Genomic DNA, 57,671 nt, shown 5'->3' with positions numbered 1-57,671 from the left:
CTGATTATAGGTTATGATGATATTGTACGGGATGGAAATTATATAAGTTTTGTTTTATCGGTCTATGAATATATGGGAGGTGCTCACGGCCTTACATCGTTGGTTCCTATAAACTATGATATAAAAACAAAAAAACTTGTATCCTTATCTGATGTTGTACGCCCTGCTTCAAAAAACTGGCTTGTCAAGTTGTCGAATGAAGCAAGAAAAATACTAATGGAAAAGGTTAAGAAAGGGGATTTATCGTCTGATGAGTCGATGATAAAAGAAGGAACGGAACCTAAACTTGAAAATTTTAAAGTTTTTAAAATCGAAAACGGAAAAATAAAAATTATTTTTGAGCAATATCAGGTTGCTCCATATTCAGAAGGATTGCCTGAAATTATAATTCCGATAGATTTTTTTAAATAACATCCGCTTAACCTGCATTTGCGGCTTGTCCGCAATATCAGGTTGAAGCGGATGTTAGGTAAGTTTTTTATCAGCACTTTGCAAGATATCGAGCCGTATTAACATTTCGTATTGTCATATCTTTATATGCTTTATGCGATATTATTTTATTTAAATGGCTTTTATTATAATCTTCTCGCCGAACATTCCAGATTAATGCACCCTTAACATATATTACTTGTATATATTCCTTTTTTATCGGTAATTCATTTATTATATTTTCATTATCTATTGATTCAAATAAATACGCTACATCGGTCTTTAGATCATCATTATTTTGCCAATCACCGGGGATACTATTTGCTATTTCTACCACTTCACTTTTTGTCTTTACTAATACTTTTACTTCATTTCCGCTTGTTATATGTAATGCTTTTTCAATATTCTCTGTGATACTGTTTTTCTTGTCATTTGATTTAAAAATGACATTTCCGGAATTGATATATGTTGAAACATTTGAAAAACCGCATTGCTCAAATAATGTTTTCAATTCTTTCATGTTAATTTTTATTGAGTTTCCAACATTGATACCCCTGAGTAATGCTATATAATCCATAATATCCCTTATTAATTATACTTACTAAATACTATAGTTTTATTTTTTAGTAATATTTTATCTACTGAAAATCCATATTGAAATCGTATTTATTCATAATATTAATCACTCTCAATTTTTTTTCTTAAAAAGCTAAAACCTATTTTGCTCCCAAGGCGGCCATGGTTATGTAATTATACGGCTTATTAAAGTGGGGCAAAAAGAAGATGTCTAAAAGTTTAAGCTTATCGATTGTAAGCTTTTCTTGGATTGCAAGGGAGAACATGTGAATACCCATAGACATATCATAGGTCGAAGCCATTTGAGCACCGATTATAACCCTCGTTTTTTTGTTATACACAATCCTTAATTTTACCGGAGGATTATCGTGTTCCATAAATTCGGGACGCTGCAAATCTTCAAAGTCGGTAAACTCAACATCAAGCCCCAGCTTTTTTGCACGCTCTACAGTAAGGCCGCTCGATACCATTTTCAAGTCATATATATTGATTCCGTTAGAACCTTGGACTCCTATGCCTTCTAAGGGAATTCCTGCTGCGTTATGGGCGGCTATAATTCCGCTTCTTACCGCATTTGTTGCAAGGGCAATGTAGGATTTTTCTCCTAAAGAGTTATCAAAAACTGTTGCACAGTCTCCTATTGCGTAAACATCTTTTATGCTTGTCTCTTGCTTTAGGTTGACCGAATAGGCTCCGTTTTTAAAGGTTTCAAGTTTATCTTTTCCAAGGTCGGTATTGGGCCTAAAACCGATACAGACGACTACCATGTCGGCCGGATATTCTCCCTTGTCCGTAACAACGGCTTCTACCTTTGTTGTTCCTTTGATTTCTTGGACGAGCTGATTATATGCAAGTTTGATTCCGTGATCGTTTAAATTTTTATCCATTAAATCGGTAAAAGGCTTATCGTAATAGTTTGAAAGACTTGACGGCATTGCATCAATGAGCACAACTTCCTTATTATGCCTTTTAAAGGCTTCGGCAAGTTCAACACCGATGTATCCGGCTCCTACAACTGCAATTTTTTTAATATCGGGATTTTTTAGCTTGTCGATAACTTCTTGGGCATTTTGAAAAATCTTTACCTGCTGAACATTTTCCAAGTCCATGCCCTTAATCTTCGGCATTATAGGAATTGAACCTGTTGCAAGGATTAATTTATCATAGGATTCTTCGATGGGCTGTGAACCCTTTACCGTTCCGTATACGATTTTTTTATCGAAATCTATGCGTGTAATATCGGCTTCCATTGTAACCTTAGCACCCTTTGCTTCCAGTTTTTCCTTATTGGAATAAAAGAGACCTTCGGAACCTCTGATCTGATTTCCTATCCAGAGGGCCATTCCGCAGCCTAAAAAGCTGATATTGGTATTTCTGTCAAAGACAACGACTTCATTTTCTTTTGAAAGTTCAGTTAAAAAATTAATGGCCGACGTTCCGGCGTGATTTGCACCCACCACTACAATTTTGCTCATATTTAGCTCCTTCGCTGCCTTAAAATACAGCTCTTATATTTTACATATAAATTCTTATTTAGTATAGGGTATAAGTTGTTTTCGGTGTGCGCAGATAAAAAAAGACCCGCAAAAGCGGGTCTTTAGTTTTATGGATAAATCTTTACCTAAAGATTTTATAGCCTCAAAGTGTTTACAAAATTAGATTGTAAAGTAATTGACTCCTACATGAGCTTTCCAAACAAGGGCCTGCTCTTGAATTTTTTCTTGCGGTGTAAGTAGTTCAGATCTTTGAGGGTTTCCGCTTTTTCTGTTTGACTTAATAAATCTTAATAATGTTTTCATCTTTTTCTCTCCTTAAAGATATTGGCAGTTTTATCTGCTCTTGATACATCTAATATACTTTAAAAAAATAAATAAGTCAAGCGATTTTAAAAGAATTTTATGTATTTTTGTGTAAAAATTAAGAAATACTTGTAATTTTTTGCGTTTTATTGCGGTAATCTCTAAAAAGTCTAGCCCCAATCGCCTGCAAAAATAACTTCCGGTTCAAGTAAAAAGCCTGTCTTATCCTTAACCGTTTTTTGAACCTTTTCTATCAAAGTTTTTATATCCGAGGCTGAAGCATCATGCTTGTTAATTATAAAATTTCCGTGCCAAGGAGCGACCTGAGCCCCTCCTTCGCAGAGACCTTTTAATCCGGCATCCTCTATCAGCTTGCCGCTGGGTAGTCCGAAGGCTCTGTTATTTTTAAATGTACTTCCTGCAGAAGGTTCCTTAAAATGTCCCTTTGAAATTCTATCTTGAACTTTTTCCTCGGTTTTGACAGCAATTTCTTCTTTTATTCCATGGGTTAAGGTAAAAACGGCAGAAAGAACTATCTTTCTATTTTTTGTAATCTCGGTACTTACCGGATTTTGTTGAAACGGCGAAGCCTTATAATCCCAATCGGAAGGATTATATTCATATTCTGCAAATTCCGTTTTATCGCCATCGGCTAAGATATATTTTATCGATTTTAACCTATCCGAGATTGAAACATCATAGCAGCGTGCATTCATAAATACGGCCCCTCCGACGCTTCCGGGAAGGCCTCCAAAACACTCCAGGCCTGAAAGAGAATTTTCAACAGCCCATTTTGTAAGCTTATCGGTGAGGACGCCTGCTCCGGCTCTTACAAAAACCTTGTTTTCGGATTCGCCTATGATTTCTATCTTGTTTAAGTTTTTTAGGCTTATTAAAACTCCCCTAAACCCCTTATCGGAGACAAGAATGTTTGTTCCGCCTCCTATTAACGAGGCAGAAATCTTATTTTTGCTTAAAAAAATTAAGGCTTCTTTTAAATGGTCTTCATCTTTAGGACAAAAAAGAGCTTCTGCAGGGCCTCCGATTTTGTATGATGTAAGAGGCTTTAGGGGTTTATAGAATTCTATAGTTCCCTCTTGAAATAAAGGGGTATTATGAAGTATACTAAATAAATTATTCATTTGATTTTAGTATATACTATTATGTATTAGGTAACAAGATAGGGGAGACGTATGAGTTTAAAATTACATAATACCTTAGGTAATAAAAAAGAAGAATTTATTCCCATTCATGAAGGCAAGGCCGGAGTTTACGGCTGCGGGCCTACCGTATATGACTATGCACATATAGGAAACTTACGCACCTATGTTTTTCAAGATATTCTTGTTAAGACTTTAAGATTTTTAGGTTATGATGTTACCCATGTTATGAATATAACCGACGTCGGGCATCTGACAGATGACGAAGATTCGGGTGAAGATAAGATGGTAAAATCTGCAGAAGAACGCGGAAAATCGGTGCTTGAAATTGCAGAATTTTATACAAAGGCCTTTTTTAACGATACCGAAAGGCTGAATATCGAAAGGCCCGGTATTGTCTGCAAGGCTACCGAACACATAAATGAAATGATAGAGCTTATAAAAAGAATAGAAGCGAACGGGCACACCTACATGGCCGGCGGAAACCTCTACTATGATATTTCTACCTTTCCCAAATACGGAGAGTTGGCAAACATAAACCTTGAAGACCTTAAAGCCGGTGCCCGTATCGAAATAGATAAAAACAAACGCAATCCTCATGACTTTGTTCTTTGGTTTACAAAGAGCAAGTTTGAAAATCAGGCCCTTGTCTGGGATTCGCCTTGGGGACGAGGCTATCCCGGCTGGCATATCGAATGTTCTGCCATGAGTATGAAGTACCTGGGTGAACAAATCGATATTCACAAGGGCGGGATAGATCATATAAGGGTACATCATACCAATGAAATAGCCCAATCCGAAGGAGCAACGGGTAAAAAATGGGTAAATTATTGGCTTCATAACGAATTCCTGGTTATGAATAAGGGCAAAATGTCTAAGTCTGCAGGTTCTTTTATCATTTTGGAAGATGTTATCAATAAGGGTTTTTCAGCTCTTGACTACCGTTTCTTGCTTTTGGGCGGGCATTACCGAAGTCAGCTTACCTTTTCATGGGAAGCTATGGAAACGGCAAAAAACGGCCGAAAAAACTTAAATAACAGAGTTGCAAAATGGTTGGATGGATTATCGGATTCCGAAATAATGGAGTATGCAGCCTTGACAGAAAACCTTAACCTTAAAAGTGCAAAAGATATGATAAAAAATGAAAAAGCACGCAGTTGCTTTGATAATTTTATTGCCGCTATGGAAGATGATTTATCTACACCAAAGGCCTTATCGGAGTTGCAGCTTTTGATAAAGGAAAAAGACATTCCGCAAAAGGATGTGTTAACGGTTCTTGCCGCTATGGATTCGATTTTGGGCATCAAATTGATAGAAGAATCCTTTAATACGCTAAAGGATAAAGGTTCTATTGAAATCGATGAATCCGAAATTCTTAAATTAATAGAGGAGAGAGCTTCGGCAAAACTTGACAAAAATTATAAACTGGCTGATGAAATTCGGGATAAGCTAAAGGGTATGGGCATTATCCTTGAAGACCAGGCCGGTAAAACAACATGGAAAAAATTATAAGTTTTGTGATTTTTTAATAAAACTGTAACGTCTTGGAGTTCGGAATGTTTAAAGGAAAAGGTATTTTGAGGGCAACATCAGATGAAGATTTTAGAGCAATCTACGAAGCCCTTATGCCTGTTATTTATAAAGTAGCTTACAATATAGTCAGAGAAGGGGACATAGCAGAGGATATATGCCATGATTCTTTGATAAAAATGACCGAAAAAAAGATGGAGTTTCCGTCTATAGATGATGCTAAATACTGGCTCATTAGGGTTACGAGGAATGCATCTCTTAATCATGTAAAAAGGTGCGGCCGTGAGCGAAAGGCTTATGCTAAAGCGCTAAAGGAAGACACGCGCAAAGTCGATACTGGTGAAGAGATTATATTGAAGCAAGAGTCTATAAATTCGGTTCAAGCCGCTCTTGAAAAATTGCCTAAAAATTTAAGGGCTGTTTTACAGCTTAAAGAATATGGCAGTTTGAATTACAAGGAGATAGGGAGCATTCTTGGAATAAGCGAAGGTAATGTGAAGGTTCGAGTTTTTAGAGCTCGTGAACAATTATCAAAGTATATAGGAGAAAGCGATGTCTACATGCCCTGATAAAGATTTATATTCGGCCTATGTTGATGGAGAATTACAGTCCCCATGGAAAGAAAAAATTGAAGTTCACTTGGTTTCTTGTGAAAAATGCAGGAGTGTGGTTGACTCATATAGAAAAATCAGTTTAAAACTATCTGAAAATTCTTTTCCTGAGCCTGACCTTGACGGTTCTTTCCTTAAACTCTATGCCAAAAGGCAGGATTGCCTAAAAAAAATGGAATTCAACAAGAGCAAACCTACAAGCTGGTTCTATAAATCGAATAAAATTCCTATCCCGGCCTTAGCGGCGGCTGCTCTGTTTCTTTTTGTGTTGACACCTATTATTGTTTTGAGTACACAAGAAAGTTTAGAACCATCCGGAGCTGTTGCAGCTACCGAATTTAAAGCTATTGATTCTATAATTAACGGTTTAAAACCCGTAAATAAATTCAAGTTAAATGTTTCAAATGTTTTGGGCGTAAATGAAGATGTATCGGTTTTTGAAGGCAAAAAGAAGGAAATAAATTTAAGCCAATATGTAAATTTATACTTGCCTCCCTCAAATAACGCAGAATTTGATATATTAAAGCAAGAAATAAAGCCTCAAGTTTTATTTCTTAACACTCAAAATGCAATAACCCGAACTTCTGTAAACAATGGGCAATAGATTTACTTATTTATTTAGAAAATATTTTGTTTTTAGGTTTTTTGTATTCCTCCTTCTTTTCTGCGGTCTTGCGGCTCTTATTTTTTATTTAACATCTTTGACTGCTAAATATCCTTTGATAACCGAAATTAGTCCCCCGATTGCTCAAGCCGGTGATGAAATTGTAATAACCGGAGAGCATTTTGGAAACGAAGTAGACTCCTCATGGATTGAAATCGGAGATGCTATCATTCAAGCGGAAAATTGTACTGTCTGGACAGATAAAAAAATTGTTTTTAAGTATCCTGAATATCAAAACGGCGGCATAGTATATGTTGTTGTACAAAATAAAAAATCTTTGCCTTCATTTATGGCTTCAGTTGAATCAATGCCTGTAATAAAAGATAAGGCTCATTCGGGCGGAATTCCTTCAATAATTGCTTTAAACAAGGATTTTGCCGAGGTAGGAAGCATTATAAAAATTTCAGGTGAAAATTTTGGGGAGACAAGGGGAAGCTCCCAAGTTTTGTTTGTATCCGATTTTAATGCTTCAATGATTGAACAAGTTGAAAAAAAAGAAGAGATAGAGGCTGCCCGTTGTTCGGACTATGATTACGATTTTGTGTTTTGGTCAAATCAGGAGCTTCACGTAAGGGTTCCGGATGGAGCGGATTCCGGAATGCTTTTGGTTGTAACGTCTTCCGGAGCCAGCAACTCTGTTCCTTTTAGAGTCAAAAACAAGATAGGTACAAAGACTTATTCAAACAAAAAGAATTTTACAATTGCTGCCGAGGTTGATATTTCAAATGTAGAGGCTGTAGAAAAAAATTCTCTTTTTATAAAGGTTCCGCTTCCGATTCAATCCTATTCGCAGAGAGATGTTAAGGTTTTGTCTATTAATCCCACTCCTTTTGTAGCCGATTATCAGGGGGCTGCCATCCATCAGTATGAAAATATAAATTCTTCTACAAAAATTCACATAAGACAAGAGTATGGCGTAAACACCTATGAGGTAAATACAAGGATTAATCCCGTTAATGTAAGAGTTAACTCCCGTCAAAACAAGGCTATCTATGATAATTATGCTATTGCTACCGAGTTAATTCCGGCGAATGATCCTCTTATTCAAAAAACGGCAGCCGAAATTGTTCAAAATGAAAGAAACCCTTATAACAAGGCAAGACGCATATATAATTATTTATTAAAAAATGTCGAAATAATTCCGGCTTCAATATTGAATTCCGGGGCTTCGCCTGTAAATGCATTAAAAGAAAAAAAGGCCGATACCTACGATATAGCTATTTTGTTTGCGGCTCTTGCAAGAGCTGCCGGTATACCCGCTCAGCCTATTGCCGGAATCATTGCAGATGTTTCTCAAACAAGTTATCTTCACTGGTGGGCAGAGTTTTATCTGGAAGGCTTCGGATGGATACCTGTAGACCTCGGTTTAGCAAAGTCAGTTCCCTTCGATATGGGTGTTTCTCAAAGTGAAGGCTGGTACTTCGGTAATTTGGATGCTTTTAGGGTCGCATTTTCCCGAGGTGAGAATATTCAGCCGCCGATGGCATCTAACAGTACAATGGTATCAAAAGAAAGAAGTTATGCCTTTTATAACGGCTGGGAAGAGTATTCCGGTCTTACAAAATATAATTCCGTTTGGAGAATTCCGAACGTAATCGCTATTTACTAAAAAGCAATATCCGAAAATATCGCTGTCAGAGAAGCTTATCTTTTCCAGAAAGCAGGCATAAAATAAATTATCATTGTGTATAGTTCCAATCGTCCTGCAAGCATTATAAAAGAAAAGAAAATCTTAACAGGGGATGAAAAAAATGCAAAGTTTCCGGCCGGGCCTACTCTTCCAAAACCGGGGCCTATGTTTCCGATAAGAGCAAGAGAAGCCGTAAATCCGCTCAATAGATCAGCTCCGTCGGCAGCTGCAACCAAGGCTGTAATAAGGGTTAAGAGGAAGTAGCAAAACATAAAACCTGCAACGCTGTAAACTATATCCTTTCTTCCCGGGCGGTTATTAAGCTGAATACCGAAAACACCGTGCGGGCTTAAAAGCCGTTTTGCTTCCATTCCGGCTTGCTTTTGTAGAATCAGCCAGCGGATTACCTTGATGCTTCCTGCAGTTGAGCCTGAGCAGCCTCCGACAAACATCAAGAAAAACAAGACCATTTTTGCGAACTCCGGCCATGCGTTATAGTCGGCCGTTGAAAAGCCTGTAGTCGTTATTACTGAGGCGACTTGGAAAAAGCTTTGCCTTAAACCTCCTCCGATTCCGTAAATTGGATAGATAGAAAGAGCAATTAAAACGGTTGATACAAATACTATTTTAAGATAGGCTTTAAGTTCCGAATTATGGAAAAATTCTTCAGGGTTTCCGGTAAACAGGTGAAAATAAAGACTGAAGTTGACGCCTGCCAAAATCATAAAGACGGCACAAATAATTTCAACCGACGGAGAATTGAAGGCTCCAACGCTTGCGTTTCTTGTAGAGAAGCCTCCTGTGCCCAACGAGGCGAAGGTGTGGCAGAGGGCTTCGAGGAATGGAAGTCCTGCAAGCATTAAAAGGATTATCTGCACTATAGTCATTCCAAGATAGATAAACCAAAGAGCTTTTGCCGTGTGGGTTATCTTTGCCGTTACCTTTCCCTTGTCGGGGCCGGTAGTTTCACTTTTGATTAGATGAAAACCTCCTACTCCTAAAAGAGGAAATAGGGCAACGGTGAGAGCTACTATTCCCATTCCTCCAAGCCAGTGCATCTGGGTTCTCCATACATGCATTGTCATTGGGCATGCTTCGACATTGGTAAGAATCGTTGCTCCCGTTGTTGTAAAACCGGATACGGATTCAAAGATGGCGTCTGCAAAGTTGGGTATCACGCCTGAAATACATAATGGTATTGCTCCTAAAATACCCGCAGCTATCCATGCTGCTGCAACCAATATTATACCGCCCGAAACCGAAAGTCTGACTTTTTTGTTTCTCAAAAAAAAGAAAAAAGCTGCTGCAACGGCAAAGACAAAGGCTGTAGGAATTAAAAAAGACGGAATCAAATAAGCTTCGTTTTCATAGAGGGCTGTTCCAATCGGAATAATGAAGCTTATGGAAATTATTGCGAGAATCATAAAAATTATTCGGACATATTGTAAGGCTTTCATTTAAAATCTAATTGCCTCCGAATATTTTTATAATTTCGTCGCTTCTCGAAGATTTTACTATAAAGACAATTTTATATCCGGCCTTGACCTCCGTATCTCCGGTAGGAATCTGTTCGCCGTTTTCATCCGTAACAAGAAGAACAAGATAGACTCCATGCTGAGATATATCTTTTAGTTTTTGTCCGAGAACAGGACTCTTTTCGGAAACCTGCAGTTCTATTATTTCAAGTTTACCGTCACCCATTGTATGAACGCTTGTTACGTTTTCGCTTACAAGATGACTCATTATAGAATCTACAACTACATCCTTAAAAGAAACTGCAACATCGACACCGATCTTATATGCAACATTTTCGAGTACGGCACTTTGAACGAGGGATATCGTTTTATAAACACCAAGGGTTTTTAAGTATGCACAGGCAATCATATTAAATTCATAGTTCGGTGTTGTGCATATTACCAAGTCGAATGAGTCAAGGCCTATTTCGTCTACAAAGGATTCGTCTGTAACATCGGCTTTATAGATAGAAGCTTCGGGGAATTCGGCAGCGACTTCCTTTGCCTTTTTATCATTGGTCTCGATAATGGAAATCTTCCATTTTTGATTTAGATTTATCGGCAAAAGTTTTGAAAGAAAAGATTTTCCTTTTGAATTTTTAAGCAAGTATTCCGCAATGCTTTTTCCTATTCGGCCCATTCCTACCAAGGCAATTTTTTTAAATTCTTGAGTTTCGAAGCCTGACAATTCATAAAATCTTTTTATATGCTCCGGCTTTGTTAAAATTGAAACCCGTGTTCCTGCCGTTAAAATAGTATCGCCTGACGGAATTCTATTTTTTCCGTTTTGCTCAACACTTACAACTATGAAGGGAATGTCAACATATTTTCTGATATCAAAAACGGCAAGACCGTCCAGAGTGCTTTTTTCGCAAACATTAAATCGGGAAAGTTCATAGCTTGAATTCTCAAAGGATAGAATATCACTGACTGCTCCGTGTTCGATAGCTTGAATCACAGCGAGGGCGGCTTCTTCATCGGGATAAACCAGAGCGTTTATACCCAGAGTTCTTTCTTCCGAAAAATTTAAAGCCTTTACATAGTCTTCATTACGGACTCTTGCTATTTTTATAACTTGGGGGGCGAGACTATCCGCGATACCGCAGATTATCATATTGAGTTCATCCGAGTCGGTTACGGCTATCATGGCTTCGGCCTTTTTTATGCCTGCATCCAAGAGGATTTGAGTATCGTTTCCTGCGGCCTGTACTACCATACAATCCAGCCTATTAGCTGCATGGCGGGCTGTTTCTTCATCTCTTTCTATCAAAACAACATCATGTTTTTTTCTTATGAGCCTGCGAGCTAATTCACTTCCGGTAACGCCGCCGCCAACTATAATTATTTTCATATTTTTATAGTACTACAAATTTTGCTTTTTGAAAAGGGAGTAAGTATAATTGTAAGTTTACTTTAATTGTATCTTAATAATTTTTATATTTTATGATATAATCATAACCGGTATGAATTTAATAGAACAAACAATAAAGACTTATGGAAGAGATTTACAAAATGTTTTTGTATTTCCTTCGAGGATTGCTTCAAGGTTATGGTTTCAAAAATCGCTTAACATTACCGGATTGGGGACTGTCCCTTCTGAAAATTATATGTCGTGGGACGGTTTTAAAGAATCTTGTCTTGTCTCTAAAGCCTCTTCTTTAAGTCCCGTATCAAATACGGTGCGCAGAATTTTTGCCCAATATATAAGCCGTATTAATTCGGAAAAGGCAAAAGATGGAGAGCCTCTGTTTAAATTCCTTATCCCGCAAGACTATGCCGAAACGGGTGCCGTATTTTCCGAATGGATTGCAGGGATTTTGCCGCAGCTCGATCACTTTGAAAAACGTTATGCCGATAAAGGTTCCGATTTTTTAGAAGATGATGAAATGAAGGACTATCTTGTTTTAAAGAATGAGTATACCGATTTTTTAAAAAAGAATTCTTTGTTTGAGCCTTCTTGGGTTTCTTCGGAATTTTATTCATATCAAAAAAAATATATTATTATTTATCCCGAATTGATGGAAGATTTTGGTGAACATGCGGAGCTTTTAAGGCAGCAAAAAGAAATAAGCTATATTCCATGTCCTAGATTCAATCAAAAGAAAAACTTAATTGATGTTTATAAAAATTCCAGAAGCGAATTAAAAAATACGGTTTTACAAATTGAAAAACTTCTCAGTGAAGGAGTGCGAGCCGATGAGATTGCCGTAAGTGTTCCCGATATTGAAAACTATGCAGCTTATATAAAAAGAGAATTTTATCTTAGAGGGATTCCTGCTGAATTCCGATCGGGTTTTAAGTTGGGGCTTGAACAAGCCGGTAAACTTTTTTCTCTTATTTATGATTGTGTGCAAAATAATTTTGCTTTTGAATTTATGAAGCCTATTGTTTTAAATAAGCATATTCCTTGGAAGGATAGGGAAGGGGCTGAAGCCTTAATAGATTACGGCATAAAGAATAATTGCGCAGTATCGTGGAAAGAAAATAAAGAAGATACTGTTTATAAAAATATTTGGATAGAATCTTTTAAAATAAATTATGAAAGAGATGAAATTGAAGTTGAGCAAAAGAAAAAAGCGAGAGATTGGTTTTATAGTTTTTATTATGTCGTAAATAGAATTTGCGAATCTAAAACTTTTGCAGATTTACAAAAAAATTATTTTTTATTCAGAAATGAATTGATAGATGAAAATCTTTTTTCCGAAAAAGATAATGCAATCTTGGGCCGTTGTATTTCTTGTCTTCAAGAACTTTTATATTTGGAAGATAAGTTTGAAGCCTACATGCCCTGTGACAGGTTTAAGTTTTTTATTTCGGAATTGGATAAGGCTATCTATGTTCCTCAAAATACAGGGCTTGCCGTAAGTATATTTCCTTACAGAGTTGCCGCTGCTACTCCTTTTAGCTATCATTTTGTTTTAAATTGCAGTCAAGACCATACAAATATTATTTATAATAAACTTTCTTTTTTGCGTAAGGATAAAAGAGAAGCCTTGGGTGTTTTTGAAACCGATGCATCACCGTATTTTTTTGAAGCCTATACAGAATCTCCAAATACTGTTTTTAGTTTTAGTCCTCATAATTTTAATTCGTATTTGATTATAAATAATCTTTTTGAAATTTCGGAAGACGAAGAAATTAAAAATGCTGAACGGGTAAATAAAAAAACAGAAGAATTAAAATCCTATGATTCTTTTTTATTCGATTATCCCGAGAAGAAAGAAGATTACTCAGAGAAAACTTCTGCAATATATAAGATTCAAAAAAATGCAGCCTCAACATTTTCTACATTAAAGAGGAAAAAAGATTTTTCTTATTTGCAAAATTCATACGATAGGATTAGCGAAGAATTAAATTCGTATATGGAGAAAAATTTATTTAAGGAAGGTTCTCTTAAATTAAGTCAAACCGATTTAAAAATATTTACCGAGTGTCCCGTTTTATGGTTTTTAGAAAAAGTTCTTTCCGTCTTTTCGGAAAACTATGATGCCGATATCTTTGATGCCAGAAATATCGGCAACCTTTCGCACAATGTTTTGGAAGTTCTTTATAAAGAGATAGGTTCAACGGATAAATATTTTAATTCTAAAAACTTAGATAATTATATTGAAAGAGCTTCTTTAATATTCGATGACCTTGCAGAAAAATCCATGGATTTTAGAGGTGCTTTGGCAAAGCCGTTTATTCAATCTTTAAAAAAAAGGGTGATGGAAGCCGTCAGCTTTGTTTTAGAAAGCGATGCTTCGCTTTTGGACGGATATGAACCTAAATGGGTAGAAGAATGGATAGAAATGGAAAATGACGGCATTTTATATCGGGGCAAAATAGATAGAGCTTCTTTTCCGCAAGATGGGAGGAGCGGAGTAATTATAGATTATAAAACAAATAATATGCCGGCCTATTCTTCATATGGTAAAAAAAATTCAACTGCGGAAGAAATAGAATTGACAGATTTTCAGATACCAATGTATATCTTCTTGGCTGAATCCAGATTAAAAAAGGATTCAACAAAAGAAAAGAAAAATTTTGAAACTATAGAACATGCATGGTTTTTAAGTTTTGTGCAGCAAAAAATAAACAAGGTTGTAAACGATAATGAAGCTATTCCGGTTACACGGAGCGGATCTGAAAGATCACGTGAAGATTTTCAATCTTCAATCGACGCATTTATTAATGAAGCGGAAAGATTTGTAGAGCTTGTAAAGAATCAAGATTTTACAAAACCTTCTTCAGTTTCATTTGAAACATGCAGTACATGCGGGTTTAAACATATTTGCAGAACAGCTTATTCGGTTAAGTAAATTTTATTGGAGATAAGATTAAGATGAATGATTATATAAAAAATATAATGGATAGTTTAAATGAAAATCAAAAAAATGCAGTAAGCGTTGAAAAAAATTCCGTAATTGCTGCGGGAGCCGGTTCCGGAAAAACGAAAGTGTTGGCTGCGCGCTATGTTTATTTTGTTGTTGAAAAGGGTGTCAGCGTAGAAAAAATAATAGCTCTAACCTTTACCGAAAAAGCCGCAGCCGAGATGCACAAAAGAATTTATAACGAGTTAAAAAAAATAGATCATCCTAACGCAAAAAATGCTATCGAAAAATTTCATCTTGCAAAAATTTCGACGATAGATTCTTTTTGCAATCGAATAGCAAGGGATGCATGTAGAAACTTAGGTATTTCTCCCGATTTTAACATTGATAATACCGAATCGGAAAAGTTGGCTTACCGCATAGGCTTGGATTTCTTTTTGAAAATGCGCTCGGATAAAACGATGCAGTTTTTTTTAGGTGATAACGGCATAGATGATTTTGTGTCGGGCCTTTTTGTAAAATTATTAAGTAATTATGTTTTGATTTCAAGACCAATTGATTTTAAAAAAAGTTTGGAAGATCAAATAAAATATCATGATGACGAAGAAAGAAAAACTCTAGCGGAATGTTTTGATGTTTTTGAATTTATAAAAGAAAACGATCCTTCTAAAAATTTTACGGAAGAAGCTATTAGCGAGTTTTCTACCCTTCCTCATTTTCCAGAATCGATAAAAGATGAAGCCTTTATTAAGCTGCTTCCTATTGTAGATAAAATTTCTAAAACAGCAAAAGGTAGAGGAAATGATGCCGTAAAAGAAATAAAAGAAAAATTAAAAATCATATATGAAAAACTTATATGTATTTATAATTTTGACTACTCACGAGATTTCTTAGCTTCTTTTTTTGATATGCTTAATGAGCTTCAAAAAGAATATATATATGAAAAAAAACAAAGAGGTCTTTTAACTTTTTCGGATGTGTCACAGCTTGCTGTGGATGTTTTGATAAATGACATAGATTTACGAAACTTTTATAAAAAGAATGCAGACATTATTATGATAGATGAGTTTCAAGATAACAATAGTCTGCAAAGAGATTTGCTTTTTTTAATTGCCGAAAAATTTGAACGCTCCGAAAAATTCGTGCCCGGTCCTCACGAACTTTGTCCCAATAAACTTTTTTTTGTCGGAGATGAAAAGCAGTCGATTTATGCTTTTAGAGGAGCTGATGTTTCCGTATTCCGAAAACTTGCTGACGATATTTCGGATAAAGAAAGACTTGCCGCTACAAGGCTTTTGATAAATTACCGCACGGAGCCTACTCTTATAAATTTATTTAATACAATATTCTCCAAAGTTTTTTATTCCGAGGTAAATAAGCCCTTGGAAAAAAACGGATTTGTTCCCGCCTATGAAGCGGAATATGTGCCGACTGAAACGAGAGCTCCTGTAAAAGGGATTGAGCCTAAAATTGAAATAATGTTTTTTGATAAAAAAAGATTTAATGCTTTGGAAGATTCAAGCCGGTTTCTTAGTCCTGTAGAAGCTGAAGCTTTTTATCTTGCAAAAAGAATTTTAGAATTGCGTAATCAAGGTTTTAAAATTAGGGACGGTAAATCTGCAAGAGCTTGTTCATGGAGCGACTTTGCCGTCTTGCTCAGAGCTTCAACAAAGCAAAGTACATACGAAAGAGTTTTCCGCAATTTTGGTATTCCTTATAGGAGTGTACAGCAAAGAGGTTTGTTTAATGATGCGCCTATAAATGATATTTATGCTATGCTTAAAATTATAGCCTATCCTTCCGATAAAAAAACTTATGCTCAAGTTTTACATTCGCCTTTTGTAAATATAGATGATGATGCCTTTGCAGTTTTACTTTTAAATTTTACAAAAGCTTTCGATATTTCTTTAGCGGAAAAATTAAATGAAAAAAATAAAGATGCCTATTTGCGGGCTTGCGATTTATTTGCTCGCTTAAATAAAAATATTTTAACTATGAGCTGTGCCGAGTCGGTTACATATCTTTGGTATGAAGAAGCTTATAGATATTTTTTATTGAGCAATGAAGAAAATCATCACTATATGGATTTATATGATTATCTTTTTGAGCTTGCATGTCAGGCTGATATCAACGGATTAACTTTTTCTCAATTTGTGGATTTGCTTTCATCTCATATTGAAGATAATGAAAGACTTGATGATATGGAGCTTCCCTTAGATGATCAAAAAGACTCCGTTCAATTTTTAACTGTGCATAAGAGCAAGGGTTTGGAATTCCCTATTGTTATAGTTCCCGACTGCGGAAATAGGGGTATCCCTGAAAAAAAAGAGGGGCTCGTTTTTTATAATGAAGATATGGGACCTGTTTTGTATTCTCCTAAGGCTCCGGGCTTGCCTGCGAAAGCTGGCAATCTGATTTTTGAATCATTACGTGATGAGGCTAATGCAAAGCTTGTTGCAGAAACAAAACGGCTTCTTTATGTTGCAGCTACAAGAGCTGAATCCTATTTAATTATAAGCGGCGTATATAATCATTTACAAAATGAAGACTCTAAAGATTCTAAAAAAGATGTGACCAAAGATAATGATTGTTCATCTTCAGATTCAAGAAGTCTTGAAGAAATAAAAAGCATGCTTAAACTTTCGGACAAGACTATAAGCTTTTTTGAATTGCTTTTGCCTGCTCTTCCCGATAAACATGAAGATATTATTTTTACTGAGATTTTACCTACCGAAAGAAAGAAGCTGTTTAATAATTTAAAAACACAAAAGCATGAAAAAGTCAATTTTGAAAAACTTTTTGCTTCTTCTAAAGTAAAAGAATTTAATCTTGCAGAAAAAAGAATAACTACCGCTACAAGTCTTGCTCATGAGGTAAATAAAAAATCAAGAGAAGGTTATTTGTATTCTTTAACTTCTGAAAAAGATAAGCTGCCTGATTCTTTTGAAGATAAAGATGGACAAAAAGAATTTACAGCGGCCGAGTTGGGAACTCTTACCCACTCCTTAATAGAAGCTCGTCTTTTAAATAAAGAATTTATTTATCCAAAAGGTCATTCCGAAGTTGAAAGAAAAAAGATTTATGCTTGGGCCGATAATTTCTTTAATTCGGATATGTATGTTCTTGCAAAAGAAGCCGAACAATTAAAAAGCGAATACGGTTTTTTAACGGATTATGAAGGGCAAATTGTAAGCGGGCAGATAGACTTACTTTTTAAAAAAAGCGGAATAGTCTATGTTGTCGACTATAAAACCGATGAGATAGAAAATCCGGATTCACACTTAACCCAGCTGAAGATTTATAAAAAAGCCGCCTCTGATCTTGCAAAAACCGAATCGGAAAATCTTAAAGAAAATACTGATAAGCCAATCGAGGTTAAGACCTTTATCTTCTATCTAAAAACGGGACATTGTGTTGAGCTTAAAACATAGGTAATGCAATATTGCCGTTCCGGAGCTATGTGTTTTTCTTTTAATTTTTCTAAAAAAGGATGATGCCTTGAGAGAATGGCAAGGGCTTTCTTCCCCTAATAGTTGTCAATTCCCTCGTTTTCTACTATAATAAAGACAGTATGAAAAAACTTAACGGACTCATAGCCTCCGACGGTTTAGCCGCCGGACCGCTGTATTGTATAATGGAGCAGCCTGAAACGGTGATTCCTTCTTATTCCATATCTGAAAATGAAATTGATTTGCAAAAATCGAGATTGGCCGGTGCCGTGGAAAAGGCAAAAAACGAGCTTTCGGAACTGATATCTTCATCATCTGATGTAGAAAAAAACGAAAACGACAAAACCGGTGAAGATATTATATCAACCCACATTCTTATGCTGTCGGATACGGCCTTTTTGGATTCCGTTTTTGCCGCCATCGAAAAAGCAAGGATGAATGCCGAGTTTGTTTTAAAAAGAAAATTGGACGAAACCATTGCAATGTTACAAACAGCCGGAGATAAATACCTTAGTGCTCGAGCTGTAGATATTCAGGATGCTTTTGAATCCGTTTTTGTTCATCTCCTTAAACAAGGAGCAAGGGATTCCCGATTTACAAAAGTTCCAAAGGGTGCGATTATTGCAGCCAAACTGATAAAACCCTCCGAGGCCCTCTTGGTAAAAAATGCGGGAGTAAGCGGTATAATTATGGAAGAGGGGGGTGTTACCAGCCATATTTCGATTATGGCCCGTGCTTGGGATATTCCCATGCTCGTAGGTGTAAAAAACTGTATGGATTTTGCCCGAACCAATATGCCTGCGGCTCTCGATGCGGACGGAGGCTTTGTTTTATTTAACCCTTCCAAGACTCTTATAAAAGAATATGAGGAACGTATCGAAAAAAGAAATGCTGAAATTAAGGAACTCTTAGAAGCTCAAAAAAATTATACTGAGCGTCTTTCAATCACAACAAAGGACGGAGTTAAGGTTTCGGTAAATGCGAATATTGCCTTCCCTGAAGAAATTGAAAATAAATTCGTTACCATATCAAACGGCATAGGTCTTTTCCGCTCCGAGTTTTTATTTTTAGAGGACGGCAAAATTCCCGATGAAGACACTCAGTTTGAAGCTTATAAAAAAGTTGTTGAAGCTATGGGCAAAAAGCCCGTAGTTATCCGAACCTTCGATGTGGGTGCCGATAAGATGATTGATGAACAGGAAACCTTGCGTGAAAAAAATCCTCTTCTCGGCTGGCGGGCTGTCCGCTATTGCATAGAAAGAAAAGAAGTATTTAAAACTCAAATAAAGGCTATCCTGCGGGCCGGAGTTTTCGGAAATGTTTTTCTTTTGATTCCGATGATTTCAAATATTGAAGAAATTATTGAAGTTAAAAAAATAATCGAAGAATGTAAACTTGAATGTAATGCTGACGGGAAAAAAATAATTGAAAAGGTTAATGTAGGGATTATGGTTGAAGTTCCCTCCACGGCTGTAGCTGCCGACCTCTATGCTCCGTATCTGGATTTCTTTTCTATCGGAACGAACGATCTTATTCAATACACGATGGCGGCTGACAGGGAAAACACAAAGGTTGCTTATCTTGCAAATTATTTTGAACCGGCCGTTTTGAGACTTATCAAAAACGTTATTGATGCACAAAGGTTTATAAAAGAACAGGTAGGGCATTTGGTTTCTATGTGCGGAGAAATGGCTTCGCATGAAGATGCCGCCTTTTTACTTTTGGGAATGGGCTTGAGACATTTCAGTATGCCTGCCGGGAAAATTTTAAAAATGCAAAAGTTTATGCAGTCCGTAAATGTCAAGGATGCGGAAGTCTTATATGAAAAAATTAAAAAATTAAATTCCGCGTCTCAAATAAAAACAGAGGTACAAAAAGCATTGGAGATCTATTATGCCGAAAACTAAAGATGAAATTATTGATGAAGAAAATATAAGTCCGGATAGCTCGGAATTTTCTCATCAAAAAAAATATAAAAACATTCCTTTGATAGCTATTGTGGGCCGTCCCAATGTCGGCAAGTCTACATTGTTTAACCGATTTTTAAGAAAACGCCGGTCCATTACCGATCCGACTCCCGGCGTAACCCGCGATCCTGTCGAAGCGCAGGCAATTATAAACGGCCTTCCTGTCATGCTTGTAGATACGGGCGGCTTTAAACTTACAAGAAGCGGTGATGCGTTTGAAGATACGATAGATGAACTTGTCATGGAAAAAACTATTTCCACCTTAAAAAAAGCCGACAGGATTTTACTTCTTCTCGATGCAGGTCTTGCAACTGCAGAAGACGAAGAGTTTATTCAATTTTTACGGCCATATTTTAATAAGCTGGTTGTTGCCGTAAATAAGACCGAGGGCGGAAGGCTCATGGCGGAGGCTTGCAACTATTACTCTTACGGTTTTAAATCCTTGACCTGCATAAGTGCCGAGCACGGCGACAATATTTCGGAGCTGGCTGAAGAGTTGACAGCCGGTCTTGATTTTAGCAAGGTAGAAGAACTTGAAGAAGATGATACAATAAGAATTACGATTGTCGGTAAACCCAATACGGGAAAATCAACATTGGCAAATTATCTTACAGGTTCTTCCGCTTCGATAATTTCAAATGTTGCAGGAACTACCCGCGATATTGTTGAAGGAGAATTTTCTTATAAAAATAAAAAATTTCTTATTCAGGATACTGCAGGAATAAGGCGCAAGGCAAAGGTCAATGAAGATATAGAATATTATTCCGTAGTGCGTGCAATTAAAAGCATGGACAATGCCGATATAGTTTTTCATCTGATAGATGTTCAAGAAGGCTTAACAGAACAGGATAAAAAAATTATAGTACAGGCTACCAACCGCGGCCTCGGCGTCATCTTTGTTTTAAATAAATGGGATTTGATGGAGCAAACAAAAAAAGCTTTTAAGGATGAAGAAGAACGCATAAAAGTTATGTTCGGCAAAATGGATTATGCTCCCGTACTCGCTATTTCGGCAAATGAGGGGACGGGAATTAAAGAGCTTTTAAACACGGCCGTCAAAATGTTCGAGCAGTTAAATAAAAAAATAGAAACATCGGCTCTAAACATTGCCTTAAAAGATTGGCTTCAGGCTGCTCCTCCTCCGCAAGGCCGTCAAACAGCCTTTACCTTTAGGTACATTGTACAGACAGGTTCCCGTCCGGCGGAGTTTTTGTTGTTTTCAAACAGGCCCGATTATGTAACCGAGTCTTATATGAGGTATATTCAAAATAAAATCAGAAGCGATTTGGGTTTTGAAATGATTCCTATCTTGCTTAAAGTTAAGGGAAGCCGAAAACGCTGGGAAGAAAGGCTTTAGGAATGAATGGATTTTCGATAGGTGAAGTTGAAAAAATTACAGGGATAAAATCTCATACTTTAAGATATTGGGAAGACAATATTCCCGTCTTGCAGCCTAAAAAAGATTTGGGCGGAAGGCGTATTTACAGCTCTCATGATTTGGGAATCATCTATCGGCTGGACTATTTAATAAATAAAAAAAAGTACACGGTTGAAGGTGCTGCTGCCGAAATAATAAACCAAAGTGCAGCCCAAGGCTCCCTTACGGCTAAAATATCCGAGCTTAGGGATCAGCTTTTAGATATTTACGGAATTATACGGGAAGAAAAAAATGACTGAACAAAATAAACCATTTTACGAAAAGTTTGTAAAGAAGAATGAGACAAAAATTCATCATCAAAAAAAGAAAGAAATTGATGAACCCCTGACCAAAGAAAAGAGGTCTGAAAAGAAAAATAATCGGGAAGAGTTTCCGGTAAAGATTGTAAAGACAAAAAATACCGGCAAAAATATTTTTAAAGAAAATGATGCGGACACAAAGGCTCTTTTAAATTCCTTTGATTTAATAATAAAGGATGCTCTAAAACTTTCTTCAAAACAAACTGCTTCGGTTCCAAAGGATATCCGTATCTTATTCCATGAACTTACAAATGAAAGAGGCTCGCGAAAAGTAAATTACCTAAACAATCCCGTAAAATTAACGGCCTATATTTACCACTATATGTGGTGGAACTTGGTGCGTATTTCAAAATTGATAGGTAATCTTGATTTTGATTTAAAGGACGGAGACATAATTGCAGACTTCGGCTGCGGGCCCATGACCCTTATGTGTGCTTTTTGGATTGCCAAGCCTGAATTGCGCTCAAAAAAACTTCATTGGTATTGTGCCGATATTTCGGGGAAGGCTTTGGCGGCAGGAGAAGCTTTGTTTAATTCTCTTTTTGCTTTTACAAATCAAAATGCCGGAATAAAGCAAGCATCTAATTGGAAGCTTACAAAGTTAAATGGCAGTTTCGGCCTTCCTTTAAAAGAAAAGGTAAACCTTTTTGTAAGTGCAAATATGTTTAACGAAATATTTTGGGATTCTTCAATTAAAATTGAAGGAGAAGCTGAAAGAGCTGCAAGAACCATTAGGCATTATCTTCAAAAGGATGGAGCCGCTTTGATAATTGAGCCCGGCATTCCCCTTGCAGGCGAATTCGTTTCGACCTTGCGTAAAAACTTTATCGAAAAAAAATATAAAATAATTTCGCCCTGTCCACATGCAGAAATCTGTCCTATCCCCGGGAAAAAAACGGCTGAACAAAAAAATATAAAATATCCTATAGCCTCGGATAAATGGTGTCATTTTTCTTTTTATGCAGATGATGCTCCTCCAAAACTTTTTGAGCTTTCTGAAGCGGCAAGACTCGAAAAGACCAGAGCAAGCCTTTCTTTTATATATTGCAGAGGAGAAGAAAAAAAAGAAAAGCCGGTTGAGTCTAAAAAGGAAAAAAAAGACTTCCTTGCACGTATAAGCTCCGAAATAATAAAACTTGACGATGGAAAGATCGGCCGTTATGCTTGTTCCGAAAAGGGCTTTTTACTTTTAACCGAAAAAAAAGGCCCAAGGTCAAAGCTTAAAGAATATGTAGACGGCTCTCTTATAAAAATTGAAGACGAAAAAATAAACCGGTTCTTCCATGACAGAAAAACCGGTGCTTTGATTATAAGAGTTTAGAGCCGGCATGGAATTATAGCCTTTTTATATGCGAAATTTTCTAAAACCTAAAGCACTGATAGTTCTATAAATAGTATTATCATAATAAATTATTATAGTTTTCTTATTTGCTGCGAAGATTTATCTTAAAAAGCAAAAAATTTAAAGTATATTCAATTAAAATCTCTAAAATATCAATTTTTAGCTGTAATAAAGTTGTTCAATTGACGTAAATTGTCATAAATATAAAAAAAATATTTTTTTTTCTTGACATAATGAATTATAGGTTTTATACTATTAATAGGATGTTCTATTAATAGGATATAATAGAAAAGTAAAATTTGTTAAAAAGGAGATAAAAATGGAAACCTTAAAGTATGTTAAGAAAGAGCCTTATCAGCTGTTTATTGACGGTAAATATATTCCGTCAGAGAATGGATCTATTGTTGATGTAATAAACCCTGTCAATAATTTACCTTTTGCTAAGGCCTATCGAGGTACAAAAACTGATTGCGAAAAAGCAATTGCTGCAGCAAGAAAAGCCTTTGATGAAGGTCCTTACAGAAAAATGTCTGCAAAAGATCGTAGTAAATTATTATTGAAGGCTGCCCAAATTCTTGAACGGCGTGCTGAAGAGCTTGCAGTTATTGAAACGCTTGAATGCGGTAAAAATTATAGTGCATGCCGCTATTGGGAAGTGCCTATGGCCATTGATTCATTTGAATTCTTTGCAGGAAAGGCAAGGTGTTTGGATGGTAAAGTGGTGCCGAGTGAATATGGAACTCTTAATTATGTAACATGGAATCCTTGCGGAGTAGTAGGAGAGATTCTTCCATGGAACGGCCCATTTCTTATGGGATGTCAAAAAGTAAATGCAATTTTAGCAGCCGGTAATACCGTTGTAATTAAACCGCCAAGTTGGGGTGTGTTGTCAATGATTCTTATGGCAAGTATTTATGAAGAAGCCGGTTTTCCTTCCGGTGTCGTTAATGTAGTGACCGGCTCAGGTGCTGAAGTAGGAAACTGTCTAGTTGAGAGTGAGCTTGTGGATATGGTATCGATGACAGGCGGGGTAGAGACAGGCCGTGAGATAATTGCGCATTCTGCAAAATTGGTAAAAGATATTGCCCTAGAACTGGGCGGTAAAAGTCCTAACATCTTTTTTGAAGATGTTGATATTGAGCAAGCAGCGCGTTTTGCCGTGTATGGTTTTACTAATCATGCGGGTCAAATATGCGTATCAGGGACGAGGATTTTAGTACAACGCCGTATATATGAACCCTTTATCAAAGCTATGGTTGAGACTGCTTATAAATTAAAGCCGGGAGATGGGTTTGATCCGTCTACAACCATAAATACCCTAATATCCAGAGAACATGCCAATACGGTATGGGAATACATTGAAAAAGGGAAAAAACAAAATGCAAGATTGGTTTGCGGCGGAAATCCATATTCGGAACCTCTCTTAAAGAAAGGTAATTTTATTCCGCCAACTATTTTTGCAGATGTTACACCTGAAATGGAGATATTCCAAAATGAGATATTTGGTCCTGTTGCTTGTATTACACCTTTTGACACAGAAGAAGAGGCCATTTCTTTGGCAAATGCAACTAAATATGGCCTAGCCGGAGGAGTATTTACAAAAGATATAAAGAGGGCGATTCGTGTGGCAGACAGAATAAATAGCGGTCAGATTTATATAAATAATTATTTTAGTAAAGGCATGATTGAATCACCCGGTACCGGATGGAAAGAAAGCGGGATAGGGATAGCAGGTATACATAAATATATGATTTCAAAAACCGTATTTGTTGAAACCGTTGATAATGTGTTGCTTCCTATTTGATAAGGCTATAAAGGGTAGGTATTTATGGAAGAAGATATTAAACAAAAAGAAGAGTCAATGGATATTTCTATAGGTTCTAAAATTCGTGCTCTTAGAAAAGTGCGTAGTATTTCATTACAACAAATGGCGAAAGATCTTGGTATGAGTTATTCTTACCTTTCAGGTTTAGAGAATGATAAATATTCGGTTTCCATCACAAATTTACAAAAAATTGCAAGTTATTTTAAAGTTAATCTTGTTTCTTTTCTTACACCTAACGGACCTGTGCCGAGGGTCTTTCGTAAAAAAGACTTGTATAGTAATGCCAATACTTACGATAACATTGCATATAAAGTTATCACCCCGGAAAGCTATACCCATTTGCAGGTTAGTTATGCTTATTTACCTCCTAATGAGCCGTCTGAACGAAATATTCACAAGCATGGTGAGGGACAAGAAATGGTTTTAGTATTAGACGGCTGTGTTTGTGTGATGGTAGAAGCCGAAAAATTTAAAATTGAACAGGGTGACTGTATTATTTTTGATTCTGACGCTGAGCATTTAATTTATACCGAAGAACAACCTGCTACTTTGGTGATAGTATCAAGTCCTCCTTATGGACAGCAAATACTACCTGAAAAGAAGAAGCCGTAAAGCAATAGGAGGATATAAATGATATATAAGGCTATTCATTATATAAATCAGTTTTATGCCGGTATAGGCGGTGAATCATCGGCAGACTCCGGTTTTGTTGTTTTGAGAGACAAAAAGGGTCCTGCTATCGGCTTAGAAGGCTTATGGCATGGAAAGATGATTGTGACAAAAGTTATTTGTTGCGGAGATAATTATATAAATCTTGATAGGAATTTTGAAGAAGTATGTAGGCAGCTGAAAAAAATTGTAGAAGAAGAAAAACCTGATGTCTTAATTGCAGGTCCGGCATTTAATGCCGGAAGATATGGTATGGCTTGTGCTAAAATATGTGACTATGTTCGGAGTAATCTGAATCTTCCATCTGTTACGGCTATGTGGCACGAAAATCCCGCTGTTAAAATATATGTTAGAAATAATTATATAATAAGCAGCACAGAAACTGCTGCGGGGATGCACAAAACATTGCAGGACTTAGCTGACCTTGCCTTAAAACTTGCTAAGAAGGAAAAAATAGGTCCTGCCCGTATTGAAGGATATTTACCGACAGGGCATCGCTATAATGAATACCATAAAAAAACCGGTGCTGAAAGAGTGGTGGATATGTTGTTGGATAAGTTAAATGGCCGGCCCTATCAAACTGAGGTTCCCTTACGGGGGTTTGAGAGAGTTCCTCCTGCTCCGCCTATTCATAAAATGAACAAAACAACTATAGCATTATTTACTACCGGCGGATTAGTTCCTATTGGAAACCCTGATAAACTCAAGCAAGCCTTTGCTGAGGATTTTAAAGTCTACGATATTTCTAACCGCGATACCTTGCCGCAAGGGGTATATGAGTCCATTCATGGGGGATATGATACTACAGCAGCATCTGCAGAGCCTAATAGATTGATTCCCTTAGATGCTTTAAGACAATGTGAAGCCGAAGGTATTATTGGGGGAATATATCCTTACTTTGGAACGACATGCGGTGTTGGTACAAATGTGGCTGTTAGTGAGTCCATGGGCAAGGCTTGGGCAAGGAAAATTAAAGAAGAAGGTGTAGGTGCTGTAATTTTAACTAGTACGTGAGGAACCTGTACACGTTGCGGTGCAACGATTTGCAAAGAATTGGATCGTGTCGGTATTCCAAACGTACATATAAACGCATTTACGTCCATATCTGAAAGTGTTGGGGCAAACCGAATTGTTTTTGGCGGTGGATTTACTGCACCTGTAGGTAATCCTATGCTCCCTCTTGAACGCGAGACGGCATACAGACGTAAAATTGTTGATAAAGCTTTAGAAGCCTTGCAAACAGAAGTCTTATCACCTACTGTTTTCACTGTAGACCATGATAAGGAGGGATAAAATATGGATGATATGGTTTTAATTCGTCAGTATTTTGATGTTAAAGATGTTAAGTTTGGGGATAAATGCTGCTTTTCTGATGGAATTTTAACAATTTCCGAGGATGAATTGAATGAAGTTGCCAAAGACTTATTTAATGCTGTTAAAGGGTTTAGATTGGAGATTACCCATCCCGGAGAAAATGCTCGAATAATTCATGTTTTAGATACACTTGCTTCTATGGTAAAGCTTGAAGGAGAAGGACAGCAATATTCCGGTTTTTTTGGAACACCTTTTACTGTAGGGCGTGGCATAACAAATATCTTTTCAGGTTTTTCAGTTATGGAGAGTGCTGATCTTCCATGGGATGAGACTAATGCATCAAGCGGGTTATTGTATCCGCGTGATGCTATAATTGAAATAGCCGGAGACTATGCTCAATATACTCCATTTTCTGAAATGCACAATCTAGTGATAGTATATGATTTAAATGAAGGAAAATCCGCAATGGAATATGACAATGATATCCGTCTGATAGCCATTAAAATATCTACATATCTTGCGGAGCTTACCAGAACTCTTAAACCTGATCGTACCGAAACATTTCAAACTTTACAAAACAACAGCTCTCTTCCAAATGTTGTTTTGGTATGGCAATGCCAAAATCAAGGGCCATATGCTAATACTTTTTTATATGGACTGCCTATTTATGATATTGTCCCGACTATCCTACATCCTAATGAGATGCTTGATGGTTGCATAGTAAGCGGTAATTATGTTTGGCCGGCTTTTAAGGTACCGACATATTTACATGTTAATCATCCGATTTTATTGGATTTATATCGCCGGCATGGTAAGGATCTATGGTTCAAAGGAGTTATTTTATGCCGAAGTCATAATCCAAGTAACTGGCATAAACAAAGATGCGCCAGTCATTGTGTTAAACTTGCACAAATGCTTAAAGCGGACGGATTAGTAATGGCGTGGGAAGGCGGCGGAAATGCCTGCGTTGACGGTATGTATACTATTCAAACAGCAGAAAACCATGGAATTATGGCTTCAACGATTACATTTGAATTTGGAGGGAAAGACGGCACTGAAGGCGTTTTGCTTGTTGATCACTTTCCGGAAGCAGATGCAGTTTGTACAGGAGGTTCTATTGAAAAACCTGTATATCTCAAACAGGTTAAGCGTGTTGTTGGAGGAGATACATTTCGGCTTAATAAAGAATCCGGAGGTTTTTTCCCTCCTTCAAATAATGAATTGGTTTTGGATAATACAACACATCTTTATTTAGGCGGAAATCAGTGCGGCTATAGCAAAATATTTGCTGAAGCTTACTGATCCTTATATAGATTTGATTTAAATTCATCTTTAAGATGAAAGGAGGAATTATGAAGCGAAGGATGAACAACATTTTTCGTAGTGACGGAAAGGCTTTTGTGCTTGCTTTAGACCATGCAGCAATGATGCCGTCTCCGGATTTACATGATGCCGGCCATGTGATACGGGAAGCAGTATCCGGAGGGGCTGATGCCTTTTTGACGACTTATGGTATGATAAAAAATTTCCAAAAAGAATTTGGAAATACCGGTCTTATCATGAGGGCGGATGGAGGTATCTCTTCATTACGAAAGCCTATGGATCGGCTGGACCTATTGTATTCGGCAGAAGATGCTGTAAGAGTTGGAGCTGATGCTATGCTATGTATGGGTTATCCTGGCTCGACGGATAATGAGCATAGCCTTAAATATCTTGCAAAACTTTGTGCAGATGGAGAAAAATTCGGTCTGCCCATAGGAGCTGAAATGCTTCCGTTTGGATTTGAAAAACATGAAGGCATTGATACCCGCTCAATCGACAATATAAAATTCGCCTGCCGTCAAGGAGCTGAACTTGGAGCCGATTTTGTCAAAACCGAGTTTGTAGGCAAGGATGATTTTATTGGAGTTACTGAAAGCTGCTTTGCTCCCATTTTGGTTCTTGGAGGAAGCAAAGCAAAATTCGAAGAAGAGATTTTTTTGGATATTAAATCTGCACTGGAAGCAGGGGCAAAGGGGATAATTATGGGGCGGAATATATATCGCCATTCCAATATTGCTCGTTTTTGTGAAGCGATATCTATTGTCATTCATGACAATGCTTCTGTTGCCGAAGCTCTTTCCATATTGAAATAGGAGGTATGATAAAATATGTCGATAAAAATAAGGACTGCAGCAGTTACAGGCCCGCATAAAGTCGAAATCCTAGAGCTGAACACGCCTGATCTTAGAAGCGGTGAGGTGCTTGTCAAAGTTCATGCAGTTGCTCTTTGTACATTGGAGCAGCGAATTTTTCGGGGTGAAATTCCCATGCCCCTGCCTTGTACCGGAGGTCATGAGGTTTCAGGCGAAGTAGTTGCCCTTGGTGATGGGGTAAATACGAAAAAATGGTCTGCAGGGGATAGGGTGGCTGTGCGCTTGCTTTATAATTGCGGTGAGTGTCATTATTGTCATAGCGGACATAATAATTTATGCGAACGCGCACAAAAAAAACCTGTAAGAGAAAATTTATTGGTAGGCCCCGGAGGCTTATGTGATTATATCATTGTTAATACTTCTGCTCTTTTTCCAATTTCAGACGAGCTCAGCTACGAGGAAGCATGTCTTACAGAACCATTGGCCTGCTGTGTACACAGTATTGAAAGAGCAAATTTACAGTTGGGCGAAGATGTAGTTGTAATAGGAGGTGGTATTATGGGGCAATATCATATAATGTTAGCCAAGTGCCGCGGTTGTCGAGTTATTTTAAGTGAAGTTGATCCGGAAAGATGCAAACTGGGAAAACAGCTGGGGGCGGATATAGTCTTTAATCCTTTGGAGCATGACCCTGTTACATTTATACAAAGTTTAACAAATGGACGAGGAGCAGATGCAGTATTTAATACAACACCTATTCCTGGAGTTGTTCCTCAAGCAATCGCAATGACCGGTAAATGCGGAAGGATGATCCAATACAGTTCAATGCATCCTGATTCTCCCACACCTGTTAGTCCTCAAATGCTGCATGGTAGTGAGATTGTGTTAACGGGAGCAATTAGTCCTGATGAAAGAAATTTTTATACTGCAAACAGATTATTATCTACAGGTATCATTAATTGTAAACCTTTGATTGCTAAAAAATTTCCTTTTGAGGAGGCTCAAAAAGCTTTCGAAGCAGCTATTGTTCCGGGCACATTTCGTATGATTATTACAGATTAAAAATTTTATTTTCTAAGGAGGTCTATCATGAAAATAAAAGAAAACGAAAAATTGGGTTTAGGCTCATGTGTAACTATTCTTGTCGGAGGCTGTATCGGAAGTGCTATCTTTTCGCTTTCAGGTATGACTATGTATTATGCGGGGCCCGCAGCTCTGATTACATGGTTTGTTGCTGCCTTGATTTTAGGCTTGTATGGGATTCAGGTTGCTGAACTATCAATTCGATATCCTAAATCGGGAGGTGTATTTGTATTTCCTGCAAAAGCAATGGGTAAAAATGAGCGTGAAGGAAAAGTATGGGGATTTATTTCTGCTTGGGGCTATGTTATTTCCAATATAATTGCAGTAGCTTTCTCAGCTATTTATGTAGCTGTATACTTGGGAGTCGGTTTTCAAGCTCTAGCCGGATTTAGAATCCCATTGGCAATTATTTCTATTGTTATATGTACGGCTCTTAACTTAATAAAAGTTACAAGTGCAGGAAAGTACAATAATGTGTTGGTAGCTTTACTTGTGATAACAATGCTCACTTTTGTAAGTATTGCTATGTTTGCCGGTAGATGGAATCCTCAAAACATGGTTCCTTTTTTTACACAAGGTGCTAAAGGAGTAGCCGGTTTTATTCAAGCTATTCCTAATGCTATGGTTGGGTATGGCTCTGTAGTAGCCATTGCCTTCATGGTTGGAGAAGTAGAAAATCCAAATCGAACAGTTCCTAAATCGTTAGCTATCTCTCTTATTCTTGTTGTTCTTTTATATCAACTTATGATTCTGGGAACAATGGGAAATATTACCACGGAATTTTTAATTAAGAATCCCGGTATGAGATTTATACCTATGTTTGCTGCAGCTTTTACATCTCTTAATATGTTCCCATGGCTTTCAAAGCTCATTTCTATTTCTGCATTGCTCGCCTTATTGACGACAATGCTTGTTGTCGGGTTCTTAAATGCTCGTGCTGTATGTTCAATGGCAAATGCAAAAATGCTGCCGGCATTTTTTGGTAAAGTCAATAAAAACGGGGTTCCATCCACAGCCTGTCTTACCTTGTCAGCATGTACAATTGTACTAAGTTGTTTTCCAAGCATTACAGAGTTATTGGTAAATTTAGGATCAATTTCAGCAGCAATCACTATAGTTATTGTGTGTTTTTCGTTGATAGCATCTCGAAAAAAACTACCTCATGTAGAAGGTAATTATGCTGCTCCCGGAGGAAATATTGTTTCAATATTGACGATTATTCTGATATTAGTTTGTTATATACCTGCTATTTTTAATGGCAGTGTATATATGTGGCTATTCACATTTATTTTATATGGTATCGGCGGAATTATTATGTTTATAATGATGAAAAAAAATAAGGCTGATTAGGATTGAGATTTGAAGCAGCGGGTTTCCGCTGCTTCTTTGACAGCGATTTGCCTGTTTTCTGTAGGAGGAAATAATGAGAATTACGGATAAGTTACAACCTATCACTAATGGAGAAAGTTGTGTTGCTGTCGGTTTTTTTGATGGACTTCATGTTGGACACAGAGCCGTTATTGATAGACTCTGTAAATGCAAAAATCTAAGGCCGGTATTAATTAGCTTGTCTAATAATTCCAGTCCTGTTATTTATACTGAAGAAGAAAAGTCCTATTTATTGCAAAATGGTAAACTGGATACTATGTTCTCTCTATCTGAAGATATAATCAAAAATATGACGGCAGAGTCTTTTGCACATGATGTGTTAAATAAGATGCTAAATACAAAAACCCTTGTAGCCGGAGAAAATGCTCTGTTTGGGCTTGATCAAGTAGATGTAAATCATTTTCGTTCAATTGGAAAAAAATATGGATTTACTGTGGAAACTGTTCCAATGGAATGTATAAATGGCCTTGAAGTTAGTTCCAATACTATCAAACAAACAATTCACGACGGTGATTTTTCTAAGGTGTCCTCAATGCTTGGCTCTTCTTATCTTATCAGCGGTACCGTAGTTCATGGAAAGGGTGCCGGACATAAATTCGGTATGCCTACGGCAAATATTTCCATTGCAGCAAATAAACTTTTCCCGCCTCACGGGGTCTATGGGTCAATAAGCCGCTTTCAAGGAGAGAATCATTTTGGAATGACAAATATAGGTTTACGGCCATCCGATGATGATATTCCAATTCCAACTATTGAAACCTTTTTGTTGAATTTTGACCGCGATATATATGGGCAAAAAGTTTTTCTTGAATTATTGGTTTATATTAGAGGTATTAGAAAATTTGACGGGGGGCTTGCAGAAGTAAGACAGCAGATCGATAAAGATATTAAGCAAATACATAGTTATATCGAAGAGAATGGAAACTTATTACAAGTTAAACCTAAAGAAATTTGTTAGCCAATTTAAGGCCGATTGAGTCTTAGAGTCAATCGGCCTTATAAAATAATTATACTTTAAATTTATTTACCTCTAGTGATAAGTGTTCGATGCTATCCTTATTTTTTTGCGATATTTCACTTACTTCTTTACTTGATTCATTTATTGCAAAAGCTGCCGTAGCCATTTCGTTCATGCTATTGTTTATATTTCTGGTAAGAGCATCAAGTTTTTGCATTTCTTCTGAAACCTTAATACCTCCGGACAGCATTTCTACCGATCTGGTCTTTACTTCGCCCGTAATTGTGTTTATGTTTTTTATTGCATGAAGGACTTCATTACTTCCGTTTTCTTGTTCTTTCATTGCAAATACCATAAGTTCTTCTTGCTGTGAAATTTGATTTACCAGTTCATACACCTTAATAAAAGATTTTTCAGCTTCTTTACCGACGACTGTGAGCTTTTCGATAATCTGGGTAGATTTTTTCATAACCTCACCTATCTGCTTACCCTGCATATTAGACTGTTCTGAAAGTTTTCTTATTTCATCGGCTACAACGGCAAAACCTTTTCCGCTTTCGCCTGCATGAGCTGCTTCAATTGCGGCATTCATAGCTAAAAGATTTGTCTGACTTGCAATGTTTTGAATAATCTCACTCGTTTCAAGCAAGGAAGCCGATAAGGATGCTATTTGAGCAACTACATCATTTGCTAATCTTGCACCTTCTTTACCGCTCTTTGTTTTCTCATATACGGTTTTAATAAGAGTATTGTTTTTTTCAAGATTGTTTGTAACTGAGGCTATGTTAGCAACCATTTGTTCAACTGCTGCGGAAGATTCCTCAATACTTGAAGCTTGTACTTCAATGTCGCTGTCCAATTCTCCAAGCCTGCTGATAACCTGTTCGATTGTTGCAGATGTTTCCGTGACACTGGCGCTTTGATTGACTGTTTGTGTTTTTACCGATTCTATATTTTGAGTAATTTGGTGTATGGCACTTGCTCTGTCGGATATATTTTGTGCAAGTACATCACCGACATCCTTCATTTTTTGTGAATTCATTAAAACGGCTTTTATCATATAGCTTATTTTTGCAATTGTGTCGGCAAAATAATCCGTCAATTTTCCAATTTCATTATTACCCGTTGAAGGAAGCGTAACACGTAAATCTCCTTCCGATACGGTTTTAAGAGCAGCGATAACCTTATTAACCGGGCGTATGATAAAGAGCTTTGTAAATATCATGATTGTTAAAACAAATAGAATAAATATAAAAAGTAAAACAGCTGCCGTCTTTATGAAGAAGTTTGTTTGACTCCTTTGAATTTCTTCAATCGAATATAAAAATTTTGAGTACCCTATTATATTTCCTGAAAAATCATACATAGGATAATAAGCGGCGGCATTGGTTCCGTCAATTTTGATAAGGTTCTCTTTGTTTCCCAATTCTTCCATAATTGCAGCAGAATCTTCGGAATTATCGTTTTCAAAATTGGAACCTATTATTTTATAAGTGTTGTCTAAAGTGCGGGCACATACGCTTATATTTAAACCGCCTTCCAATACTTCCCTGGAACAGTTATTAAGAAAACCCTGTATAAAGTCGCTATTAACATCTCCCCCATATTCTACCGACCCTATGTGTTTATTGTTTTGATCGAAAAGAGGTTTTACTACTCTAAAGCCCAAATCGGTTACTCCGACTTCAAGCCCGCTTATTTCTTTTTTTTCGGAGTTTGCCTGTAAAATTGTTTTTCTAAACCCTGAAAGATCATCATTGAATTTCTTTGGGTTTTGAACACGTAAAAATGAAATTGCCGGCGGTATATGAAAATGGAATTGTTTAGCTTTATAGTTTTTTTTCATTTCATCAAACAGAGGTAAGGTAAGTTCGGTAAGAGTTTTCCTGTCTCTTGCTGCAAAAGCCTTTATTATTTTTTCATCTTTGGAAATATTATTCAATATCATCTTGCCCATAAGCTCATACGTATTTAACTCATGGTTGAAAGCTGAGTGTTTTATGTCTGCCATCATCTTTATTTGATTTGAAGAGAATTTTTTAAGACTTCGCCAATCCTTGTATGCGATTATTAGATATTGGGCTAAAAGCAATATAACGGTAAAAAGTAAAAGTCTGCTTCCTATGGAATAGAACCTCGTTTTTGCCGAATCAGAAAGCTGAGTTGAGGTACCTTTTGTTTCCGACATAAAAAACTCCTTGGATAACAATATTAGATATATTCATTATACTGCAAATTATTAAAAATATCAATAATTTCTAGAATATTACTTTTGTTTTCTCGCCTCAATTTTCACAGGGTCATAAAAACCTTCTTTCCAGTTGAAGCGTGAAGTATCTTCGAGAAAAATTCCTTTTCTGCATGAGTTTACAATATGTCTGTACTCACCGCGTTCGATTTCCGTGTGAGAAAAATCAAGAAGGAATTTATCAAAGCCTTTTTTTTCCAAAGAGCCGATGCGGTCGGTTATCGAAAAAGGTTTTTCCGGTAGCACAAATGAAGCAGACGGTGTTGAAAAAGCCTTGAAAGCCTCTCCTTGTTTATCGGAAAAATATAAGAAATCATAAGTTTTTGGAAGTGTGAACCTCATTCTAAATAGGGCAGGATAGGCAAAAACAGGGATCAGTACCTGTTTTCTCATACCGGGAGCATAAACCTCTTCAAGGTTTTTTTGAGAGTTTTCGATGGGAGATATAAACTTTAAAATATTATTTTCTTGAAGCCATTTTACAGCCCAGCGGTTAAAGCTGTAAAGATAGGGGCCGGCAACAAGGTTTAGATTTTTATTTTTTAGCATTGTAATATGGGCAGGATTGTTGATTACAAATTGAGTATAACCCTTTTCGATTAGGCTCATAAGATAGAGTTCAAGCTCATCGCTTTCGGCTTGTCCCATAAAAGGATCAAGTGAAATAAAGATTTCCCGTTTTGAGAAAGGGAGAGGTTTGCCGCTTTTTCCCGTACCGGCTAAGGCTTCTCTTGTATCTTCGTTTAGGTTTATAATGACCCGCACAGGTTTGTCGGAAAGAATGGTGTGGAGGCTGTTTACTGAAGATACTTGAACATAAAAACCGTCAGGGAAGATATCAATATTGGATTTACTCAAAATTTTTTTAGCCCGCTTGTCGTCCTGTTTGTTTTTTGCTCCTTCCTTTACATTCTCATTACCGGCAGGATTCCCTTCGGGATAAAGTTTAAGTTCGGGAAGCTTGTCGTCTCCGGGCCTTTTTCTAAAAGGACTCAAAGTTTTGGGCAGCACCGGAGTATAACGCTTACTCATACTTTTAGTTTGCAAAAGGTAAACGCTGTCGCCTATGCCGAAATCGGCAGGGACCTGAATCCATACTTCATCGGCCGAACCTGATTTTTTTGAAGAGGCTTTTTCAATCCTTATATCTTGAATTTTCCAGCTTTCTCTTCCGCGGTCATCCTTTGTATGAAGCCGAATCGAATCCCCAAAATCGGGAGTATAGGAGCCGCCCTTTAAAAGCACATAGTGAACCTTGCGCATGGGCTCTTCTTTTGTTTTCCCTTCAACTTCTTTAATCTTAAATTGGGCGGTTTTGTCTATCGTTCCTAAAAAAATACCGGTGCCGCCCGCCTGATTCGGGTTTAATATTTCCTCAGCCTTTGACGAAACAAATAAAAAGCTAGTCTTTTTTCGGGCAAAGTCTCCGGCTAGAATGCGGCGGCCTGTTTCGACAGCTTCCTTTTTATTCTTTTCCCAGTTGTCTATTACATGGCGGTAGGCTGAAACTACCGTCCCTACATATTCTGCACTCTTCATTCTTCCTTCAATTTTAAAGGATGAAACTCCCGCTTTTATAAGGTCGGGAACATAATCGATGAGCTGCAAGTCATGGGGAGAAAAATAATAGCCGTCTTTGTCGCCTTGAGGTGTGTGGGCCGTGTAAAGTCTTCGGCAGGCTTGGGCACACATCCCTCGGTTTGCTGATTTTCCTCCAAGGTATGAAGAAAACATACATAGCCCCGATTGGCAGACGCATAGGGCTCCGTGCACAAAAACCTCAAGCTCGCAGGATGTGTTTAAGTTGACCGCTTCGATTTCTTTTAATGAAAGCTCCCTTGCTAAAACAACCCTTGATATTCCGAATCGGCTTAAAGCATTTGCAGCCTTGGCTGAGGCTATATTCATCTGGGTTGAGGCGTGAAGCTTTAATTTTGGAAAGTGTGTTTTAGCCATTTGAACTATGCCCAAATCTTGAACGATGATGCCGTCGGGAGAAACTGAATCAAGGTATTTTAAAAAGCGGTACATCTTTTCGGTTTCTTCTTCGGTTAAAACCGTATTAACGGTAACATAGACCTTTTTATTCCGCTTGTGAAGGCTGTCTACGGCTGCTTCAAATTGGCTCCATGCAAAATTGGAGGAACGCATACGCGCATTAAAAGTTTTTAAGCCTAAATATACGGCATCGGCTCCTTCGTTTACGGCAGCATCAAGGGCCTCAGTATTCCCTGCCGGAGCTAAAAGTTCTATGTTCATTGTTTATACCTCTAGCTCATTGTATCATATTTGATAAAAAAAATCAGGTAGGAAAGAAAGGCTATACCGAGACCATTGCTTTAATCTTATTTGTATCGGCTCTTAATTTTTTTAGGGCTCTCAGCTGGGTTTGACGGATGGATTCAGCCGAGATTGAATATTTTTTTCCTAAGACGGCAAAGGTGGTCGAGGTCATAGTACCGTCAAGACCGTATCGGTTTCTTAAAACATCTTTTTCGCGGTCATTAAGTATTTCCAAACACTTATTTAATTTTTCTTTGAATTCGTTATCTATAAACTCTTCTTCGGGGTTATAGGTATTACACGGAATAAAATCATACAGGTTTGCCGATCTTTCGTTATCAACAGGATCGTCTAAACTGCATATATCTGTATAATTAAACGATTTTATCTGAGCGATAATATCTACTTTTTCTTTCATTATTTCTGCAAGCTGGCTATAAGAAGGTAAAATTCCGTATTTTATTTTATAGTTTTCTTCTTCTTTGTGTACTTGGCGGATTAAGGCTTCTTTTCTTACGGGAAGTTTTATAACTTTGTCGGCAGAATTCAAGTATCTTATAAAAGATTGTTTTATCCACCAAGCTGCATAGCTTGAAAAACGGACTTTAAACGATTTTGAAAATTTAGAAGCAGCCTTCATGAGACCCATATTACCTTCTTGAATGAGTTCCAAAATTTGGTTTTCATTTGAGCTGAACTTTTTAGCCATTTTTATTACAAGCCGCAAGTTTGATGTAACAAGAACCTCTATAGCCTCTGTATTGCCTTTTTTTACCTCATCGGCTAATTCTGCTTCTTGCTCGGCTGATAAAAGAGGATATTTTTTGCTATCCTTAATGTATTGTAAAAGCAGATTCTCCGTCATAATTTATTACCTCATAAGTTAATAAGCAAAAAGTGTGCTAAGATAAGCAGCTTTTTAGTCGTAAATAATGGAGTTATTACAATTTTATAAAGATTTTAAATCGGAAAAGCAAATATTTAATAATTGCTGTATATTTTTGTATACATTAATATGTATACTTATGTATAACACCGTCCGCACCAAGGGCACTAAAACTTGAATCTTCCTTTTGCTCTATGATTTTTTTAGAATAAATAAGAGCTGAAAGAGAAAATTTACCTCCTCCTTCCGGAAGGTCAACCGCAAACTGAGGACGGGATAGTCCTGAAAGTTTCGGTTCGACTCTTTCCCAAAGGTCTAAGGCCTCTTTTAAAGGAACACGGAAATGGGAGGTTCCGGCTGCAGGATCCAACTGAAAAAGATAGCCCGGTTTTATGCCCATGCAGGTAAGCTTATGAAAAAGTTTAATCAAAGTTTTTTCATTATCGTTTACACCTTTTAGAAGAACCGTTTGGCTTTGAATGGGTATACCGGCTTCAATGCAGGCATTTAAGGCATTTGTTTGCTCTTTTCCAAGCTCTGCGGGATGGTTTATATGCGGAATGAGCCATAGGGGCTTTGTTTTTTTCAAAAGATGTAAAAGTTCTTCAGTAAAAAGTTCGGGTGCAAAAATCGGAGCCCTCGTGCACAGTCTTATCAAAAGGTCTTCCTTTATTGTTCTCAGGCCGTCCAAAACCTTTTCAAGCTTTTTAAAACCTCCGCTTAAAGGGTCTCCGCCTGAAACAAGGATTTCCGTAACCTGAGGCATCTTTTTGATGTAGTCCGTAACTGCCTTTAATTCTCCGTCTCCAATATAGCTTTGAGATCGGGCGGTAAGGCCCCGTCTAAAGCAATAACGGCAATATGAAAGGCATTTTCCTGTCGTTATAAGAAGTACCCTGTTTTCGTATTGATGAACAAGATAGGGTGTGATACAGTATTTTTGCTCGCCGAGAGGGTCGGCTGTTTCGTAAGAGCATACGGTTTTTTCGCAGGCTGAAGGCTCAACTTGGAGGAGGAGGGCATTTGAGTCTTCGGGTTCTGATTCTTCTATCAGTTTTTGAAAAGCGGAGGAAATTAAGACGGGCTGCTCAAAATCTGCTGTTTCAGCAGCCGAAAATTCCCTCCAATTTTTTTCGCTCATATTTTAAGTTTTTGCTCTTTAAATATTTTCGACACCGAACATCATAGCTGCCATAACCTTTGCATCGCTTATGATATTCTTTATAAAAGCATATTCGTTGGGCTGGTGGCAGCTGTCATCAAGGGAGCTCCAAACAACGGCATTAAAGCCCTTAGAGCGCAGACAGGCAGCGACCGTTCCGCCTCCTATTCCTATCGTAGAGGTTTCAATTCCTTTTACCTTTTTTACGGCAGATGAAAGAAGGCTTACAATCTTCGCATCCTTAGGTGTTGCAGGAGAGGCCTCAGGTTCATCATATTCAAATCTGATACCCACTCCATACTTTTTTTCAACCTCTGAAGCTCTTTTTTGCATTTCTTTTAGGACTTCGTTTACATCGTAAGAAGGAAGAATTCGGCAGTCTACATAAAAAACATCGTCTCCCGGAATTGTGTTTACATTCGGTACATTGGCTTCTTTTTTAGTCGGCTGAAAGGTTGAATAATTAGGCGAAAATAAATCGTCTTTTTTGTTAAAATGATTTTCTAAGTCGTTTAAGCGGAGGGCAAGGTCGCAGGCTGCAACAAAGGCGTTTTTGCCCGTGTTAGGCATTGAAGCATGGGTTTGGACGCCCTTCGTAATAACCTTTAGCCAAAGGCCGGTTTTTTCGGCTATTTCTATCGTTTCTCCCTTAGGGTCGCCTCCATCTGGTACAAGAATCAAATCATCGTTTGTAAAAAGATTGTGCTTATTGAGGAGGTAAATTATGCCGTATTGGGAGCCGACTTCTTCATCGGCCACAAATAAAAGCTTGATAGTATGTTCGGGGGTGATTCCTAATTTGATAAAAGCCAAGGCTGCAAAAACCGAAGAAACAAGGCCCTGCTGGTTGTCTTCAACTCCGCGGCCTATAAGTTTTCCGTCCTTTTCGATTACAGTCCAAGGATCGCTTTCCCACTTAGACAGGTCTCCGGGCGGAACTACATCCAGATGGCTCATAATCCAGAGCCTTTCCTTATCGTTTTTTCCGGGAATGGTGACAATCAGATTAGGGCGTATTTTTGAAGAAACCCTCTCATCTGGGGCATCTAAGCGTTCAAAATTGCTAAAACCCGCTTCTTTTAAATATTTTTCCAGGGCTTCACATTTTTTTAATTCTCCGTCTCCATCGGATTCCGGAGCCATGGCAGGAATGGAAGTTAAAAGCCTTTCCAATCCTATAATATCGTTTGTTTTGGATTCAATAAAATCGGTAATTTTTTTAAAGGTGCTCATTTGCCTATTCTATCAAAAAAGGTGCAAAAATACAATCGGAAGAAAATAATTAATAAAGTATTTTAGGTAAGTAGGTTGACAATTCGACTTTTTCAAAATATACTATAAATGTGCAATGTTTCTATTTGTCAATGCATAAAGGTATGAGAGGTTAAAACTTGTTACAGCTGTCATTTTTGAATTTTAAAAAAGGCTCATATATTCTCATAGAAGGAAAGTCGGATACCGATCATTTTTATATTATACAAAGCGGAAAGGTGCAAGTCGCAAAGGAAGATGAGGTAGTTGCTGAAGAAGGCGGCAATGTTTTGGGGCCGGGAGACTTTTTAGGTGTTGTTTCCTGTATGTCCGGGCACACCCAAATCGAAACGGCTATTGCTTTGACCGATGCGCTTTTAATTTCCGTTCCATACGGCCAGTTCCCCCATCTGATTGAAAAGAATACTTCTGTTGCAATGAAGATAATTTACTCTTTTTCAAAAAAGATGCGCTATTTGGATGAGGCCTTAACCCGCATTACTCTAAAAAGGAATGTTGTAACTGGCATTTCCCATCTTTTTACAATCGGTGAATATTATTTGAGGATGTCCAAATTTGATTTGGCCCTTTATGCATATTATCATTATTTAAAGGCTCAGCCCAAGGGTGAATTTGCTGATGCAGCTCAAAAAAGGGTTATGGCTATCAAGGCTATGGGGGTAAAAATCCCTATGGAAGTTCTTGAACCTCCTACAAACCAAATGATAAGGCTCTACGATAAAGAGCACATGATTTTCTGTGAGTGTCAATCCGGAACCGAGCTCTATATTATTCAAAAAGGCCATGTAAAAATAACAAAGATTCTTGATAATAATGAAGTTCTGTTGGCTGTCTTAAAAGAAGGCGATATGTTCGGCGAAATGGCCCTTTTGGAAAATAAACCCCGCTCTGCAAGTGCTATTGTTACCGAAGAAGGATGTCAGCTTTTAGCTGTAAACCGCCAAAACTTTAATCAAATGGTTTCAACTCAACCTCAGCTGATTGCCCGCCTTACAACTACCTTTGCGGATAGAATCTGGGCAATGTACAAGCAGCTTGCCAATACTCTTATCAAGGACCATGTCGAAAAAATGTATGATATGCTTGCTATTCAGCTTGAAAAATCCAGAATTAAACCGGTAAAGGGCAAGTACCATACCTTTAACTTCGGCCCCGTCGAGTTGGCAAATATGTGCGGCATACCTAAAGAGGAAGTATCCGAGGCCGTTACAAAATTTTTAAAACAACCGATAGTAAGATGTGACGGATCTAAAATTTCCATAACGGACGAGTTGGAGCTTTCAAAGCAGGCCGCCTACTTTAAGAAGATGCAGGAAATTGAAAAATCCCGTATAAATGCCCGTGCAAAGAGCGGCGGATATTGGTAGAACGGAAACGCATTATGAAAAAATTATTTTTTTGTATAGTCTTTATTCTGATAGGCTTTGCTTTTTCCGAAGAAGCAGAGTCCAATAAAGAAATTCTTAAAAAAACTGAAACCGAAAAAAAAGAAGAGAAGCCTGAGTTTGCTGAACTTCCTGCCGGATATAGAGAAATAAGCCTCGGAATGAATATGGATGCTGTTAAAGAAGCCCTTTTAAAAGACCCTATATTCGGATATCGGGGAGAAAGGGATATTTCGCTTTTACCCGGTAAAAACCGAAGCCTTATTGAAACAAGGGGCTCAAGCAATATTAAAAGGGCTTGGTTCCAGTTTTATGAAGACAACCTATATATTATCATTATCCAGATGGATACCGACAAGATAGATTATTATTCGATGTATTCTGCTCTGACTTCAAAATACGGGGAGCCTTTAAGTATAGACCCAAAAAGGTCTATTTGGAAAAACGAAAACGTCTCAATGATTTTAGAGCGCCCTCTGGCAATAAAGTATATTGATTTAAAGGTATTTAATGAGCTTTTGGAAAAAAGTCAAACGGATAAGGCTTACAGTGATATTTTGCGAGAGGAATTTATAAATGATTTTTAAAAAGGTTATAATAGTATTTTTAATGCTTTGTTTTTTTGCTTCGTGCTCTTCTCAAAATAAAATGGAAACTGAAGATATTTTTATAGAAAAAATCTCAAGAGAAGAGACAGAAGAAACAAATGAAGAAGCAAAAACCGAAGAATCCGTTAAAAAAAATATCGAAAAAATAAGTGTGGAACTTGCAATCACTCCTGCCCAGCAGCAAAGAGGCTTTATGGAGCGGAAGCTTATCCCTGAAGGTACGGGAATGATTTTTTTGTACAAGGAAGATACTAAGTTAAGATTTTGGATGAAGAACACGCCTCACCCTCTTTCAATTGCTTTTATTGACAGCTCCGGTATAATTAAAGAAATATACGATATGACGCCTTATAGTCTGGAAACAGTTGAAAGTACTTATTCCGTACGCTATGCTCTTGAGGTTCCTCAAGGTATGTTTAAAAGAATGGACATAAAAGAAGGCGATAAATTGACGCAGGAAACAATTTTTCTGTTAAAGAGAAAGATTCAATAAAAAGGAGGTAAGATAAACAGTTCGGCAGAAATTCAGCCTCACTGTTTATCTTCGAGTTTTGTGCTTTGCACAAAACATCGCATTATTGTATGCAGTTTGTGAACAAACTGCTTGAAAAAACTTTTTTCGCAAATTGATATTTGCTGCAAAAAGTTTTTATGGGAGGTATTATGAAAAAAACGGACTTTTCCATTTCTACATTGGGAGAATGTAAAATACAGTCTCCTATTATGCTGTCGGAAACACACGGAGATCTGATTGCAAACTATGTTACCGATAACGAATTTATAAGATATAATTTGGATGCCTCCTTGGGTGAAACAGGAGAGCCTTTAACTCACGCCGACATTATCGAAAAGGCCGGGCCTCGTCAAAAGATCTACTTTAGCCCCAACTATGTACATGCTGCAATTGCTACCTGCGGAGGTTTATGCCCCGGTATAAATGATGTTATAAGGGCTATAGTACGCTGTCTGTGGACAAGGTACGGAGTCCGCCGAATCAGCGGTATAAAATTCGGATATAAGGGATTTATTTCCGAATATGGGTTTTCTCCCGTTCCATTGACTCCTGAAGCAGTAAACGGAATCCATAAAACGGGAGGTTCTTTTTTGGGCACTTCCCGAGGCGGAGGTACAAGGGTCACCGAAATAGTAGACGGAATCGAGCAGATGAATATCAATATGGTATTTTTTATCGGCGGTGACGGTACGCAAAAAGGAGCTCTCGAAGTTTCAAGAGAAATTGAAAGGCGTAAATTAAAAATTTCGGTAATAGGTATTCCCAAAACTATAGATAATGATCTTTCTTTTATACAAAAGTCTTTCGGATTCGATACGGCTATTGCAAAGGCTACCGAATCTGTTGCAGCGGCCAATATGGAGGCCAGTTCTCAAATCAACGGTATAGGCTTGGTAAAGCTTATGGGAAGGGAGTCGGGCTTTATCGCAACCCATACGGCTATTGCCTGTCATGAGGCGCACTTTGTTCTTATACCCGAAGTCCGCTTTGAATTGGGCGGTGAAAACGGCTTTTTAAAGCTTTTGGAAAAAAAGCTTATTGAAAATGGTTATGCCCTCATTGTTGCAGCCGAAGGCGCCGGTCAGCATTTAATGAATATTGAAGAAGAAACGGATGCTTCAGGAAACAAAAAACTTGCGGATATAGGTTTGTTTTTGAAAAAAGAAATAACCGAGTATTTTGATAAGATCGGGATGCATATAAACTTAAAATACATTGATCCCAGTTATCAGATTAGATCTTCAATTGCAGCTCCCATCGATTCGGTTTATTGCGAACGCTTAGGCAACAATGCGGTTCATGCTGCTATGGCAGGGAAGACCCGCACCCTTATAGGGCTTGTAAACAATAAATTTGTGCACCTGCCGATTGAACAAGTTGTCTCGGAAAGAAAATATGTTAACCCTGAAAGTTCTTTGTGGCGTGATGCACTGGATGCTACAGGCCAGCCCACGACAATGATATAGACTAAATATAGGGCGATATTTTGTAATGCAGTTTTTTATTCTTTTTTTATAAAAAGCTGCATTAGCATGGTAAAATCGTAGATTTTTTTGTAGGCTTCGACAAGCCATTCCCTTACGGGCCTTTCCGAATTTTGTTCAATTTCTTTCCAGTTTTGAATTAATTCACGGCGGGGTTTGTCATAATCGGCTATGATTGTCTTAAAGTTATTGCCAATCACTATTATATGTTTTAGTGAAATATTTATAAGCTTAAGGGCTGTTTCGTTTACATCATTTAGAAGTTTTGCGGCCTGGCGTCCTGCTTCCTTTTCTCTTTCCATTCTGGAAAGAAGGGTTCGGAACTTTACTCCTATATCGGAGACCTCGGAAAGTTTATCGTCAAACTCTATTGTTTTGGAAGTTACCTGCATTATTGCATGAAAACTATTGGAAAAATCTGCTGTAGTGCCGGCAAAGCCTCCCCAATTTCCCCGTACTAAAAATAGGTCGCACAGAGCCCGTATATCAGTTTTTACATATTCTATTAAAAAAGATTTTAGATAACTCATTTCTTCGGCATAGATATACCCCGATAATCCTCTTCTTGTAAAAGCTCGGTTTGCATCGATGACGTAGTTTTTCATGCCGGAGATGACTTGCTCCCCGAATATTTTGTTTATTAAAACCGCAACCTTTGACGATCTTTGCTCTTCGATGAGTTTATGGATAACGTTTTGGGTGTTTGTTTTAATTTGTGATACGTAGGTATCGGTTACTTTTTCGGTAAAGGGGGTAGTTTCAACCGTGTAAATTATATCCTCGGTAATATGTTGGATAATATATTCGAGAGCCCGTGAGCGGCGAAGGTCGCCTAAAGCTCCTAAAAGTTTTTTCCATTGGCCTGCATGAACCGGTTGAATGTTTTTATAGGTCTTTATTATATCGAAGATAAGATTCCAGTCGGTATCGAAACTTAACTGATAAAAAACCGATGCAAAATCTTTTAAGTCTTCGGAAATATACTCTCCTCTTATTGCCTGAAAGTTGGGGGTATAGTTGAAATTATTTTCAATAAAGTTGGAATCGAATTTTCGAAGTAAAAAATAATAATCGAAAAGGACAAACTGTATAAAGGCATCAAGATGTTGGTAACTTAGATCTATTTTTTGTGCTTGATCGGAATCAAGTTCACCTATAAAGGTTTTTAATTCCTTTTTTACCTTTTCGGCGAAGACTTCGGCATTTGTATTTTTTGATTGTTCTATTATTGATTCTTCGGATAAATTTTCAATTAACTTTCTTTGTTTGTCCGAAAGAGAATTTTCTACAGTAACGTTTTTTAAAACCTTTGAAGAAGCTGCTCCTGCTAAAAGGGGCCGGGCCGGGCCTACGACCTTATAAATGCTGTAAAAAAATTGTGCCGCTTGGGGTAATACCTCTTGAGAACTCGATTTATACCATTTACTGTATCTGGTTTTTCCTATGGTTTTTGCAATATCCTTTAATTTACGTCTTTTGACGGCCTCGGGGCTCTCTGAGGACATAAATAAACCTATTATTTTTTGGAAAAAACTCTCTTTTTTATGGGCCATGTTAATAATATGTGTTAAATTTGCTAATTTGTCAACCGGTACAGCGGTTCATGGAGCAAAAAATAAGTTGAGCAAAAAATAACGGTCTGTACCAAGTCCGGCATAGACCATTATTCAAAGCTTTTTAACCTGTTACTCTTCGTCGCTTTCCATTAAAAGCTTGATGACGGCTTGTTCGTTTGTAGCCCTTAGAAGTTCTTCTCTTTTTTCTGCACTTTTGAATAATAAACTTATCTGTGCAAGGAACTGCAAGTGGGGGCCTGTCTTATCCAGAGGGGAAAGAGTCATAATAAATATTCTGGCCGGTTCTTGATCCAAAGAATCGAAGTCTACCGGATTATCTGCAATGCCTATACAGGCAACGAGATCACTTACAGAGTCCGTCTTTCCATGAGGTATGGCTATGCCATGCTTCATACCTGTAGACATCTTGCGTTCTCTATCTAAAACGCAAGCCTTTGTAGCAACCCTATCCTTTACTTTTCCGGCTTTTACAAGCGTATCAAGTAACTCATCAATAATAGCTTCTTTTGTAGTCCCTTTTAAGTGCAGATTAATGGTTTCAGGAGTTATAACATCCTTTAAATCTACAGAATCGGGTTTCAATGCATCTTTAAATTCCATGAATACATTCTAAGCCTCTTTTGAGTAAAAGTCAAGTTTTTTTTAGTTTTTTTTCAAATTTCTTTTTAATTGCAAAATAAAAGCCTTTATCCGGCGGTTGAAGAATATAACAGTTACAAGAATGAATATCTAAATTGACTTGAATTTACCCTTATTTTCTGCTATAATTTAAGGGAAAATATCGGAGGCAAAACAATGAGACCATTTAATTATTCTGAAATCAAAAATCAAAAGTGGGATTCCGGCACCCTTGGTCTGATTGCTGCAATATATAAAGAAGCCGGAAAACAGGAAATGTACTTGAAACAACGTCCGGAAGAATTAGAGAAACTGGTCGAGATTGCAAAGATACAAAGTACAGAGGCATCGAATGCAATTGAAGGTATTGTAACAACAAGTACCCGTATCAAGCAGTTGGTGAAAGAGAAAACAACACCTAAAAATCGTGATGAGCAAGAAATTGCGGGTTACCGTGATGTATTAAATATAATTCACGAAAGTTTTGATGCGATTCCTCTTTCACAAAACTATATTCTGCAGCTCCATAAGATTTTGTATAGTCATATGAACAATCCGATGGCAGGCAGAATAAAAAGTGTACAGAACTATATCAGTGCTGCATATTCGGATAATCATACGGAAATATTATTTACGCCGCTTGCTCCCTTTGAAACATCGGAGGCGTTGGATAAAATTTGTGAAGAATATAACCGAGTAATTGGAAATATGGAAGTGGAGCCCTTAATAGCAATTCCTGTTTTTATTCATGATTTTCTCTGCATACATCCTTTTAACGATGGTAACGGAAGAATGAGCCGGCTGCTGACAACTCTTCTGTTATACAGAAACGGCTTTTATGTAGGAAAATATATCTCTTTGGAAGCAAAAATTGCAAAAAACAAGGATTTATATTATGACGCACTTGGTAGAGCTCAGATTGGTTGGCATGAAGGCGAAGAAGATGTTGTTCCTTTTATCAAATACTTGCTTGGAACGGTTCTTGCGGCCTATAGAGATTTTGCAGACCGCTTTGCTTTAGTAGAAATAAAACTTCCTGCTCTTGAAACTGTAAGACGTGCCGCTCTAAATAAGATTGGCCGATTTACTAAGCAGGATATTCGTGAGCTTTGTCCTTCTCTGAGTATAAGTTCTATCGAGGGTGGACTCCGAAAATTAGTATCAGCCGGTGAATTGAAAAGAGAAGGCTCCGGAAAAAACATTTGCTATTATAGATTAAAGTAATTCCCATAAACATTTAAACTTTCCCTTAAAAATGCAAATAAAATAAGGGGAACGGTTTATTGATAAGGTTAAGAATCTCCCATTTTGACAAGCTGCAAAGAGAGAAGCTTCTAAAAGTTTTTATAAGTTTTTCCGATAAAAGAAATATGAATTCGCCCGATTTTTTTTATGTTATAAAAAATGTTGTACTTTCTCCCATAGTGATCGGAGTAACCATTGTTTGCGGTCTTATTTTAAGCTTTATTTTTTATGTAATGAGCTATAAGAAAAAACCGAGGCGTTTTGCTGTAAAAAAGAAAGCACCCAAACCTGGAAAGGAAAAAACGCCTGCCTCCAAAGAAGAAGCTGCAGGTGAGGAAGGGGAAGAATAGGCAAATTTTAAAGATTTTGATAAAAATTTGAATTTTTTTTGACTCGCACGAATACTATTTTTTGATTGTGTGCTATCATTGCCATTTTTTACAAGCAGCGGGTTTATTTTCCTGCTGCCTGCACCTTATCCCTATTACAAGCAAAAATACCGGCACAATTACTCTTTTATAATCGGTACCCATAACTCCATATTGTAGTTTTTATCGTACATGTCGCCTTCTTTGTAAATTTCAAAATCGGGAGTGCCGGCGTGCCGATAACCCTGTTCCGGGAAGAAAGTATCCATAACATATTTCCAGCCTTGATGAATACAGTCGGGCACAGGACCTTTTAATTGTACGACAGCGTACTCGGCTTCGGGAATGTGCATGACGGATAAACCGAATGTTTCGGCTTTTTGCTCGTCGGTGCAATCATAGCCTGCCATGTAATTAAAGGAATTGCAATCTTTTACCTCATAGCATGAACCGTAGCTTTGTCCGTTCCCCATAGTAATAAGTTCCTCATGAGAAGCCTTATTAAATAAATCATTCCACTTTTTTTAGCACTCATAATCATTTTAATAGTTTTTTATAAAACCCGCAAATATCCTTATAAAGCCTTGATATCTCAGCCTTATCTTCTATAAAATAGCGGTGAACATCCGGGATTGTTTTAAAAAAGGTTTCTTGACGCTTGGCGTAGTGTTTGGTATTTCGTTTTATAAGGGCCGAGACTTCCTCCAAGTCCGATTCGGGTTTTAAACGCTTATTTTCATCAAAAAATTCCCTGTAGCCTATGGCTTTAAGTCCGGGGCTTTCGCTTGTATAGCCCATCTCATAAAGCTTTTTTACTTCATCATATAGGCCCTCGGCAAACATAGCATCGACCCTCTTTTCGATTCTTTCGTATAAAAGGGAGCGGGTTCTTTCGATGCTTAAGATAAAAAACTCGTATTTTTCTCTTGGGTTTTCGGGGAGGGCAAAAGAGCTTAAAGGCTTCCCTGAAGCGGCAAAAACTTCGTGAGCTCTTATTATTCTGTATTCGTCATGAACATGGAGCCTCTCTGCCGTCTCGGGGTCTATTTTTTTTAGCTCTTCCAAAAGAATGCCGGCTCCTTCTTCCTTTGCTCGTTTTTGAAAATGCTCACGGATTTTAGGGTCGGCGGTGGGCGTAACGGGAAGGCCGTATAGAAAATTCTTTAAGAAAAAAGCCGTGCCTCCCATCAAGACCGGAAGTTTTCCCCGCCTATATATTTCGGGGCAAAGTTTATCGGCTTCTTTTACAAAATCGGCTGCCGAAAATTCTTCGGAAGGCTCTTTTATGGCGATTAAGTGGTGGGGTAGGTCTTCCAATTCTTCTTTGGAAGGAGAAGCCGAGCCGATATGCATATGCTTATACACCTGAACCGAGTCGGCGCTTATAATTTCTGCACAAGCTGAAAGAGCCGAAATTCCGCCTTCTTTTGAGAAATCTTTTGAATGTTTATAAGAAAATATTTCGGAAGCTAAGCTTGTTTTTCCCGAAGCCGTCGCTCCGAAAAAAATCAATACGGGAACCATGCAAACTTTTGAAGTAGAAATTTTAGTTGAATTCGGGGTGACGCTCTATCTGATAGTTTACTTCACCGGTAAAAATTTGCTTTGCTCCGGCTGAAACAACCTTGTCTCCGCTTTTTTCGACATTGGGATCTTGGATTTTAGCCAGCTGATAGGCCCTTCTTGTCGATGCACATGTAATCTCGTAAATATTGTCATCAAACTCGATGAGTTCTTTTAATGGAAATATCATGCAATTATTTTAACATTATTAAAGAAAAAAGTCAATATTTTCACTTATTGAATTTCCGGGGTGATGTTTCCCATACCGATGACCGAAATATCCTTTGGAATTTCGGGGACGGATAAGACCGGAACCATGGGCATTTCGTATTCAAGAAGCCGTTTTATCAAAAGTCTGCCTTCTTCGGGAACGAGAATAACTGCGATGCCTACAAATTGTGCATTAAAGTTGTTGTATGCATTTTGAACGGCTCTAAGCCATGCTTTTTTCGATTCAGTGTCTATTGCAGGTTGAGGGCCGGTCAGGGTATCTATGCGGCTTGCCAAAACGGTTTGGAAAAAGGCTGAATCTACCATAAAAGCCCTCAAGGCCTTGTCTTCTCCCAGATATTGCTGAACAATTTGTCTGCCTAACCTTTGTCTGACTTTTTCGGCTATTAGATACATGTCCCCTGTTATGCGCCTATAGTCTGATATGGTTTCAAGAATGGCCGTGGTATTGCGTATGGAAACATTTTCCCTAAGGAGACACTTAAAGACCGTTTGCAAGTCTCCCAATGTCAGCTTATCGTTTGACTGAATTTCTTCGACGACGATTGGGTTTAATTTTTTTGCGGAATCCAAGATGTTGCTTACCATCTGTCTTGAAAGGATGTCATCCGCATGTGTTTTTATAACCTGCGTTAAATGGGTTGCTATTATGGAAGGCGGATCTATAACTGTATATCCTGCCCTTTCGGCGGCTGCTTGGTTTGATTCGGAAATCCAAATAGCCGGAAGACCGAAGGCCGGATCTAAGGTAGGTTCGCCGGGGATTTCATCTTGAACATTTCCAGGGTTTACTGCGAGGTATGCACCCATTCTTATCTTTGATCTTGCTACCTCGGCTCCCTGTATTGTAATACAATATTCATCGGGAGGAAGGTTCATGGCATCCATCATTCTGATAACCGGCATTACAAGACCGGTTTCGAGAGCTATTTCTTTTCTTATGCGTTTAACTCGCGGAACGAGGTCTGAGCCTCTTTTTTCATCGACCAAAGGAATAAGGCCGTATCCGAATTGCAAGGATAGATCGTCGTATGGGCTTACAGCCTTGGTATCGTCGGTTTCGGTTTTTGCCGCTTTTTCCGATGCGGCTTGGGCTTCTTTAGCCGCCTGTTCTTTTTGAGCCCTTGTTACCTTTGTTGTCTGCAGCCTCCAGCCTAAAAAGGCAAGGCTTAAAGCAATTATAATTAAGATTATTGACGGGAAGCCGGGCAAAACGGCCATCACAGTCAAGGTGATAGCTGCTATGTAATAAACAGTCGAATTGCGTGCAAATTGGTCTGTGATGTCTTTTCCGAAAGAGCCTGTTGAAGCTGAGCGGGTTACTACAAGACCTGTTGCAACCGATATAAAAAGAGAAGGAAGCTGGGCTAAAAGTCCGTCCCCTATTGTAAACCTTGTGTACATCTGCATCGCTTTAGTGAATTCTTCTTGTCTAAATACTATACCGACGATTAAGCCGGCTACAATATTTAAAACCGTTATAAAGATTCCTATTTTTACGTTTCCCGAAACGAATTTACTCGCCCCGTCCATAGCTCCGTAAAAATCCGTAGACCTTTGTAATTCTTCCTTTTTCTTTCGGGCTTCGGCTTCAGTGATAACGCCTGCATTGTATTCTGCTTCAATAGACATACTTCTGGTATTATTAAAGTCTAAGGCAAAACGGGCTGCAACCTCGGCAATTCTTGTTGCTCCCTTTGTGATTACAAAGGCTTGAACGGCAATCAAGATAATAAAAACTACAAAGCCTATTACCAAACCTTGATTTCCTGTAGAGCCGATAACAAATTGACTGAAGGCTGCGATCATCTTTCCGTTAAATTTTTCTCCATATGTTAGAATAAGCCTTGTAGACGAAACGTTTAGGGCAAGGCCGAATATGGTGGAGACTAAAAGCAATGAAGGAAAAACCGTAAACTCCGTAGGCTTATCTACAAATAAAACTATGAGTAATATTATCAAACTGAATATAAGATTCAGTGCCATAAAAAAGTCTAAAAGAGCTGTAGGCAGAGGAATAATAATCACAAATATTACCATGATAGCTCCAATAGCTACCAAGGCATTCGGTACTTCTTTAAAAAATCTGTTTTCGGCCATTTATCGTTTTACCTCCATCTTTTCCTTAACATTTCTTTTTCTTTCATCGAGTAAATTTTTAAGAAAATAATCGAAAGCGATTGATAGTACTCGCTTGGAATTATCTGTCCTAAATCTACGTTAGCGTAAAGGGCTCGGGCTAGGGGAACATTTTCAATCGTAGGAATATTGTTTTCCCGGGCAATTCTTTTTATGTTTTGGGCTGTTGCATCAACTCCCTTCGATATAACCATAGGAGCAGGCATGATGCCTTGTTTCCATTGAAGAGCAACAGCATAATGGGTAGGGTTTGTAATAACAACATCGGCGTCCGGAACGTTTTTTATACCGGTTTTTTGCAAGATTGCCTGCATCTGCCTGTTTATTTGGGCCTTTACCATCGGGTCGCCTTCCAATTCTTTGTATTCATCGGTTACTTCCGTTTTTGACATTTTTAAAGATTCCGAAAACTGACGTTTTTGAAAAAAGTAGTCGGGAATACTTAAAAGAACTAGTGCGACTGCGGCGTAGACCAATATTTGCGCCGCCGTTTTTGCTATAAAAATTATCGAATTGGGAAAATCGGATTGAAGCAGGGCTATCATCTTTGTAATATTGTTTTTTATAACAAGATATCCTATAAAACCTATAATGACAACCTTAAAAAGCGATTTGGCTAAATTAAAAAGCCCTTCGGCAGAAAATAGAGCTCTTTTAAAGAACCTTGCAAAATTGGGAGTAACTCTTTTAAAATCGGGCTGAATAGGTTTTGTCGAAAATAAAAAGCCTCTGTTTTGAATAATATTTCCCAACACTCCCGAAATTAGGGCTACCCCCGTTATCGGGAAAACCGTTTTAAAAAAGTATAAAACAAAAATCCTGAACCAAGTTCCGTTTACAACATCTTCTGTTGTGCAGCGTTCAAAAAAGAAGGCGATGACCTGCATTAAAGATTTAAATATGTAGGGCCCCATTATTATAAGGCTGATTACGGGAAGCAGCACAACCATTGCAGCATTTAAGTCCTGACTTTTTGCAACCCTTCCTTCTTCCCTGGCCTTGCGTATCTTATATTCGGTCGGGTCTTCCGTTCTGCCTTCATCTTCGGCAGCGAACCATTGCAAGCCTATCGTTTTATTGAGGAGGAGATCTTCTTGAGAAAAATATTTTCGGTAAAGGAGGGGCGATTTTCCCGATATCATTTAGTACCCCCTAAACTGTCTAAAAGCCGCCAGAAATCCGAAAAGCCTTTTTCCAAAATAATTTCAAAGGTGTTTATAAAAAAAGGCAGAGCAAGGGCTAAAATAAAAAAGGCAGTTAAAATAGTAATGGGGAAGCCTTCCGATAACAAATTCATCTGAGGGGCTGCCTTTGTTAAAAGTCCCATTGTTATGTGAATTAAGATTAGTGTTCCCATAACAGGCAGGGCAATTATCATTGCGTTTAAAAAAAGATTTCCAACTGCTCCTAAAAGATAAGTTGAAAGCTCCTCCTGCCTTTCTAAAAACAAAAAGCAGTTTACATGCTCAATGCTCTTCATTATTCCGCCTAAAAAAAGACGTTGGAAACCGTTTATGCGTAAAAAGATAAGGACTGCAATAAAGTTAAAATATTGACCTACGAGGGGGTTTTCAACTTGAGCTAGGGCATCAAAAACACCCGACGCCCCGAAGCCCATCTGGAACGAAAAAAACTGTCCTGCCGTGCTGAATGTAGAAAATAAAATGCTTATAAAAAAACCGGTTAAAACACCGATAAGTCCTTCTCCAAGAAGTAAAAGAAGATACTCAAGACTGAAGGCGTTTAGATTTCCGAAGTTGGGATAGGCATAGGGGGTTACCATAAATGCAGTTAAGCCTGCAAGAGCAACCTTTGCAATTCGTGAAACATTGCGCATTGACATTAGAGGGGATGTCATCAGTATGGCAAAAATGCGGACAGCTGCGAGTAAAAAAATGGGTTCTTTATCTAGGATAAAATCGAAGGGCTGCATTTATTTATAGAATGCCCCTTATCTTACCAATTGCGGAATTAAATTCATTAAAGAAACAAAATATTCCCTTAACACCGTAATCATCCAAGTTGCCAAAAGAGCAATCATTCCTAAAATAGTTAAAATTTTAGGAACAAAGGTCAGCGTCTGTTCCTGTATAGAGGTAGTCGCCTGAAAGATTGCAACAATTAAGCCTACTAAAAGAGCTGCAACTAAGATGGGGGCGGAAAGCATCAGTATGATACCTATACCTTCACGCATTAAAGTAACTATAGTACCTGTAGTCATAGTCCCCTCCATAATGACCTAGGGTTTTCTGTCATTATAAACAAAAATACTATATTTTGCAAGGCTGCAATTAAAATTCAAGTTTAAAAAAAATATGCCGAAAATTTATTCTGTAGAGGAATTTGAAAAGATGGCAGATTTTGTATTTAAACTTTCATCAAAGGTTATTTTAGGTAACTATTCTCTTGCCCGCATCGGTGAAGAAGTCGTAAAATTCGGGAATAATTTTATGTTTGTGGTTGACCCTTTTTTTGAAGATATGGGTTTAGTCGATAAGGTTCGAAAATCTCTTGAAGAAAAAAATATCTCCCTTTTTGTGTTTAACGGTTTTGAGCAGACCGCCGATTCTGAGGTTATAGAAAGAGCTCTTTCATTAGCCAGAGGAGCCCATATAAGAGGCGTAATTGCCTGCGGAGATATGACTGCATGTGCCATAGGGAGGGCTATTGCCGCTCTTTATAATGAGGATAAACCCGTATACAGATATATTGAAGGAGAACCTATTACGGCAGAGTCCTTACCTCTTATTCAAGTTCCTACGACATGCTGTGATCCGTTTTTATTTGGGAATTCCAGTTTTATTGTAGATTCCAGAAATAGAACAGTAAATTTATTAAAGATAAAAGAAGATTTATGCGACCTTGTAATTTTTGATTCAAATACATATGCAGGTCTTGCGCCCAATGCAATGACTTCAATGATTTTTGCAGGTTTATGTTCTACCTTTGAAGCCTATGTTTCGACGAGGGGAAGCTTTTTTTCGGAAACTATCTTGGGAAAGGCTGTCGAGATATTTTTAATTTCCCTTGATCCTCAGCATGAAAAACTTGTCGGAATGCCCAGAGAAGAACTTGTGGCTCAAGCTGCTTGTCTTTCCGCTATCGGAATTGCGGCTTCCGCACCCGGACTTGGAACAGCCATAGCGCTTGCTGCGGGAGGAAGATATAGAATTTCAAAATCCCTTATTGCGACGATTTTACTTCCTCATGTCATTAATGATGCGATTTCTTCAAGCCTTTCAAAGACCGTTGCCGTAGCGAGAATGTTGGGTGAAACCATGCTTGAAGGCGGAGATGCTGCCGAAGTTGCAAAACGCGGCGTTGAGGAAATTAGAAGAAGGCTTGCTGAAGCTAATTTACCTATACGCTTAAAAGATATAGATTTAACTATCGAATCTCTTGTTCCTGTTGCAGAAGATGCCGCCCGCTTAAGTTTTATGAACTATAGCCCAAGGCCGCTTGCAAATCACGATATTTTTGAAATTATAAAACAGGCTTTCTAATATGCCTGAAATTTTTAAGCTTTACAATTTACCCCAAAAACAAAGATGCCGTAAAATATTGCGGATATTGGAATCGGCTGAAACTGCACTTGTTCAAAATAAGGCAGACGAATTCTTGGATGCCTTTTATCTGCGTTCTCTTTTAAAAATTATTTTAGACGATTTGGATTCTGTCTCTGCCTTAAAAGTTCAAAATTGGATTGAAGACCCTCAAGAAGAAGATAAAAGAAAAATTATCAATTTTGTCAGATACGAGCTTTATAAAAAACTTGATACGACACCTGCCGAGTGGGATTTGATTTTGCCTAACTCCTCTGCCGATGAAATTGCAAATTTCAGACGGACTTTTTTTGAAGGGGTTTATGTCTATGCCGAAGATATCCGGACGCCTTTTAACATAGGTTCGATTTTTAGAACAGCAGAATCTTTTGGAGTTGAAAAAGTTTTTTTGTCTCATGATTGTGTTTCCCCTGACAGTCCCAAGGCTAAAAGAACGGCGATGGGATGTACCGAGTATCTCCCGTGGGAGAGGGCCGATCTTGAGAGCCTTCCCGATCTTCCGCTGATTGTACTTGAAACGGGCGGCACCGATATTTCAAAGTTTGAATTCCCCAAGAAAGGAATTGTCGTTATCGGCTCGGAAGAACTGGGGGTCAGCCCCGAAGCCGTAAAAAAAGCCCAAGGACGGGTTATCACAATTCCTATGTACGGAATAAAGGCCTCGATAAACGTAAGCGTTGCCTTCGGTATCTGTATGCAAAAATGGTGTGAGGCTCTTACAGCCGATTAAATTAAAAGGAAACCGTAAAGAACGCTAAGGAAAATTCGGAAATGGAGCATAAATTCAACGCTTTGTATCTTTGTGGATAAATAATAAATAAAATTTAATTTTTTAAAATTTTACTATTTATTGCAAACTCTTCATACAATAATTATGAAAGGGGAGGATTTTTCTCTTTTAAATAATTTTATTGGAGTTTTATATGAAGCGACTATTTAAGGTTACCCTCCGCAACGACTATGCATTTAAACGAGTCTTCGGAGTGGAAGAAAACAAAGATGTTCTTCAGGATTTACTGGAATGTATATTAGACATTCCGTCTGAAGACATCGCAGACTTGGAACTTCTGGATAAGGAGCTCCATAAGGATTTAATAAGCGACAAAACAGGAGTTTTAGATGTGAAATTACGCCTAAAAAACAATACAATTATCGACATCGAAATTCAAAACAGATGGAATAGCGAGTTTGTTCAGCGTACTATCTTTTACTGGGCTAAAATGTATACGGAAAACTTGAAAACGGGCGAAGTATATACAAAACTGCCCAGATGTATTACAATAAATATAGTGGGTGAAGGCTTTGATTTAAATAATCTTATTCACAGTGAGTATAATGTGGTAGAAAAGCACATAAACGACAGGCTTTCCGATGAGCTTGAGATCCACTTTTTAAACTTAGCCAAAATTAAAGAACAACAAGAAAACATTGAGCAGGATGAAAAGAAAAAGAAACTTTACAGTTGGTTGAAATTTATTGAAACTGATGATGGGGAGGTGAGGAATATGTTAGCAGAAAACTCTGAAATGATGGCAAAAGCCAATACAACAATAAACATAATGGAAATGAGTCCAAAAGAGAAGTGGCTCTATGAAAACCGAATGAAATATGAACATGACAAAGCCTCTTGGAAACATATGGGTTATCAAGAGGGAATCTTGCAGGGAGAAATAAATGGCAGAAAAGAAGGCATTAAACAAGGAGCCTACCAAACTAAACTTGAAACAGCAAGAAATTTATTCCGCTTAGGGTTATCGATTGAGAATATAGCAGAAGTTACCGGCCTCAGCAAAGAAGAAGTGCAAAGCATTTGAACCCACCGCCATCCGTGGCGGACGCATGCGTATCGAGTATACGTTGAGGACTGTTTTTTGTGGAGTAACGCAGCACTGACAGTACTTTTGCAAATAGGCAGAGTAGATGCAAGGAGATAGCCGAAAATAAAGCGTAGGCGTACTTCCTGTACGTCGAATACTGTTTTTTGTGGAGTAACGCAGTACTGACAGTTCTTTTGCAAATAGTCGGAGCAGGTGCAAAGAGATAGTCGAAAATAAAGCGTAGGCGTACTTCCTGTACGTTGAGCATTCGCTTTTGTGTAACGACGCAGTAATTGCCCGCCTATTTTCAAAAGCCCTATTGAAAAACATCTTCTTTAATGCTATCCTATCTCCGCTGATTGCGGAGGTAAAAATGAAAAAAATTAAAACCGTTTTTTTTATGACTATTCTTGTATTTATTCTTACAGGATGTGAACTTTTGGATTCTTTAGCCAAAGAAACCGAAATAATTAAACAGATAAAAGATGAAGATTTAAGGGGTTATACCGTAACATGGCTGATTTTTGCGGATGACAGCGATGCCTTAAAATCGGCAGCCTATAAAAAAGCTGCTTCTTATTATAAAAAGACTTCTGAAAACGCCGGTTTAAAAG

Annotated in this window: 49 protein-coding genes (2 of these 49 cut by a window edge); 29 read left to right on the top strand and 20 right to left on the bottom strand. The window is 37.8% G+C overall.

Annotation, left to right across the window (positions count from 1 at the left end):
* Positions 1–411, top strand: partial view of a DUF3298 and DUF4163 domain-containing protein gene (locus TDE_RS00490; RefSeq protein ID WP_002680946.1) — the 3' portion only. 309 nt of this gene lie to the left of the window's left edge; 411 of the gene's 720 nt are visible here — the last part of the coding sequence; the start codon falls outside the window, past its left edge; the stop codon is at positions 409–411.
* A gap of 70 nt (positions 412–481) precedes the next feature.
* On the opposite strand, the gene TDE_RS00485 is transcribed toward TDE_RS00490, so the two are convergent.
* The 4 genes from TDE_RS00485 to murB form a co-directional block, all read right to left on the bottom strand.
* Entirely contained in the window at positions 482–1,006 is a 525-nt protein-coding gene (locus tag TDE_RS00485; protein WP_002666760.1) for a DUF1697 domain-containing protein, read from the bottom strand.
* Between the two features lie 139 nt (positions 1,007–1,145).
* A complete protein-coding gene (nox, locus tag TDE_RS00480) occupies positions 1,146–2,480 on the bottom strand; it encodes a H2O-forming NADH oxidase (RefSeq protein ID WP_002676360.1) in 1,335 nt (444 codons plus the stop codon).
* Between the two features lie 180 nt (positions 2,481–2,660).
* Entirely contained in the window at positions 2,661–2,804 is a 144-nt protein-coding gene (locus TDE_RS13130; RefSeq protein WP_002673249.1) for a hypothetical protein, read from the bottom strand.
* Positions 2,805–2,974: 170 nt separating this feature from the next.
* Positions 2,975–3,946, bottom strand: coding sequence for a UDP-N-acetylmuramate dehydrogenase (gene murB / locus TDE_RS00475; protein ID WP_002680945.1), 972 nt, complete (start codon positions 3,944–3,946; stop codon positions 2,975–2,977).
* Positions 3,947–3,997: 51 nt separating this feature from the next.
* Between murB and TDE_RS00470 the strand changes: the two genes are divergently transcribed.
* The 4 genes from TDE_RS00470 to TDE_RS00455 are packed head-to-tail and all read left to right on the top strand — an operon-like array spanning position 3,998 to position 8,378.
* On the top strand, positions 3,998–5,476 hold the full coding sequence (locus tag TDE_RS00470) for a cysteine--tRNA ligase (protein ID WP_002666765.1): 1,479 nt from the start codon (positions 3,998–4,000) through the stop codon (positions 5,474–5,476).
* 44 nt (positions 5,477–5,520) lie between these two features.
* Positions 5,521–6,063 (top strand): RNA polymerase sigma factor, encoded by a 543-nt coding sequence (locus tag TDE_RS00465; RefSeq protein ID WP_002666766.1) that lies wholly within the window; start codon positions 5,521–5,523, stop codon positions 6,061–6,063.
* Positions 6,047–6,709, top strand: a complete 663-nt coding sequence (locus tag TDE_RS00460) for an anti-sigma factor family protein (protein ID WP_002673255.1) — start codon at positions 6,047–6,049, stop codon at positions 6,707–6,709. Before TDE_RS00465 ends, TDE_RS00460 begins: the two co-directional genes overlap by 17 nt.
* On the top strand, positions 6,699–8,378 hold the full coding sequence (locus tag TDE_RS00455; RefSeq protein ID WP_002680944.1) for a transglutaminase domain-containing protein: 1,680 nt from the start codon (positions 6,699–6,701) through the stop codon (positions 8,376–8,378). Before TDE_RS00460 ends, TDE_RS00455 begins: the two co-directional genes overlap by 11 nt.
* Before the next feature lie 35 nt (positions 8,379–8,413).
* Here TDE_RS00455 and TDE_RS00450 read toward each other — a convergent pair whose 3' ends face one another.
* Positions 8,414–9,856, bottom strand: coding sequence for a TrkH family potassium uptake protein (locus tag TDE_RS00450; protein WP_002680943.1), 1,443 nt, complete (start codon positions 9,854–9,856; stop codon positions 8,414–8,416).
* A 7-nt stretch (positions 9,857–9,863) separates the two neighbouring features.
* On the bottom strand, positions 9,864–11,264 hold the full coding sequence (gene trkA, locus TDE_RS00445) for a Trk system potassium transporter TrkA (RefSeq protein WP_002676352.1): 1,401 nt from the start codon (positions 11,262–11,264) through the stop codon (positions 9,864–9,866).
* Between the two features lie 112 nt (positions 11,265–11,376).
* Between trkA and TDE_RS00440 the strand changes: the two genes are divergently transcribed.
* From TDE_RS00440 to TDE_RS00370, 14 genes are all read left to right on the top strand, one after another.
* Positions 11,377–14,214, top strand: a complete 2,838-nt coding sequence (locus tag TDE_RS00440) for a PD-(D/E)XK nuclease family protein (RefSeq protein WP_002680942.1) — start codon at positions 11,377–11,379, stop codon at positions 14,212–14,214.
* A gap of 23 nt (positions 14,215–14,237) precedes the next feature.
* Positions 14,238–17,657 carry a UvrD-helicase domain-containing protein gene (locus tag TDE_RS00435; RefSeq protein WP_002680941.1) on the top strand — a complete coding sequence of 1,140 codons (3,420 nt, stop codon included), beginning with the start codon at positions 14,238–14,240 and terminating at the stop codon, positions 17,655–17,657.
* 140 nt (positions 17,658–17,797) lie between these two features.
* On the top strand, positions 17,798–19,582 hold the full coding sequence (ptsP, locus tag TDE_RS00430; RefSeq protein ID WP_002680940.1) for a phosphoenolpyruvate--protein phosphotransferase: 1,785 nt from the start codon (positions 17,798–17,800) through the stop codon (positions 19,580–19,582).
* Positions 19,569–20,999 (top strand): ribosome biogenesis GTPase Der, encoded by a 1,431-nt coding sequence (gene der / locus TDE_RS00425; RefSeq protein ID WP_002680939.1) that lies wholly within the window; start codon positions 19,569–19,571, stop codon positions 20,997–20,999. The genes ptsP and der overlap by 14 nt, the downstream gene beginning before the upstream one ends.
* Before the next feature lie 2 nt (positions 21,000–21,001).
* Positions 21,002–21,319, top strand: a complete 318-nt coding sequence (locus TDE_RS00420; RefSeq protein WP_002680938.1) for a MerR family transcriptional regulator — start codon at positions 21,002–21,004, stop codon at positions 21,317–21,319.
* Positions 21,312–22,700, top strand: a complete 1,389-nt coding sequence (locus tag TDE_RS00415) for a small ribosomal subunit Rsm22 family protein (protein ID WP_002680936.1) — start codon at positions 21,312–21,314, stop codon at positions 22,698–22,700. Before TDE_RS00420 ends, TDE_RS00415 begins: the two co-directional genes overlap by 8 nt.
* Before the next feature lie 340 nt (positions 22,701–23,040).
* On the top strand, positions 23,041–24,525 hold the full coding sequence (locus TDE_RS00410) for an aldehyde dehydrogenase family protein (RefSeq protein WP_002680934.1): 1,485 nt from the start codon (positions 23,041–23,043) through the stop codon (positions 24,523–24,525).
* A gap of 24 nt (positions 24,526–24,549) precedes the next feature.
* Entirely contained in the window at positions 24,550–25,158 is a 609-nt protein-coding gene (locus tag TDE_RS00405; RefSeq protein ID WP_002680931.1) for a helix-turn-helix domain-containing protein, read from the top strand.
* A gap of 18 nt (positions 25,159–25,176) precedes the next feature.
* A complete protein-coding gene (locus TDE_RS00400; protein ID WP_010956677.1) occupies positions 25,177–26,508 on the top strand; it encodes a glycine/betaine/sarcosine/D-proline family reductase selenoprotein B in 1,332 nt (443 codons plus the stop codon).
* Positions 26,509–26,511: 3 nt separating this feature from the next.
* Positions 26,512–27,831 (top strand): glycine/sarcosine/betaine reductase component B subunit, encoded by a 1,320-nt coding sequence (locus TDE_RS00390; protein ID WP_002680929.1) that lies wholly within the window; start codon positions 26,512–26,514, stop codon positions 27,829–27,831.
* A 50-nt stretch (positions 27,832–27,881) separates the two neighbouring features.
* Positions 27,882–28,664 (top strand): class I fructose-bisphosphate aldolase, encoded by a 783-nt coding sequence (locus tag TDE_RS00385; protein ID WP_002680928.1) that lies wholly within the window; start codon positions 27,882–27,884, stop codon positions 28,662–28,664.
* Between the two features lie 15 nt (positions 28,665–28,679).
* Positions 28,680–29,726, top strand: coding sequence for a zinc-dependent alcohol dehydrogenase (locus TDE_RS00380; protein WP_002680926.1), 1,047 nt, complete (start codon positions 28,680–28,682; stop codon positions 29,724–29,726).
* Positions 29,727–29,753: 27 nt separating this feature from the next.
* Positions 29,754–31,097 carry an APC family permease gene (locus tag TDE_RS00375; protein WP_002673282.1) on the top strand — a complete coding sequence of 448 codons (1,344 nt, stop codon included), beginning with the start codon at positions 29,754–29,756 and terminating at the stop codon, positions 31,095–31,097.
* 73 nt (positions 31,098–31,170) lie between these two features.
* Positions 31,171–32,094 carry a riboflavin kinase gene (locus TDE_RS00370; protein ID WP_002673283.1) on the top strand — a complete coding sequence of 308 codons (924 nt, stop codon included), beginning with the start codon at positions 31,171–31,173 and terminating at the stop codon, positions 32,092–32,094.
* 49 nt (positions 32,095–32,143) lie between these two features.
* Here the strand turns inward: TDE_RS00370 and TDE_RS00365 are convergent, their stop codons facing one another.
* The 5 genes from TDE_RS00365 to TDE_RS00345 all read right to left on the bottom strand — a co-directional run bounded on the left by TDE_RS00365 (position 32,144) and on the right by TDE_RS00345 (position 39,906).
* Positions 32,144–34,282, bottom strand: a complete 2,139-nt coding sequence (locus tag TDE_RS00365) for a methyl-accepting chemotaxis protein (RefSeq protein WP_002680924.1) — start codon at positions 34,280–34,282, stop codon at positions 32,144–32,146.
* A 78-nt stretch (positions 34,283–34,360) separates the two neighbouring features.
* Positions 34,361–36,601, bottom strand: coding sequence for a peptidase U32 family protein (locus TDE_RS00360; RefSeq protein WP_002680923.1), 2,241 nt, complete (start codon positions 36,599–36,601; stop codon positions 34,361–34,363).
* A gap of 61 nt (positions 36,602–36,662) precedes the next feature.
* Positions 36,663–37,490: a sigma-70 family RNA polymerase sigma factor gene (locus tag TDE_RS00355; RefSeq protein WP_002673287.1), complete on the bottom strand. Its 828-nt coding sequence runs from the start codon at positions 37,488–37,490 to the stop codon at positions 36,663–36,665.
* 145 nt (positions 37,491–37,635) lie between these two features.
* Positions 37,636–38,652 (bottom strand): KamA family radical SAM protein, encoded by a 1,017-nt coding sequence (locus tag TDE_RS00350; protein ID WP_002680922.1) that lies wholly within the window; start codon positions 38,650–38,652, stop codon positions 37,636–37,638.
* 18 nt (positions 38,653–38,670) lie between these two features.
* The gene (locus TDE_RS00345) at positions 38,671–39,906 is read right to left on the bottom strand and encodes a M20 family metallo-hydrolase (protein ID WP_002680921.1); all 1,236 of its coding nucleotides are present in this window, start codon (positions 39,904–39,906) and stop codon (positions 38,671–38,673) included.
* Positions 39,907–40,064: 158 nt separating this feature from the next.
* Here TDE_RS00345 and TDE_RS00340 point away from each other — a divergent pair, with 158 nt between their 5' ends.
* From TDE_RS00340 to TDE_RS00325, 4 genes are all read left to right on the top strand, one after another.
* Complete coding sequence (locus TDE_RS00340; RefSeq protein ID WP_002673293.1) at positions 40,065–41,312, top strand: Crp/Fnr family transcriptional regulator; 1,248 nt, start codon at positions 40,065–40,067, stop codon at positions 41,310–41,312.
* A 14-nt stretch (positions 41,313–41,326) separates the two neighbouring features.
* Positions 41,327–41,917, top strand: a complete 591-nt coding sequence (locus TDE_RS00335; protein ID WP_002680920.1) for a hypothetical protein — start codon at positions 41,327–41,329, stop codon at positions 41,915–41,917.
* Positions 41,907–42,431 (top strand): DUF192 domain-containing protein, encoded by a 525-nt coding sequence (locus TDE_RS00330; protein WP_002680919.1) that lies wholly within the window; start codon positions 41,907–41,909, stop codon positions 42,429–42,431. The genes TDE_RS00335 and TDE_RS00330 overlap by 11 nt, the downstream gene beginning before the upstream one ends.
* Before the next feature lie 170 nt (positions 42,432–42,601).
* Positions 42,602–43,918, top strand: coding sequence for an ATP-dependent 6-phosphofructokinase (locus TDE_RS00325; RefSeq protein WP_002666804.1), 1,317 nt, complete (start codon positions 42,602–42,604; stop codon positions 43,916–43,918).
* A 35-nt stretch (positions 43,919–43,953) separates the two neighbouring features.
* On the opposite strand, the gene TDE_RS00320 is transcribed toward TDE_RS00325, so the two are convergent.
* Complete coding sequence (locus TDE_RS00320) at positions 43,954–45,441, bottom strand: DUF5312 family protein (protein ID WP_002680918.1); 1,488 nt, start codon at positions 45,439–45,441, stop codon at positions 43,954–43,956.
* A gap of 180 nt (positions 45,442–45,621) precedes the next feature.
* Positions 45,622–46,113, bottom strand: coding sequence for a PTS sugar transporter subunit IIA (locus TDE_RS00315; RefSeq protein ID WP_002666808.1), 492 nt, complete (start codon positions 46,111–46,113; stop codon positions 45,622–45,624).
* Between the two features lie 195 nt (positions 46,114–46,308).
* On the opposite strand from TDE_RS00315, the gene TDE_RS00310 reads away from it, so the two are divergent.
* Together TDE_RS00310 and TDE_RS00305 are read left to right on the top strand one after the other, a co-directional pair.
* Positions 46,309–47,355, top strand: coding sequence for a Fic family protein (locus tag TDE_RS00310; protein WP_002673299.1), 1,047 nt, complete (start codon positions 46,309–46,311; stop codon positions 47,353–47,355).
* Between the two features lie 59 nt (positions 47,356–47,414).
* On the top strand, positions 47,415–47,726 hold the full coding sequence (locus TDE_RS00305) for an OadG family protein (protein ID WP_010956673.1): 312 nt from the start codon (positions 47,415–47,417) through the stop codon (positions 47,724–47,726).
* 158 nt (positions 47,727–47,884) lie between these two features.
* On the opposite strand, the gene TDE_RS00300 is transcribed toward TDE_RS00305, so the two are convergent.
* The 7 genes from TDE_RS00300 to fliQ form a co-directional block, all read right to left on the bottom strand.
* The gene (locus TDE_RS00300; protein WP_002680915.1) at positions 47,885–48,217 is read right to left on the bottom strand and encodes a GyrI-like domain-containing protein; all 333 of its coding nucleotides are present in this window, start codon (positions 48,215–48,217) and stop codon (positions 47,885–47,887) included.
* A gap of 64 nt (positions 48,218–48,281) precedes the next feature.
* Positions 48,282–49,268, bottom strand: a complete 987-nt coding sequence (gene miaA / locus TDE_RS00295; RefSeq protein WP_002680912.1) for a tRNA (adenosine(37)-N6)-dimethylallyltransferase MiaA — start codon at positions 49,266–49,268, stop codon at positions 48,282–48,284.
* 22 nt (positions 49,269–49,290) lie between these two features.
* Entirely contained in the window at positions 49,291–49,497 is a 207-nt protein-coding gene (locus TDE_RS00290) for a DNA-directed RNA polymerase subunit omega (protein ID WP_002666823.1), read from the bottom strand.
* A gap of 44 nt (positions 49,498–49,541) precedes the next feature.
* The gene (gene flhA, locus TDE_RS00285) at positions 49,542–51,638 is read right to left on the bottom strand and encodes a flagellar biosynthesis protein FlhA (RefSeq protein ID WP_002684593.1); all 2,097 of its coding nucleotides are present in this window, start codon (positions 51,636–51,638) and stop codon (positions 49,542–49,544) included.
* An 8-nt stretch (positions 51,639–51,646) separates the two neighbouring features.
* Positions 51,647–52,819 (bottom strand): flagellar biosynthesis protein FlhB, encoded by a 1,173-nt coding sequence (gene flhB, locus TDE_RS00280; RefSeq protein ID WP_002680909.1) that lies wholly within the window; start codon positions 52,817–52,819, stop codon positions 51,647–51,649.
* Complete coding sequence (fliR, locus tag TDE_RS00275) at positions 52,816–53,610, bottom strand: flagellar biosynthetic protein FliR (RefSeq protein WP_002673318.1); 795 nt, start codon at positions 53,608–53,610, stop codon at positions 52,816–52,818. Before fliR ends, flhB begins: the two co-directional genes overlap by 4 nt.
* Before the next feature lie 18 nt (positions 53,611–53,628).
* A complete protein-coding gene (gene fliQ, locus TDE_RS00270) occupies positions 53,629–53,898 on the bottom strand; it encodes a flagellar biosynthesis protein FliQ (RefSeq protein WP_002666830.1) in 270 nt (89 codons plus the stop codon).
* A gap of 130 nt (positions 53,899–54,028) precedes the next feature.
* Here fliQ and TDE_RS00265 point away from each other — a divergent pair, with 130 nt between their 5' ends.
* The 4 genes from TDE_RS00265 to TDE_RS00250 form a co-directional block, all read left to right on the top strand.
* Complete coding sequence (locus TDE_RS00265) at positions 54,029–55,180, top strand: iron-containing alcohol dehydrogenase (protein WP_002676322.1); 1,152 nt, start codon at positions 54,029–54,031, stop codon at positions 55,178–55,180.
* Position 55,181: 1 nt separating this feature from the next.
* Complete coding sequence (locus TDE_RS00260; protein WP_002673320.1) at positions 55,182–55,970, top strand: TrmH family RNA methyltransferase; 789 nt, start codon at positions 55,182–55,184, stop codon at positions 55,968–55,970.
* 193 nt (positions 55,971–56,163) lie between these two features.
* Entirely contained in the window at positions 56,164–57,054 is an 891-nt protein-coding gene (locus TDE_RS00255) for an Rpn family recombination-promoting nuclease/putative transposase (RefSeq protein ID WP_002676321.1), read from the top strand.
* Between the two features lie 376 nt (positions 57,055–57,430).
* Positions 57,431–57,671, top strand: the start of a protein-coding gene (locus TDE_RS00250; protein WP_002680905.1) for a hypothetical protein. 395 nt of this gene lie beyond the right edge of the window; 241 of the gene's 636 nt are visible here — the first part of the coding sequence; the start codon lies at positions 57,431–57,433; its stop codon lies off the right edge, out of view.

The organism is Treponema denticola ATCC 35405 (assembly GCF_000008185.1).
In the GTDB taxonomy this organism is placed as follows: domain Bacteria; phylum Spirochaetota; class Spirochaetia; order Treponematales; family Treponemataceae; genus Treponema_B; species Treponema_B denticola.
This window is presented reverse-complemented; position numbering and strand designations above follow the sequence as displayed.

Coding starts and splice junctions, on each gene's coding strand:
- TDE_RS00300 (WP_002680915.1), bottom strand. CDS start 48,217: ATGGGGAACGGACAAAGCTACGGTTCATGCTATGAGGTAAAAGATTGC.
- TDE_RS00335 (WP_002680920.1), top strand. CDS start 41,327: ATGAAAAAATTATTTTTTTGTATAGTCTTTATTCTGATAGGCTTTGCT.
- TDE_RS00390 (WP_002680929.1), top strand. CDS start 26,512: ATGGATGATATGGTTTTAATTCGTCAGTATTTTGATGTTAAAGATGTT.
- TDE_RS00375 (WP_002673282.1), top strand. CDS start 29,754: ATGAAAATAAAAGAAAACGAAAAATTGGGTTTAGGCTCATGTGTAACT.
- flhB (WP_002680909.1), bottom strand. CDS start 52,819: ATGATATCGGGAAAATCGCCCCTCCTTTACCGAAAATATTTTTCTCAA.
- TDE_RS00320 (WP_002680918.1), bottom strand. CDS start 45,441: ATGTCCTCAGAGAGCCCCGAGGCCGTCAAAAGACGTAAATTAAAGGAT.
- TDE_RS00315 (WP_002666808.1), bottom strand. CDS start 46,113: ATGGAATTTAAAGATGCATTGAAACCCGATTCTGTAGATTTAAAGGAT.
- TDE_RS00470 (WP_002666765.1), top strand. CDS start 3,998: ATGAGTTTAAAATTACATAATACCTTAGGTAATAAAAAAGAAGAATTT.
- TDE_RS00410 (WP_002680934.1), top strand. CDS start 23,041: ATGGAAACCTTAAAGTATGTTAAGAAAGAGCCTTATCAGCTGTTTATT.
- TDE_RS00380 (WP_002680926.1), top strand. CDS start 28,680: ATGTCGATAAAAATAAGGACTGCAGCAGTTACAGGCCCGCATAAAGTC.
- TDE_RS00485 (WP_002666760.1), bottom strand. CDS start 1,006: ATGGATTATATAGCATTACTCAGGGGTATCAATGTTGGAAACTCAATA.
- TDE_RS13130 (WP_002673249.1), bottom strand. CDS start 2,804: ATGAAAACATTATTAAGATTTATTAAGTCAAACAGAAAAAGCGGAAAC.
- fliR (WP_002673318.1), bottom strand. CDS start 53,610: ATGCAGCCCTTCGATTTTATCCTAGATAAAGAACCCATTTTTTTACTC.
- TDE_RS00360 (WP_002680923.1), bottom strand. CDS start 36,601: ATGAACATAGAACTTTTAGCTCCGGCAGGGAATACTGAGGCCCTTGAT.
- TDE_RS00460 (WP_002673255.1), top strand. CDS start 6,047: ATGTCTACATGCCCTGATAAAGATTTATATTCGGCCTATGTTGATGGA.
- TDE_RS00290 (WP_002666823.1), bottom strand. CDS start 49,497: ATGATATTTCCATTAAAAGAACTCATCGAGTTTGATGACAATATTTAC.
- TDE_RS00310 (WP_002673299.1), top strand. CDS start 46,309: ATGAGACCATTTAATTATTCTGAAATCAAAAATCAAAAGTGGGATTCC.
- trkA (WP_002676352.1), bottom strand. CDS start 11,264: ATGAAAATAATTATAGTTGGCGGCGGCGTTACCGGAAGTGAATTAGCT.
- ptsP (WP_002680940.1), top strand. CDS start 17,798: ATGAAAAAACTTAACGGACTCATAGCCTCCGACGGTTTAGCCGCCGGA.
- TDE_RS00345 (WP_002680921.1), bottom strand. CDS start 39,906: ATGAGCACCTTTAAAAAAATTACCGATTTTATTGAATCCAAAACAAAC.
- TDE_RS00435 (WP_002680941.1), top strand. CDS start 14,238: ATGAATGATTATATAAAAAATATAATGGATAGTTTAAATGAAAATCAA.
- TDE_RS00355 (WP_002673287.1), bottom strand. CDS start 37,490: ATGACGGAGAATCTGCTTTTACAATACATTAAGGATAGCAAAAAATAT.
- TDE_RS00440 (WP_002680942.1), top strand. CDS start 11,377: ATGAATTTAATAGAACAAACAATAAAGACTTATGGAAGAGATTTACAA.
- TDE_RS00450 (WP_002680943.1), bottom strand. CDS start 9,856: ATGAAAGCCTTACAATATGTCCGAATAATTTTTATGATTCTCGCAATA.
- murB (WP_002680945.1), bottom strand. CDS start 3,946: ATGAATAATTTATTTAGTATACTTCATAATACCCCTTTATTTCAAGAG.
- fliQ (WP_002666830.1), bottom strand. CDS start 53,898: ATGACTACAGGTACTATAGTTACTTTAATGCGTGAAGGTATAGGTATC.
- flhA (WP_002684593.1), bottom strand. CDS start 51,638: ATGGCCGAAAACAGATTTTTTAAAGAAGTACCGAATGCCTTGGTAGCT.
- TDE_RS00325 (WP_002666804.1), top strand. CDS start 42,602: ATGAAAAAAACGGACTTTTCCATTTCTACATTGGGAGAATGTAAAATA.
- miaA (WP_002680912.1), bottom strand. CDS start 49,268: ATGGTTCCCGTATTGATTTTTTTCGGAGCGACGGCTTCGGGAAAAACA.
- TDE_RS00415 (WP_002680936.1), top strand. CDS start 21,312: ATGACTGAACAAAATAAACCATTTTACGAAAAGTTTGTAAAGAAGAAT.
- der (WP_002680939.1), top strand. CDS start 19,569: ATGCCGAAAACTAAAGATGAAATTATTGATGAAGAAAATATAAGTCCG.
- TDE_RS00260 (WP_002673320.1), top strand. CDS start 55,182: ATGCCTGAAATTTTTAAGCTTTACAATTTACCCCAAAAACAAAGATGC.
- TDE_RS00420 (WP_002680938.1), top strand. CDS start 21,002: ATGAATGGATTTTCGATAGGTGAAGTTGAAAAAATTACAGGGATAAAA.
- TDE_RS00385 (WP_002680928.1), top strand. CDS start 27,882: ATGAAGCGAAGGATGAACAACATTTTTCGTAGTGACGGAAAGGCTTTT.
- TDE_RS00370 (WP_002673283.1), top strand. CDS start 31,171: ATGAGAATTACGGATAAGTTACAACCTATCACTAATGGAGAAAGTTGT.
- TDE_RS00330 (WP_002680919.1), top strand. CDS start 41,907: ATGATTTTTAAAAAGGTTATAATAGTATTTTTAATGCTTTGTTTTTTT.
- TDE_RS00405 (WP_002680931.1), top strand. CDS start 24,550: ATGGAAGAAGATATTAAACAAAAAGAAGAGTCAATGGATATTTCTATA.
- nox (WP_002676360.1), bottom strand. CDS start 2,480: ATGAGCAAAATTGTAGTGGTGGGTGCAAATCACGCCGGAACGTCGGCC.
- TDE_RS00465 (WP_002666766.1), top strand. CDS start 5,521: ATGTTTAAAGGAAAAGGTATTTTGAGGGCAACATCAGATGAAGATTTT.
- TDE_RS00455 (WP_002680944.1), top strand. CDS start 6,699: ATGGGCAATAGATTTACTTATTTATTTAGAAAATATTTTGTTTTTAGG.
- TDE_RS00350 (WP_002680922.1), bottom strand. CDS start 38,652: ATGAGCGAAAAAAATTGGAGGGAATTTTCGGCTGCTGAAACAGCAGAT.
- TDE_RS00365 (WP_002680924.1), bottom strand. CDS start 34,282: ATGTCGGAAACAAAAGGTACCTCAACTCAGCTTTCTGATTCGGCAAAA.
- TDE_RS00265 (WP_002676322.1), top strand. CDS start 54,029: ATGGCAGATTTTGTATTTAAACTTTCATCAAAGGTTATTTTAGGTAAC.
- TDE_RS00255 (WP_002676321.1), top strand. CDS start 56,164: ATGAAGCGACTATTTAAGGTTACCCTCCGCAACGACTATGCATTTAAA.